Genomic DNA, 57,671 nt, shown 5'->3' on the forward strand with positions numbered 1-57,671 from the left:
CAGATCTCCGACCGGCAGACCACCATCGCCTCGGCGGTGGAGGAGCAGACGGCCACCACCAACGAGATGAGCCGCTCGGTGCAGGAGGCCGCCCACGGCTCCGGGCAGATCGCCGACAACATCTCCGGGGTGTCCACCGCCGCGGACTCCACCACCCAGGCGCTCACCCAGACGCGCACGGCCGTGGACGAGCTGGCCCGCATGGCCGCCGACCTGCGCACCAGCGTCGCCCGCTTCACCTACTGAGAGAGGACCTCCCTGCCCCCACTGCCCGCACGCTCCCAGCAGGCCCCCTGCAGGGAGGCCGTACAGGACCGGGCCGGCCGACGGTCGGCTCCGGGCAGGGGACTGCCGATGACGGACACCGACGACCGACGCCGCCCGGGGTTCGCCTCAACACGGACCCGGGCGGCGTCGAAGACCCAGCGGGGTGCCCCGCCCCGGACAGCGAGAGAGAAGGCAGCGGTGGACGGTCTGGACGACATCGTCGAGGAGTTCCTCGTCGAGAGCCACGAGAACCTCGACCAGCTCGACACGGACCTGGTGGCCCTGGAGCAGGAGCCGGACTCGCGGGACCGGCTCTCGAGCATCTTCCGCACGATCCACACGATCAAGGGCACCAGCGGCTTCCTGGCCTTCAACCGGCTGGAGGAGGTCACCCACGTCGGGGAGAACATGCTCTCCCGGCTGCGCGACGGCGTGCTGTCCCTGACCCCCGAGCGCACCAGCGTGCTGCTGCGCATGGTGGACACGGTCCGCTCGCTGCTCACCTCCATCGAGACCACCGGCGGCGAGGGCTCGGTCGACGTCTCCGCCGTCGTGGCCGCCATCAGCGCCGCGATGGAGGACACCCCGGCGCCCGCCGCCGTACCGGAGCCCGTCGTCGAGCCCGTCGTCCAGGCAGTCGTCGAGCCCGTCGTGGAGGCCGTCGAGCCCGTCGCGGACGACGCCCACGAGGACACCCACGACGACGGCCACCACCGTGCCCGCGACGACGGCCACCACGATGCCCACGACGACGCCCACGACGACGCCCACGACGAGGACGCGCACGACGACGCGCACGAGGACGCCCACGGTGAGGCGCCGGCCGCGGCCGGGGCGCCCGTCGCCGGCGCCGGTGCCGCCCGGCCCGAGGCCCAGGGCGGTGGGCAGCGCCGCGCCGTCGCCGACTCCACCATCCGCGTCGACGTCGACCTGCTCGACTCCCTGATGCTGCTGGTCGGCGAGCTGGTGCTGACCCGCAACCAGATCGTCCAGTACGTCGGCCGCTCCACCGACACCGACCTGGTGCGCGCCTCGCAGCGGCTCAACCTCATCGCCAGCGAGCTGCAGGAGGGCGTCATGAAGACGCGCATGCAGCCGATCGACCACATCTGGTCCAAGCTGCCGCGCGTCGTCCGCGACCTCGGCATCCAGTGCGGCAAGACCGTGCGCCTGGAGATGGAGGGCAAGGACACCGAGCTCGACAAGACGCTGCTCGAGGCGGTCAAGGACCCGCTGACCCACCTGGTCCGCAACGGCGTCGACCACGGCATCGAGTCCCCCGACCGCCGCCGCGCCGCCGGCAAGCCCGCCGAGGGCGTGCTCACGCTGCGCGCCAAGCACGAGAGCGGCCAGGTCGTGGTGGAGGTCGCCGACGACGGCGCCGGGATCGACCCGGGCAGGCTGGGCGTCAAGGCCGTCGAGCGCGGACTGGTCACCGCCGAGCAGCTGAGCCGGATGGGCCCGCAGGACGTCCTGCAGATGATCTTCCTGCCCGGCTTCTCGACCGCCGCCGCGGTCACCAACGTCTCCGGCCGCGGCGTCGGCATGGACGTCGTCAAGACCAACATCGAGTCCATCGGCGGCACCATCGAGGTCGAGTCCGAGCCCGGCCGGGGCACCGTCTGTCGGCTGCGGATCCCGCTGACCCTCGCGATCGTCCCGGCGCTCACCGTCGAGTGCGCCGGCGACCGCTACGCCATCCCGCAGATCAGCCTGCAGGAGCTGGTCAGCCTGGACGCCGAGAAGGCCGCCAACGCCGTCGAGGAGGTCGGCGGTGCGCCGGTCTACCGGCTGCGCGGCGAGCTGCTGCCGCTGGTCCGGCTCACCGACGTCCTCGGGCTGACCTCCGACCGGCACGACGGCCACGTCGTCATCGCGGTGCTGCGCTCCGAGGGCCGGCGCTTCGGCCTGGTCGTCGACCGCGTCATCAACACCGAGGAGATCGTGGTCAAGGCGGTGGGCGGCCAGCTCAAGGCGATCGGCCTGTACTCCGGCGCGACCGTCCTCGGCGACGGCACCGTGGCCCTCATCCTCGACGTGCAGGCCCTCGCCCGCCGTGCGCTGCGGACCGAGACCGCCGAGCGGCAGGAGTCCCGCGAGGCCGCGGCCGCCCGCAGCGTCGCCGCCGAGGGCGAGCGCCAGCGGATGCTGCTGGCCGCCATCGGCGAGGGCCGGCGCGTGGCCATCCCGCTGGACACCGTCACCCGCCTCGAGCAGGTGCGCGCCGGGTCCGTCGAGCGGGTCGGCAACCGGGAGGTCGTGCAGTACCGCGGTGCGATCCTGCCGATCGTCCGGCTCGACCGGCACCTGGGCGCCTACGGCACCAGCGACCGCGAGGTGCTCGAGGTGATCGTCTACAGCGACCACGGCCGCAGCGTGGCGATCGTCGTGGAGGAGATCCTCGACATCGTCGACGGCGGCGCCGCCGTCCGCAGCGACATCGACGACCTGGGCCTGCTCGGCTCCGCCGTCCTGGGCGACAAGGTGACCGAGCTGCTCGACGTCCGCGCGGCGATCCTCGCCGCCGACCCGGCGTTCTACGCCGCCGACCACACCCCCGCGTCCTCGCTGCTGGAGGTCTGACGTGACGACCCCGACCGACACCCCCACCCGGGCCACCAGCGGCCAGCTGGCCACCTTCCGGCTCGACGGCGACCTCTACGGCGTCGAGGTCGAGCACGTGCAGGAGGTGCTGCGCAGCCAGGGGCTCACCCGGGTGCCGCTGGCGCCCCCGGCCGTCGCCGGCCTGATCAACCTGCGCGGCCAGGTGGTCACCGCCATCGAGCTGCGCGAGCGGCTGGGCCGCCCGCCCCGGCCGGCCGGCACCGACGCCGTCGTCATCGTCGTGCGCCTGCACGGGGAGGCGGTGAGCCTGCTGGTCGACTCGATCGCCGACGTCGTGGACGTCGACGCCGACGACTTCGAGACCCCGCCGGACACCCTGGACGGGCAGGCCCGCGAGCTCATCCGCGGCGCCTACAAGCTCGACGGGCAGCTGCTGCTGGCCCTCGACGTCCAGAAGGCCGTCGGAGCTTGACGGAGAGTCACCGACAGATCACCTGAACGGTCCCGCCACGCGGCCGTCACCCCGCGCCCCTCCGGCGTTCGGGTGACGGCCGCGTGGCGTTGCGCCGTGATCACCCCCAGCATGGACGGACCGCCACTTCCCGGGCGGTGCCGTCGGAGGGGGAGACGTGCCGTACTCGCTGGTCAGTGCCGCGACGCTGGGGTTCGACCTGGTCCGCCTGCCCGCCGGCCGCGCCGTCGCCGACGTGCTGCTCACCGGCCTCGTCGCCGGGCCCGCCGAGGTCGGCGCGCTCGCCCGGGTCGCGCGCACGCACGGCGCCGACCGCGAGCAGCGCACGCTGCTCGCCGTCCGCGCGCGGCGCGCCCGGGAGCTGGCCGCCGCCGTCCCGCAGCTGCGGTCGGTGTCGCCCGGGCAGGGCGAGGACCGCACCGCCGTGCTGGTCGCCCAGCTCGAGCGGGGCACCATCGGCAGCACCGCCGCCCTCGAGCGGCTGCTGCGCGAGGACGTGCTCGGCCCCGAGCACCCCGCGCTGTCGCGGGTCGCCGGGGACGTGCGCGACCAGGCCGCCGACGTGCTGGCCGACGCCGCGGTGGGCGCCTGGGCCGCCGACGTGCTGCCGCCGCTGGTCCGCCGCGAGCTGGTGCTGCCCTTCGCCGGCGTGGTCCGCGACGCGACCACCCGCGGGGCCGACGCCGACCTCGGGCCGGCCACGCCCGAGCTGCGCTCCCTGCTCGCCGTCGTCGGCGCCTTCGACGCGCGCGGCCGCGAGCGCTGGCGCGCCGCCGTCGAGGACGGCCGCGCCGGGCAGCGCCCCTGGGCCGCCGCGATGCACGAGGCCTCCTGGGCCGCCCACGTCTCCGGCCGCACCCGCACCCTGGCCACCGCCCAGCTGCTGGCCGTCCGTGCGTTCGTCGACGGCGGCTTCTCCGCGCACGACGGCGCGGCCGGCTCGTGGAACGCCCTGGCCGGCGTCGTCCAGGCGATGACCATGGCCGACCTGCTCGACGGCAGCGCCGCGGGCGTCCTGCGCGCCCCCTGGACCCGCCTCACCGCTCCCCCGCGCTGAGCCGGCACCCGCGCCCCCGCGCGCGGGTCGGGCGGGTCGACATGTGCCCGCCGGTGCCGCAGTCGCCCGACGTTCCGTAACGGTTCTCCCGCCGGGGTCAAGGCCGCCCGCCTCCCGGCCGACAACCTCCCTGTCAGGCAGCGCCGCGCCCGGACCCACCCGGAGCGCGGACGACCGGATTGCGCTCGACAGGACGTCACCCGGTGCCGAGACCCGAGGTGCGACCCGCCCCGGGGTGCAGCGCGCGGCAGCAGCAGGAGGACGTGTGGACCCGATCCGGGTGTTGGTGGTCGACGACTCCGTCGTCGTCCGCAAGATCGTGACCGACGTGCTGTCCGCCGACCCGGGCATCCAGGTCGTCGGGACGGCGGTGAACGGCAAGCTGGCCCTCGGCAAGCTCGAGGCGCTCAAGCCCGACCTGGTCACCATGGACATCGAGATGCCGGAGATGAACGGCATCGAGGCGGTCCGCGCCATCCGCGCCGGCCGCAACCGCGTCCCGATCGTCATGTTCAGCACGCTCACCGAGCGCGGGGCGTCGGCGACCCTCGACGCGCTGTCGGCCGGCGCCAACGACTACGTCACCAAGCCGGCCAACGTCGGCAGCGTCGCGCAGTCGATGGAGAGCGTGCGCGAGCAGCTCATCCCCAAGATCAAGGCTCTCACCGGCCGCCCGGTCGCGGGCCTGCCGCGCCCGGTCGCCGTCCCCGTCGCCGCCCGGCCGCCGGCGCCCCGCAGCGCGCCGCACAAGGCGCCCGCCGTGCTGGTCATCGGCTCCTCGACCGGCGGTCCCGAGGCGCTGGCGAAGGTGCTCCCGACGCTGCCGGCCGGCCTGCCCGTGCCGGTGCTGCTCACCCAGCACATGCCGCCGGTGTTCACCCGCCAGTTCGCCCAGCGCCTGGACCGGCTGTGCGCCCTGCGGGTGGTCGAGGCCGCCGACGGCACGCCGCTGCTCCCCGGCACCGTGCACCTCGCGCCCGGCGACTTCCACCTCACCGTCCGCGGCACCGGCCGCGGCGCCACCACGGTGCTGTCGCAGGGCCCGCCGGAGAACTTCTGCCGGCCGGCCGTGGACCCGCTGTTCCGCTCGGCCGTCGCCGCCTACGACGGCGCCGTGCTCGCCGTGGTGCTCACCGGGATGGGCGCAGACGGCCGCGCCGGGGCCTCCGCGGTCCGCGACGCCGGCGGCACCGTCGTCGTCCAGGACCAGGCCACCTCCGTCGTGTGGGGCATGCCCGGCGCCGTCGCCTCGGCCGGCCTCGCCGACGAGGTGCTGCCCCTCGACCGCGTCGCCGAGGCGATCACCCGCCACCTGGCCCGCGCCGCCCCCGGCACCCCGCCGCAGCCCGCCCCCCTGACCCTCGCGACGGGAGCCCGACGATGACGCTCACCGCCACCCGATTCGACTGGGTGCGCCAGTTGGTGCACCGGGAGAGCGCGATCGTGCTCGCCCCCGGCAAGGAGTACCTCGTCGAGGCCCGGCTGCTGCCCGTGGCCCGCAAGATGGGCCTCACCGACGTCGACCAGCTCGTCGACCAGGTGCGCACCCGGCCCCGGCCGGACGACACCCGGCAGATCGTCGAGGCGCTGACCACCAACGAGACGTCGTGGTTCCGCGACGGCGACCCGTTCACCGCGCTGACCTCGACCGTGCTGCCGGCGCTGCAGTCGGCCCGCGGCCCGGCCGAGCGGCTGCAGATCTGGTCGGCGGCCTGCTCCAGCGGCCAGGAGCCCTACACGATCGCGATGCTGCTCGAGGACGCGATGCCCAACGCCGCGAACCGCGTCTCGATCACCGCCACCGACCTCTCCCGCGAGATGGTCGAGCGGACCCGGGCCGGCCGGTTCACCCAGCTCGAGGTCAACCGGGGGCTGCCGGCCCCGATGCTGGTCCGCCACTTCCAGCGGGCCGGCAGCGAGTGGGAGGTCTCGCCCACGCTGCGCCGGATGATCAGCGCCCGCGAGTGCAACCTCGCCGCCCCGCTGCCGCGGATGGGCCCCTTCGACGTCGTGTACCTGCGCAACGTCCTCATCTACTTCGACCTGCCCACCAAGCAGGCGATCCTCCGACGGGTGCGCGAGCTCATGCGCCCCGACGGCTGGCTGTTCCTCGGTGCTGCCGAGACCACTCTCGGCGTCGACGACTCCTGGAGCCGGGTCGTCGTCGGCCGCACCTCCGTCTACCGCCCGCTGAAGGGGGCATGACCGTGCGTGCACTGGTGATCGACGACTCACGCGCCATGAGGCGCATCGTGAGCGGGACCCTGGAGGGGTTCGGCTACGAGACCCGCCAGGCCGGCCACGGCCAGGAGGCGCTCGACGTCCTCCACGGTGGCTGGGTCCCCGAGCTGTGCACCATCGACTGGAACATGCCGGTGATGGACGGCCTGCAGTTCGTCAACGCCGTCCGGGCGAACCCGGCCTGGCGCCCGGTGACGCTGATGATGGTCACCTCCGAGAGCGAGCACGGCCAGATCGTGCGCGCGCTGGCCGCCGGCGCCCACGAGTACGTGATCAAGCCGTTCACCGCCGACGCCATCCGCGACAAGCTCGCGCTGCTCGGCCTGCTCCCGCAGGAGGTCTCGCTGTGACCGACGTCAGCGACGCCGGGCTGCGCCGGCGGGTCACCGACCTGCCGCCGGCCGTCGCCGAGCTGATCGACGAGGCCACGGTCCAGGAGATCGCCGAGCAGGCCTGGCTGGCCCTCGTCGGCGAGGACGAGGTGCTCGTCCCGCTGCCGGCCCCGCTGCCGGCCGAGACGCTGAGCTCCTGGGTCGAGATCGTCGGCCCCTGGACCGGCTGGGTCGCGCTCACCTGCGGCCGCGACACCGCCCTCGACCTCACCCGGGCGCTCCTCGGCGAGCACGCGCCCGAGGAGGTCGAGCAGGAGGACGTCCACGACGCCCTCGGCGAGCTCGCCAACGTCGTCGGCGGCAACGTCAAGGCCGTCCTCCCCGGCCCGTCGGTCCTCGGCCTGCCCGAGGTCGGCACCACCCCGCCGTCCGGCCGCGAGGCCGACTCCGTCCGCGTCGCCCTCCTGTGGCGCGGCTCCCCCCTCACCGTCCGCGTGCAGTCCGTGCTCGCCGAGCGAGAGAACGAGGTGTCCCTGTGAAGATCCTGGTCGCCGACGACAGCCGCGTGATGCGGCAGATCGTCATCCGCACCCTGCGGCAGGCCGGCTACGACGACCACGACATCGTCGAGGCCGAGGACGGCCGCGACGCCTACGAGAAGGTGCGCTCCGAGGGCCCCGACCTGGTCCTGTCCGACTGGAACATGCCGAACATGACCGGCCTGGAGTGCCTGCAGGCGCTGCGCGGCTCGGGCTCGACCGTCCCGTTCGGGTTCGTCACCTCGGAGGGCTCGGCCGAGATGCGGGAGAAGGCCGCCGACGCCGGCGCGCTGTTCCTCATCGCCAAGCCGTTCACCGCCGACACCTTCACCGAGCACCTCGAGGGGGTGCTGGCATGAGGAGCGAGCTCGCGAGCTCCGCAGTGGACACCGTCGCGCCGGCGGTCACGCCGGCGACGAGCGCCAGCGAGGAGGCGAAGTGACCGCCCCGCTCACCGTCGTGCTGCCCGACGCCAAGGCCGTCAAGGACATGCTGTCGGGCCTGGTGGGCAAGCCGGTCGCCGTCACGCCGGGCAGCCCGGTGACGCCGACCCCGCAGGCCCCGGTCTCGGTCGCCGTCTACGTCAGCCCCACGATGGCGGTCAACGCGCTGTGCGTCATGGACCTGCCGCTGGCGGCCTGGACGGGCGGCGCCCTGGCCCTGCTGCCCCCCGGCGGCGTCCAGGACGCCGTCGAGGAGGACGGCGAGCTGACGGCGATGCTGACCGAGGCGCTGCACGAGGTCGTCAACGTCCTGTCGGCGCTGTTCAACGTGCCCGGCGCCCCGCACTCGAAGCTGCACGCCTCCTACGCGCCCGGCGACGACCTGCCCGGCGACGTCGCGGGCATGCTGGCCGCGTTCAACCGCCTCGACCTCACCGTCGAGGTCCCCGGCTACGGCAAGGGACGCCTCTCGCTCGTCGTGCCGTGACGTCCGCCCCGGGGCGGCGCCGGGACCCCGGTCCCCGCCGCCCCGGGCGCACCACCCAGCAGCCGCCCCGCGCCACCGGCCGGGGCGGCTGTCCTGCGTCCGGGGCCCGCCGGTCAGGCGGGCGCGGTCACGTGCTCGTCGATCGCCGAGGGCAGGCAGGCCCAGACGTGCTTGCACCCGTCGTCGACGTACCAGCCGTGCGCGACCGACAGCCGGGCCACCAGGTACAGCCCGAGGCCACCCTGGGACGGGTCCCGGTCGACGGCCGGCGCCGGCATGGTGTCGGGGTCGCGGTCGCTGACGTCGAGCAGCCAGCCGCCGGTCCCGGCGACCACGGTGGCCACGACCGGGCACAGCCCGTGCCGCAGGGCGTTGGACGCCAGCTCGTCGAAGGCGAGCACGAGGCGGTCGGTCGCCGGGTCCTCGTCCCGGGGGAAGCCGATCGAGCCGAGGTGCTCGCGGAGGCCGGCGCGCGCAGCGGGCAGCTCGGCGATCCCGCCGAGGTCCCAGCGCCACAGCTCGCCGCGACCGTCGGGGAGCGGCCGCAGCGGCCACGTCAGTCGAGACATGTCCTCTCTCCGTCGCCGTCCCGTTGCTCGGACGGTCCCGGGGTGCCCAGTCGGCCCGGCGCCCAACCGTGCGCCGTCCCCGGGGTGCGGACGGCGCCGACCGGACTCCCCGCCGGTGGGCCGCGGGCGTGCTGGTCCGCCGGGCCCCGCCGGCCGTGCGGCAGCATGGGGCCCCATGACCCCGGACGGCGCCGCCCAGCCGCCGCACGAGCTGCTCGTGCAGGCCGTCGAGGGCATGGAGCGGCCCCTGTTCGTGCTCGACGACGACGGGCGGTTCCGCTACATCAACCCCGCCGGCGCGGCCGTGCTGGAGCGGACCGCCCCGGACCTCGCCGGCCGGGTCGTGTGGGAGGAGTTCCCGGAGGCCGTCGGGGGACCGTTCGACCAGCTGTACCGCCGCGTCCGCGACACCGGGACGTCCGGGTCGACCGAGGCCTGGTTCGCCCCGCTGGGGAGGTGGTTCCGCGCCGACGCCTTCCTCACCTCCGCAGGCCTGGTCGTCACCTACGACGACGTCACGCTCCGGCGCCGGGTCGAGGAGGAGCGCGCGGCCGCCGTCGCGGCCCGGGAGGAGGCCGCCGCGCACGCCGCCGAGGCCGCGGCCCGGGCGGAGTCGGCGGCCCGGCACCTGGTGCTGCTCGGCGACATCAGCCAGGCGATGACCGCCACCACCGACGTCGACGAGGCCGTCGCCCGCCTGGCCGGGCTGGTCGTCCCCCTGCTGGCCGACTGGTGCCTGGTCAGCGTGGTCGACCCCGACGGCACCCGGCGCGACGTCGGCCGGGCGCACCGCGACCCGGCCCTGGTCGAGGCGATGCACCACTACGCCGACCTGCGGGTGCGCACCAACCGGCCGAACGCGCCGGTGCCGACGGCGCTGGCCAGCGGCCGCCCGGTGGTCATCCCGCACCTCACCGACGCCGACGTGCTCGCCATGACCGCCGACGAGAGGAGCCGGGCCGCCCTGGCGCCGCTGCGGCCCTCCGCGGTGGCGACCTTCCCGCTGCTCGCCCGCGGTGAGCTCTTCGGCGCCTTCACGCTCGTCAACGGCCCCGGCCGCGGCCCGCACACCGACGACGAGCTGCGCACCGCCGAGATCGCCTCCCGCCGGGCGGCGCTGGCGCTGGACAACGCCCGCCTGGCCGGCGCCGCCGCACAGGTGGCCGAGCGGATGCAGCACAGCCTGCTCTCGCCGCCGGTGCAGCCCGACCACCTCGAGCTCGCCGTCCGCTACCGGCCGGCCACCCGCGGGGTCTCCATCGGCGGCGACTGGTACGACGCGTTCCTGCAGCCCGACGGCGACACCGTGCTGGTCATCGGCGACGTGATGGGTCACGACATCGAGGCCGCCGCGGCGATGGGCCAGGTGAAGACGCTGGTGCGGGGCATCGCCTTCGACCGGCTCGAGGAGCCCGCCGGGGTGCTGCGCCGGGTCGACCACGCCCTCGTCGGCCTCGCCGTGCCTGCGATGGCCACCGCGCTGGTCTGCCGGGTCGAGCAGGACGGGGCCGACCGGGCCGCCGGCCTGCGCCGGCTGCGCTGGTCCTCGGCCGGCCACCCCGACCCGGTGCTGGTGCTGCCCGACGGGACGGTGCGCGACCTCTCCGCGCCGGTGGGGCCCCCGCTGGGCACCGGTTGGCGCGGACCGCGCGCCGACGGGCAGGTCGCCGTCCCGGAGGGCGCCACGCTGCTGCTCTTCACCGACGGGCTCTTCGAGCGGCGCGGCGTCCCCCTCGACGAGGGACGGGCGCAGGTGCGCGGGCTGCTGACCGGGGCCGCGGACCGGCCGCTGCAGCAGCTGTGCGACGACCTGCTCGAGCAGATGCTCGGCGGGGGCGTCGAGGACGACGTCGCGGTGCTCGCCGTCCGGGCGCACCCGGTCCGCGGCGAGCGGCCGGGCGAGGCCGGTCCCGAGCTCCTGCCGCCGACTCCCTAGGTGCGGGCGGCGGCCGCGCGCACCGCCTCGGCGATCGCCGCGACGCCCTGGTCGGCCCACAGCACCGAGTAGTGGTTGGTGTCGGGCACCTCGCGCGCGGTGATCCCCGACCGCTCCAGGCCGAGGCCGGCCAGGCGGACCTCGTCGTAGAGCCCCGGGACCTGGTCGAGCAGGCCGCGGCGGGCCCACAGCAGCGTCGTGGGCACCGGCAGGTCCGTGGTGGCCTCGAGCACCCGCTCGTTGAGCAGCACGTCGCCGCCGTCGACCCGGACCGCCTCGAGCACGCACGCGCTGCGCAGCGGCGGCCCCCCGGGCGCGAGGTCGCGGGCCAGGTAGGCGGCCACGGAGGGGACGTCGACCCACGGCCCCACCGCGGGGTGCCGCGCCCAGAACGCCCGGACCGCGGCCAGGTCGGGGAACGTCGTCGACAGCCGGTCCAGCGACGGGCCGAGGACGGCGGAGAGCATCGCATCGACGTCGGCGCCGGGCGGTTGGGGGTACGCCAGGCCGCCGTCGACGAGGACCAGCCCGTGGACGGCGTCGCGCGCCGGCCCGGCCGCGGCCATGGCGGCCACGAAGGCGCCCATGGAGTGGCCCACCAGCACGCTGGCGTCGGCGCCGGTGTCGGCGTCGGCACCGAAGCGGTCGAGCAGGGCGGCGACGTCGGCGGCGTGCCGCTCGAGGCCGTAGGGACCGGGCAGGCCCGCCGAGCCGGCGCGCCCGCGCAGGTCGGGGGCGACCACCTCGAACTCGCCGGCCAGCGCGGCCGCGACGCGGGCCCAGGCCATCGCGTTCGCGGTGATGCCGTGGACGAGCACGGCGATGGGGGAGCCGGGGGCGTCGGCCGCCCAGTGCAGGGCCGACAGCTCGCCGCCGTCGACCGGGACGCTGATCTGGACGGGGTCGCGCACCTCGGTCACGGACCCACCCTGCCCGCTGACGCGCCCGGCCGCTCGATCGCGGGTCCTCAGTCCGGGTGGCGGAGCAGGTAGCGGCCGAAGTGGGGGACGGTGAAGGCGATCTGGCCCCGCTCGGCGGAGTAGACGAGCCCCTTCTTGATCAGCGAGTCCCGGGCGGGCGACAGCGACGCCGGCTTGCGCCCCAGGGTGGCCGCGACCTCCGCCGTCGCCACGGGCGCACCGGCCGGGCCGCCCAGCTCGGCCATCGCGTGCATGTACTCGCGCTCGGCGGGGGTGGCCCGGTCGTAGCGGGAGCCGAAGAAGCCGACGGCCAGCTCGGCCTCGGCCACCGGGGCGGCCATCGCGACGTCGGCGGCGGTGATGGGGGAGGCGGCCGCGACGTCCCAGGTGACCTTGCCGTAGGCCTGCACGAAGTAGGGGTAGCCGTCGGCGGCGGCGTAGAGGGCGTCCAGCGCGGCGGGCTCGAACGCGACGTCCTCCCGCTCGGCCGGCGCCAGCAGCGCCCGGTCGGCGGCGGGGCGGTCCAGCCGGTCGATGCGCAGGTAGCGGAACAGCCGCTCGGAGTAGCTCTTGGACGCCGACAGCACCGCCGGCAGGTGCGGCAGGCCCGCGCCGACGACGATCAGCGGCGCGCCCTGCTGGGACAGCTCGTGGCAGGCCGCGCAGATCGCCGAGACGTCGGCCGCCTGCACGTCCTGCATCTCGTCGACGAACAGCGCGATGCCCCTCCCGACGTCGGCGGCCAGCCCCGCGGCGTCGCTGAGCAGCTCGACCAGGTCGATCTCCATGTCGCCGGAGTCGGCCCGCCCGGTGCTCGCGGCGACGTCGATGCCCGGTTGCCAGCGGTCGCGGACCTTCGCATCGGCCGACGTGAGCCGCTGCGCGAACGCCTTGAGCGTGCCGAGGACGGCGTCCATCGACTCCTGGTCGGGGTGGCGCAGCTCGCGCAGGGCCATGTGCAGCGCCGAGGCCACCGGCCGGCGCAGCGACTGGTCCGGCCGCGCCTCGATCTTCCCGGTGCCCCAGCCGCGGCCGATCGCCGCCGAGCGCAGCTGGTTGAGCAGCACCGTCTTGCCGACGCCGCGCAGCCCCGTGAGCACCAGCGAGCGCTCGGGGCGGCCGCGGGCGATCCGCTCGAGGACGACGTCGAAGGCCGACAGCTCGTCGTCGCGGCCGGCCAGCTCGGGCGGGCGCTGGCCGGCGCCCGGGGCGTAGGGGTTCCGCACGGGGTCCACGTCGAGCACCGTATGGCCACGTCTAGCCCGGGCGATAGAGATCGGTAGAGGTGGCTAGCGCGTGTCGCGCAGCGAGCCGAGGTGTGCGGCGAGCACCTCCCGGGCCCGGTCGGCGGGCAGGGCGGCGGGACGGGTCGCGGCGTGCAGGGCCAGCCCGTCGAGGACGGCGTACAGCCGCTCGGCCTCCAGGGCGGGGTCGAGGCCGGGGCGCAGGGCGCCGGGCTCGCGCAGCACCAGGGCGCACAGCGCCAGCAGGTCCTCCGCGGACCCGTCCCGCAGCGCGGCGAGCCGGGGGTCGACCAGGGCGCGGGCGGTCAGCGCCAGCCACACCTCGGTCTCGGCCCGGCGCTCGTCGTCGAGCGGGAGCACCTCCTCCAGCGCCCGCAGCCCCCGGGTGGTGTCCGGGCCCGCGGCGGACACCACCGCGAGCACCCGTGCCCGGGCCCGCTCCTGCACCAGGGTCATCGCGAACACCAGCAGGTCGTCCTGGGTGGCGAACCAGTGCCGCAGCGAGCCCATCGACGTGCCGGCCTCCCGGGCGACGGCGCGCACCGACGCGCCGGGGACGCCGTCGCGCCGGACCACCCGCCACACCGCCTCGGCGATCTCGCGGCGGCGCGCCTCCGCGTCCACGGTCCTGGGCACGGCCGTTTCTAGCACGGGTGTGCTAGCTTCGCCTCAGCAGCACAGCTGTGCTGCCAAGACCCGGGAGGACCCGTGGACCTCGCGCTCCTGCTGCCCCTGGCCGGACTGGCCCTGGTCGACAGCACCAGCATCGGCACGCTGGGGCTGCCGCTGTGGCTCATGCTCGCCCCGGGCCGCGTCCGGGCCGGCCGGGTGGTGCTGTTCCTCGGCACCGTGGCGGGCGCCTACCTGCTGCTGGGGACCGTGCTCGCGCTCGGCGCCGCCGGACTGCTCGACCCGCTGCGCAGCGCCCTCGCGAGCACCCCCGGCCGGGTGGCGCTCCTCGTCGTCGGCGTCGTCCTCGTGGTCCTGGGGCTGACCGTCGAGCCGTGGACGAGGGCGGGCAAGGAGCGCCGCCGTGCCGCGCGGGCCGCCCGGGGTCCCGGCCGGCTGGCCCGGTGGCGTGAGCGCGCCGGCGGGGACGGGCCGCCCGGGGCGGTGGTGGCGCTCGCGGCGACCGCCGTGGGCGTGGAGGCGGCGACGATGGTCCCGTACCTGGCCGCCATCGCCCTGCTCGCCACGGCCGGCACCGGGACGGGGGCCACCGCCGCCGTCCTGGCCGGCTACTGCCTGCTGATGGTCCTGCCCGCCCTCGTGCTGCTGGTCCTCCGCACGACCCTGCACGACCGGCTGACGCCGCTCCTGGCCCGGTTCGAGGCGCTCCTGTCCCGCAACGCCGGGGAGGCCACGGCGTGGGTGCTGTTCCTGCTCGGCCTCTACCTGGTCGCCGAGGCGCTGCCGCCGGTCGTCGCGGCCCTGCCGCCGGGCTGACGCGCGGGGGCGTGGTGCCGGCGGCCCGAGGAGGCCAGGGTGGCGGGCGTGGCGGACACGACCGAGGAGGAGCTGCTCGCCCTGGAGCGGGCCGGCTGGGACGCGCTGTGCCGGGCGACCGGCGCGGACTTCTACGGCGGGGTCATGACCGGCGACGGGCTGATGGTGCTGGCCGACGGCTCGGTGCTGGACCGCGCCGCCGTCGTGGCCGCCCTCGGCTCGTCCCCGCCGTGGCACCGCTACGAGCTCGCCGACGTCCGCGTCGTGGGCGCCGGGGACGGCGCCGCGGCCCTGGTCTACACCGGCCGGGCCTGGCGGGACGAGGACGGCGAGCCGTTCACCGGGGCGATGACCAGCCTCTACGTCCGCGACGGCGCCCGCTGGCGGCTGGCCCTCTACACCCAGACACCGGTCCCGTGAGGACCCTCTGCGGCCGTCTCGCGCCGACGCGAGAGAGCCCTGGACGGGCGCAGACACAGGGAGCTCCCAGGGACCGGCACTAGCGTGGCCTCGTGATCAGGTTCGCGCTCAAGGTCGTCGTCATGGCCGTGGCGTTCTACTTCCTCGCCCAGTACCTGCCGGGGATCGACGTCATCGGCAACGAGGACGCGGCCCTCGGCGTCACCGGCACCTTCCTCTGGGTCGCGCTGCTGTTCGCGGTGATCAACGCGGTGGTGGGGCCGATCCTGCGGTTCCTCTCCTTCCCCGCGGTCCTGCTGACCCTCGGGCTGTTCCTCCTGGTGGTCAACGCCGCGCTGCTCGGCCTGACGGCGGCGCTGTCCGACCGGCTCGACGTCGACGGCTTCGGCACCGCGGTGGTCGGGGGGCTGGTGCTCGCGGTGGTCGGCTGGCTCGCCGACACCGTGCTCGAGCGCGGCTAGACGAAGGACCTCCCTGCCCCCCGCCTGCTCGCGGCGGGCCCCTGCAGGGAGGCCATCCGCCACACGGGCGCGGGCGCGCAGTCCCTCGCGGCGCGCCGGGCGGACCGCTCGCGGTGACGGGCACCACGAACCGCACTAGCGTGGACTGTCGTGGTCAGCACGTCCGAGGCCGGTCCGGTACCCGCACCCCAGGAGAACGGCGCCTCCGACCTGCCGCCGGAGCTGGCCGCCCTCGAGGCGGCCAACGAGGAGAAGCGCGCCCTGCTCGCCGAGGCGGCCCGGGCCGCGGCCGGTGACCCGGCCGGTGACCTGCCCGCGGGCTGCGGGGCGGGCGACCTGCCCGCGCTGCTGCAGCGCTACTACTGGAGCGAGCCGGCCGCCGAGGTCCTGGGCCACGAGCCCGCCGACCTCGCGAGCCTGGCGCTGCGCCACCTGCGGGTGGCCGGCGTCCGGCCGCAGGGGTCGGCCACCGTCGCCGTCGAGCGGGTGGCCGACGGCCGCGGGCTGCTGCTGGTGGTCACCGACGACATGCCCTTCCTCGTCGACTCGGTCACCGCGGAGGTGGTCCGCCAGGGCGTGGGCCTGCAGCACGTCGTGCACCCCGTGGTCGTCGTCCGCCGCGACGTCACCGGCGCGCTGCGCGCGTTCTGCGACAGCGGGCTCACCGAGGTGGGGACGTGCGGGCCCGACGCGCTGCCCGAGTCGTGGATCGCCGCGGTCCTCGACGGCCCGCTGGACGACGAGGCCGCCACCGACCTGGTCGCCGGGCTGCGGACCGTGCTCGCCGACGTCCGCGCCGTCGACGAGGACGCCCCGCGCACCGCCGCCCGCGCGCTGGAGCTGGCCGCCCGGCTCGAGGAGCGGGGCAGCGCCCCCGGACCGGCCCCCGTCGCCGACCCGGCCGACGACCCCGCCGAGGCCGCCGCGCTGCTGCGCTGGCTCGCCGACGGCAACTTCGTCTTCCTCGGCGCCCGCGACGTCGAGGTGGGGACGGCGGTCCGCGCGGTCCCCGGCAGCGGCCTGGGCGTGCTGCGCAGCGACGCCTCGCCGGCGCTGCCCGAGGCCTCCGGCGCGCTCGGCCCGGCGCTGCTCACGGTCACCAAGGCCGACACCCGCTCCACGGTGCACCGCCGCGCCTGGCTGGACCTGGTCGCGGTCACCCTGCCCGCCGTCGGCGACCGCCCGGCCCGTCAGCACCGCCTCGTCGGGCTGTTCCCCACCGCGGCGGCCGCGGCCGGGGTCCGGGACGTGCCCCTGGTCCGCCGCCGCGTCGCCGAGGTCGTCGCCCGCTCCGGCGTGCCGGCCGACAGCCACACCGGCAAGACGCTGGTCGACGTCCTGGAGACCCTCCCGCGCGACGAGCTGTTCCAGGCCTCCTCGGGCGAGCTGCTGCCGGTCGCGCTGTCGGTGCTCTACCTGCAGGAGCGCCGGCTCACCCGGCTGTTCCTGCGCCGCGACCCGTGGGGCCGGTTCTGGTCGGCGCTGGTCTACCTGCCCCGCGACCGGTACACGACCGAGGTCCGGCTGGCGATGCAGCAGCTGCTGCTGTCCCGGCTGGGCGGGCGCGACATCGAGTTCACCGCGCGCTCCACCGAGTCGGTGCTGGCCCGGCTGCACTTCGTCGTCCGGGTGCCGGTGGGCCGCGACGGCGTCCCCACCCCAGGTGGGGTCGACGTCGAGGCGCTGCAGCAGGAGCTCTCCGCCGTCGCCCGCAGCTGGACCGACGACCTCTCCGACGCCCTCGCCGAGCGGTACGGCAGCGAGGCCGAGCAGGTGCTCGCGCGCGTCGCCGACGCCTTCCCGTCCGCCTACCAGGAGGACTTCCCGGCGGCGACGGCCGTCGAGGACCTCGCCCGCCTCGACGCGCTGCCGCCCGGCGAGCTGGGCCTGCGGCTGCACCGCCCCCGCGGCGCCGGTGCCGACGAGCCGCGGCTGACCGTCTACCGGGTGGGGGAGCGGCTGCTGCTCTCCGACGTGCTGCCGGTGCTGCAGCACATGGGCGTCGACGTCGTCGACGAGCGGCCCTACGAGATCGACCGGATCGGCGCCCCGCCGGCGTGGATCTACGACTTCGGGCTCACCGCGCCCGGCGGGGAGCTGCCCTTCCCCGGCTCGCTGCCCGAGCGGTTCACCGAGGCGGTCGCCGCGGTCTGGCGCGGCGAGGCCGAGGACGACGGCCTGGGCGCGCTCGTGCTGCTCGCCGGGCTCAACTGGCGGCAGGTGACCGTGGTGCGCGCCTACGTGCAGTGGCTGCGCCAGGCCGGGCTGCCCTTCGGCCAGCGCTACGTCGAGGGCGTGCTGGCCGCCCACCCCGACGTCGTCGCCCGCCTGGTGGCGCTGTTCGAGACCCGGTTCTCGCCGGGCCGCGAGGCCGGCCGTGCCACCCGCCAGCAGGCACTGGCCGACTCGCTGCGGGAGGCCATCGGGCGGGTGGACTCCCTCGACGCCGACCGGGTGCTCACCAGCCTGCTGGCCGCGGTCACCGCCACCCAGCGCACCACCTACTTCGCCCCCGCGACCACCCGGCCCGCGCCCCTCGCGATCAAGCTCGACCCGCACGCCGTCCCCGACCTGCCCGAGCCGCGCCCGGCCCGCGAGGTGTTCGTCAGCTCGCCGCGGGTGATGGGCGTGCACCTGCGCTTCGGCGCCGTCGCCCGCGGCGGGCTGCGCTGGTCCGACCGGCGGGAGGACCTGCGCACCGAGGTGCTGGGCCTGGTCAAGGCGCAGATGGTGAAGAACACCGTCATCGTGCCGACCGGGGCCAAGGGCGGCTTCGTCGTCCGCCGGCCGCTCCCCGAGGGCGCCTCCCGCGAGGAGGTGCTCGCCGAGGGGCAGGCCTGCTACAAGGTCTTCATCGGCGCGCTCCTGGCGCTCACCGACGACCTGGTCGGCGGCAAGGTGGTGCCGCCGGAGCGGGTGGTGCGCCACGACGGCGACGACGCCTACCTCGTCGTCGCCGCCGACAAGGGCACCGCGACCTTCTCCGACCTGGCCAACTCCGTCGCGCTCGAGCGCGGGTTCTGGCTGGGCGACGCCTTCGCCTCCGGCGGGTCGGTCGGCTACGACCACAAGGCCATGGGGATCACCGCCCGCGGCGCGTGGGAGTCGGTGACCCGGCACTTCCGCGAGCTCGACGTCGACGTGCAGAGCCAGGAGTTCACCATCGTCGGCGTCGGCGACATGTCCGGCGACGTGTTCGGCAACGGGATGCTGCTGTCCGAGCACATCCGGCTGGTGGCCGCCTTCGACCACCGGCACGTCTTCGTCGACCCCACCCCCGACGCCGCGACGTCGTTCGCCGAGCGCCGCCGGCTGTTCGACCTGCCGCGCTCGTCGTGGGCCGACTACGACCCCGCGCTGATCAGCCCCGGCGGCGGCGTCTGGCCGCGGACGGCGAAGGCCGTCCCGGTCAGCGAGCCGATGCGGGCCGCGCTCGGACTGGCCGGGGACGTCGACGCCCTCTCGCCGGTCGAGCTGATCCGGGCGGTGCTGCTCGCGCCGGTGGACCTGCTGTTCAACGGCGGCATCGGCACCTACGTCAAGGCCGCCACCGAGAGCCACCTCGACGTGGGGGACAAGGCCAACGACGCCGTCCGGGTCGACGGCGGGCAGCTGCGCGTGCGCGTGGTGGGGGAGGGCGGCAACCTCGGGCTGACCCAGCGCGGCCGCGTGGAGTACGCGCTGTCCGGCGGCCGGGTCAACACCGACGCGATCGACAACTCCGCCGGCGTGGACACCTCCGACCACGAGGTGAACATCAAGATCGCGCTGAACGGCGTGGTGGAGGCCGGCGAGCTCGACGCCGAGGGCCGCGCCGCACTGCTGGCCGACATGACCGACGAGGTCGCCGTCGCCGTCCTCACCGACAACCACGCGCAGAACGCGGTGCTGGCCGCCGAGGCGACCAACTCCCGCAGCCTGCTCGACGCCCACGAGCGGTTCATCCGCCACCTGGAGCGCTCGGGCCGGCTGGCGCGCGCCGTCGAGGCGCTGCCCGACGACCGCGCGCTGGCCCAGCGGCGGCGGGACGGGCAGGCGCTGACCAGCCCGGAGCTGTCGGTGCTGCTGGCCTACGCCAAGCTCGAGGTGAGCGACGCCGTCCTGCACTCCGACCTACCGGACGACCCGGCGCTGGCCGGCCTGCTGACCGACTACTTCCCGGAGGCGCTGCGCGAGCGGTTCCCCGAGGCGGTCGCGGCGCACCCCCTGCGGCGGGAGATCGTGGCCACCGCGCTGACCAACCGGGCGGTCAACACCGCCGGGGTCACCGGGCTGTTCCGGCTGGCCGAGGAGACCGGCGTCGACCTCGTCGGCGTGGTGCGGGCGCACGCGGCGGCGCGCGCGGTGTTCGGCGTCGACCGGCTGTGGGACACGGTCCGGCCGCTGGACAACCGGGTGCCCGCACCGGTGCAGGTGGAGCTGCGCACCGAGGCGACGCGGTTGGCCGAGCGGGCCACCCGCTGGCTGCTGCGGCTGCCGGAGCTGGTCAGCGGCGCGGCGGTGCCCGTCGGCGGCGTGACGGACCGGTTCGCCGCGCCCGTGGCGGCGGTGCGGGCGGGCCTGCCCGGGTGGCTGCTGGGCGACGAGGCGGCGGCCTACGCCGAGCGGTCGGCGCACCTGCAGCGGGCGGGCGTGCCGGCGGCCCTGGCGGGGGAGGTGGCCGCGGCGCCGCTGCTGCCGGCCGCGCTGGACCTGGCCGTCGTCGCGGAGCGGACCGGTGCGCCGATCGAGCTGGCCGGGCAGGTGGCGCAGGAGCTGGCCGAGCGGCTGGCGCTGGTGCCCCTGCGCGAGCTGGTCATCGCGCTGCCCCGCGACCGGCGCTGGCCGTCGATGGCGCGCGCCTCGCTGCGCGACGACCTGGCCGCCGAGCAGGCCGAGCTCACCGCGGAGGTGCTCACCGGCCGCGGGCGGCAGACCGACGCCGCCGCGCTGGTGGCGACCTGGGCGGAGTCGTGGGACGCCGGCCAGCGCCGGGCCGCCGCGCAGCTGGCCGACCTCGCGGCGGGGGACCGGCACGAGCTGCCCGAACTGCTGGTCGCCGTCCGGACGCTGCGCGGCCTGCGCCGCCGCTGACGAGGGCCGCCCCTGCCGCCGTCCTCCCCGGGGACCCGGGTGGTGACTGTGGGGAGACGGTCCGTCACGACCTGGCCCGACCGGCCGCCGGTGCCCCCGGCGTCCGGCCCGGCTCCCGGCGACGGGGCGACCCGGCGCGCACGGTGTGACCCGCACCACTCGGAACCGGGCCAGGCGTATGTCCCGGCCGGAGGAGGGACGGGTCCATGAGCGAGTTGAGGACGGCACGCCGCCGGCGGACGGCGGGCGTGCTGGCGGTCGCGGGCGGGACGCTGGCGCTGCTGCCGCTGACCGGGGCGTTCGCCGGGGGAGGGGGCACCGGCGGTGGCGACGGCGGTGGCGGCGGGCACGGCCACCCGCGCAGCGTCATCTTCGTCAACGGCGACGGGATGGGCGCCGCCCACCGCGAGGCCGCCCGGCTCGAGCAGGAGGGCTTCGACGGGCAGCTGACCATGGACGCGCTGCCGGTCGCGGGGCTGCAGACCACCGACGCGCGGGACCCGGAGGACACGGTCACCGACTCCGCGTCCTCGGCGTCGGCGTGGGCGACGGGCCAGAAGACCTACAACGGCGCGATCAGCGTCGACGTCGACGGCAACCCCCTGCTCACCATCGGGCAGCAGGCCGAGGCGGCGGGCCTGGCCGGCGGCATCGTGACCACCGCGCAGGTCACCGACGCCTCGCCCGCCGCCTTCTTCGCCAACAGCGCCGACCGCTCCGCGCAGGACGACATCGCCCGCCAGTACCTCGAGGTCAGCCGGCCGGAGGTGATCCTGGGTGGCGGTGAGGACTGGTGGCTGCCCGCCGGGGACGAGGGCGCCTACCCGCCGCGCGCCGGCGACGAGGAGGACCCGGAGGTGTCCCGCAGCACCCAGGGCGACCTGGTCGCGCAGGCCCAGGAGCAGGGCTACGAGTACGTCAGCACCGCCGAGGAGCTCGCCGCCGCGGACTCCGACCTCCTGCTCGGCCTGTTCGCCAACGAGGAGATGTTCCAGCAGCGTCCCGAGGGGCAGGGCGACGAGTTCGACCCGGTCGTCTCCCTCGCCGACATGACCACCACGGCCCTCGACGTGCTCTCCGAGGACGAGGACGGGTTCTTCCTCCTGGTCGAGGAGGAGGCGGTCGACGAGATGAGCCACAACAACAACGCCGCGCGGATGCTGGAGTCGATGCGCTCCCTCGAGGCGGCCGTCGAGGTCGCCCGGGCGTACGTGGCCGAGCACCCCGACACGCTGCTGGTCGTCACCGGCGACCACGAGTGCGGCGGGCTCACCATCGAGGACGTCGACGCCGAGGACGAGAGCGGCCCCGGCGGCACCCTGCCGCAGGAGACCGCGGTCGAGGGCGGGACGGAGTCCGGTGAGGACGGCCCGTTCCTCGTCGCCGGGACCGACGGTGCGTACGACTTCGCGCTGGACTGGACGACGACCGGGCACACCGGCGCACCGACCGTCGTCACCGCGGAGGGCCCGGGCAGCGAGGAGCTGACCGGCTACTACCCGAACACGCACCTGTACGACGTCGTGTCCTCGGTGCTGTTCGACTGATCCCCGGCGGGCGGCACCCCCGGAGGACCTCGCGCGCGGGGAGTCCTCCGAGGGTGCCGCCGGCCCTCGCCCTGACGTCACCCGGCGGACACCTGGGCGCCCCAGGCTGAGCGGGACCGCGAGCCCGCCGCCGGGAGGACCCGATGGACCCGTGCACCCCACCCGCCGCCCGCACGGCCAGGACGCCGGTGCTCGCCCGCACCGCCGCCCGCACCGCCGCCCGCACCGCCGTCCGGGCCGCCACCGCGTCCTGGGGGAGCGACCGCCGCCGGCAGCGCCTGCGGGTGTGCACCTCGGCGGAGGTGCTCACCGCGCTCGGGCTGCGCGTGCGGGTGGTCAGCTCGCCGGTCGGCTGGCCGCGCGGCCCGCGCCTCGTGGTGGCCGACGCCGCCGGCTGGACCGGCGTCCTCGCGCTGGCCACCGTCGTCCCCGGCACACCGGTGGTCGACGCCGCCCTGGCCGGCGCGCCGCTGGCCCGGGTGCTGGCGCGCCGCGGCGGCCTGCTGGTCGACGACGGGTCGGCGGCCACCCGGGCTGCGGTCGCCGCGCTGCTCCGCCGCGGGGACACCGTGGTCGCCGTCCCCGGCGCGACGACCGGTGGGGGGCCGGGCCGCTTCCGCGCCGACGCCCTCGCCCCCGCCGTCGACGCGCAGGCCGCGGTGTGCCCGGTCGCCGTCCGGCCCGCCGCGGGCGACGTCGTCGAGGTGCACCTGCTGCCCGCCCTGGCGCCCGGCCGGGCCCCCGGCCTGCTCGCGGCCCTCGCCGGGTACGCGGTCGCGCACGTGCCGGGGTCGGACGCGCCGGTCCCCGCACGTCCCGCGAGTGCCCGCCCCCAGCCGGGGTACCGCCGCACCGGACCCTGACCCGTCCGGGAGGAGCCCCCCGTGCAGCCCGACACGCTCGTCGACCGCGACACCGCCGACCCGGCGACGGGCGACCCTCCCCGCACCACCGAGGCCCCGCGGGAGGCCGAGGTCCTCGACCTGTCGCGGTGGCGGCTCAACGCCCTGCCCGACGAGGACAGCGACGAGGACTGGGACGACGACCGCCAGCTGTTCGGCCCCGACGGCGCCCTGGTCGAGACCTGGCGCGAGGGCTACCCCTACACCGAGCGCATGGAGCGCCGGGAGTACGAGATCGAGAAGCGGCGGCTGCAGATCGAGCTGCTCAAGCTGCAGGGCTGGGTGAAGGACACCGGCCAGAAGCTGGTCATCGTCTTCGAGGGCCGCGACGCCGCGGGCAAGGGCGGCACGATCAAGCGCTTCACCGAGCACCTCAACCCCCGCGGCGCCCGCGTGGTGGCGCTGGACAAGCCCAGCGAGCGCGAGCAGGCGCAGTGGTACTTCCAGCGCTACGTGCAGCACCTGCCGGCGTCCGGCGAGATCGTGCTGTTCGACCGGTCCTGGTACAACCGCGCCGGCGTCGAGCGGGTCATGGGCTACTGCACCGACGAGCAGTACGAGCAGTTCATGCAGGACGCGCCCGAGCTCGAGCGGATGCTCGTCGACAGCGGCATACGGCTGTTCAAGCTGTGGTTCTCGGTGTCCCGCGGGGAGCAGCGGACCCGCTTCGTCGTCCGGCAGATCGACCCGGTGCGGCAGTGGAAGCTCTCGCCCACCGACCTCGCCAGCCTCGACAAGTGGGACGCCTACACGCAGGCCAAGGAGGCGATGTTCCTGCACACCGACACCCGGCACGCGCCGTGGACGGTGATCAAGAGCAACGACAAGAAGCGCGCCCGGCTCGAGGCGATGCGGCACGTGCTGTGCCGGCTGGACTACGAGGACAAGGACTGCGACGTCGTCGGCGACCCCGACCCGCTCATCGTCGGCTCGGCCGCCGACGTGCTGGAGGAGTCCTCCGACGCCCCGGTCGCCCCGCCGCCGCCCCGCATCGGCCGTCGCTGACCTCGTCTGCGGCTCTCTAGCCGGAGGACCAGAGAGCGCTAGACGCCGTCAGAGAGGCGGGCGGCGGCGGCCGTGGCCGGTGGCCTGCTCGATCGCGTGCGCGACCTCCAGCAGCCGCCGCTCGGCGCGCGGCGCGGCGACGAGCTGGAGGCCCACCGGCAGGCCGTCGGGGGTGAACCCGGCGGGCAGCGACAGCGCCGGGCACCCGGTGGCCGAGACCAGCGTGCAGGAGCGCATCCAGCCCAGGTAGTCCGACTGCGGCACCCCGGCGACCTCGGTGGGGTACTCCAGCTCCACCGGGAAGGGCAGCACCTGCGTGGTGGGCGCCAGCAGCACGTCGTGGCGGTCGAAGAAACCGACCACCCGCTCGTACAGCCGGGTGTGCGCGAGCTCGGCGCGGGCGACGTCGGCCCCCGTCAGCGCGGCGCCGGCCGCCGCGTTCCAGCGGATGGTCTCCTTGACCGCCTCCGGCGAGCGGCGGACGACGTCGCCGAAGGTCGCGTCGAACAGCCAGGCCCGCAGCGTGCCGAACACCTCGTCGGCCTCGCGCAGGTCGGGGCAGGCCTCCTCGACCGTGGCGCCCAGCGACTCGACCACCGGCAGCACCTCGCGCAGCACCGCCGTGACGGCCGGGTCCACCGGCACCAGGCCGCCGAGGTCGGGCGCCCAGGCCACCCGCAGGCCGCGCAGGTCCTCGGGCAGCGGCGTGGCGAAGCCGGCGGGGTCGTCGGCCAGCGACAGCGGCGCGCGGGGGTCGGGCCCGGCGAGCGCGGAGAGCGTGAGGGCGACGTCGGCGACCGTGCGGCCCATCGGCCCCTGCACCGACAGCGTCGACCAGCCCATCGTGGCGGGCCAGGTCGGCACCCGGCCCGGCGTGGGCCGCAGGCCGACGACGTTGCAGAAGGCCGCCGGGTTGCGCAGCGACCCGCCCATGTCGCTGCCCTCGGCCAGCGGCACCAGCCCCGCGGCGAGTGCCGCGGCCGCGCCGCCGCTCGAGCCGCCCGCCGAGAGCCCGTGCCGCCAGGGGTTGTGCGTGGCGCCGAACAGCGGGTTGACCGTGTGCGAGCCGGCGGCGAACTCCGGCACGTTGGTCTTGCCCACCCGCACCGCCCCCGCCCGGCGCAGCCGCTCGACCACCAGCTCGTCGCGGGCCGGCACGTTCTCCGCGTGCAGCGGCGAGCCCCAGGTGGTGCGCATGCCACCGGTCAGGTGGGTGTCCTTGTGCGCCACCGGCAGCCCGTGCAGCGGGCCGACCTCCTCGCCGGCGGCCAGTGCGGCGTCGGCGGCGTCCGCGGCCGCGCGGGCGCCGTCGGCGTCGAGGGTCACGATCGCGTTGACCTGCGGGTCCACCCGCTCGATGCGGGCCAGGTGCGCCTCCAGCAGCTCCCGCGCCGACACCTCCCGCTTGCGCACGAGGGCGGCCAGCTCGGTGGCCGGCCGGAGGCAGAGGTCGCTGTCGTCGGCAGCGTCGATCGCGGTCACCGGGGGAGGGTGCCACGGGCCGCCCTCCCTCGGGGACCACGGCCCCGGGGCAGGGTCAGCGCGCGTGCTCCGGGGCGTGCGGGTGGCCCTCCACCGGGACGACGATCGCCTCCTGGGTGCTGCGCGCCACGATCATCTCCACCGGCTCGGTGTCGCTGGCGTTCTGCTCCCAGTGCACGATCCCCGGCGGGATGAACACGAAGTCGCCGGCCCGGGCCTCGCGGACGTCGTCGAGCCGGTCGCCGACCCACCAGCGGGTCACCCCGGACAGGACGTAGATCGCCGTCTCGGACTCCCCGTGGTGGTGCACCCCGGTCATCCCGCCGGGGTCGAGCACCGCGTAGCCCATCCACATCCGCTGCGAACCGGTCAGCTCGTTCGACACCGCCTCGAAGCGGTGCAGCCCGCCGGGCGTCTGGCCGGTGTTGCCGCTGCGCTCGTCCGGGCCCACCACCCGGACGTCGACGTCGCTCATGCGGGCCTCCTCAGGCGATCCGGCGGAGCCGGTTGATGTGCAGCCCGCTGCTGCCGCCGTCGAGCAGGTCGTCGAGCATCCCGGCGAAGCTCGTCCTCCCGGCCCGGCGCGGCGCGCACGTGCGCGATGACGGTGAGCAGGTCTCGGTCGGTGTCGGTCGGCGTGGTCATCGGCCCTCCTCTCGGGCTCCGGTCGAGGGTCCGATCACGGCGTGGGTCACACAGCGGCGCCCGCGACCCCGGCGGTGGGGCCGGTGCCCCGGGCGGGGACGATCGGGGCATGACCAGCGAGGCGGGCACCGAGGCGGCACCTGCGGCGGCACCGGAGGGCGGGACGGCGCCGCCGGCCGAGGACGGCGCGACGTTCGCCGACCTGGGGCTGCGACCCGAGCTCCTGGCGGCGCTGGCGCGCCTCGGCTACGAGGAGCCCACGCCGATCCAGCGCGAGGCCGTGCCGCCGATGGTCGAGGGCCGCGACCTGCTCGGCCAGGCCGCCACCGGCACCGGCAAGACGGCGGCCTACGCGCTGCCGGTGCTGCAGCGGCTGCCCGACGACCGTCCCGGCGGGGACCCGCTGGCGCTGGTCCTCGTGCCCACGCGCGAGCTGTGCATCCAGGTCTCCGAGGCGCTGCACCGCTACGGCCGCGACCTCGGCGCCCGCGTGGTGCCGGTCTACGGCGGGCAGCCGATCCCGCGGCAGCTGCGGGCGCTGGAGGCCGGCGTCGACGTCGTCGTCGCCACCCCCGGGCGGGCGCTGGACCTGTTGCAGCGCGGCAGCCTGCACCTGGGCGGCGTGGCCACCGTGGTGCTCGACGAGGCCGACGAGATGCTCGACATGGGCTTCGCCGAGGACCTCGAGGCGCTGCTCGAGGAGGTGCCCGAGGAGCGGCAGACGGTGCTGTTCAGCGCCACCATGCCGCGCCGGCTCGACGCCATGGCCCGCCGCCACCTGCGCGACCCGCTGCGCATCCAGGTGGCCCGCGAGGTGCCGGTCGAGGGCGAGGCCCCGCGGGTGCGCCAGACGGCGTTCGTCGTCGCCCGCGCGGCCAAGCCCGCGGCCCTGGGCCGGGTGCTCGACGTCGAGAGCCCGACGGCGGCCATCGTCTTCTGCCGCACCCGCGACGAGGTCGACGACCTCACCGAGACGCTCAACGGCCGCGGCTACCGCGCCGAGGCGCTGCACGGCGGGATGAGCCAGGAGCAGCGCGACCGGGTGATGAACCGGCTGCGCGGCGGCACCGCCGAGCTCCTCGTGGCCACCGACGTCGCCGCCCGCGGCCTCGACGTCGAGCAGCTGACCCACGTCGTCAACTACGACGTCCCGGCCGCGGCGGAGACCTACGTGCACCGCATCGGCCGGGTGGGCCGCGCCGGGCGCGAGGGCGTGGCGATCACCCTGGTCGAGCCGCGGGCGCACCGGATGCTCAAGACCATCGAGCGGGTCACCGGCGCGCCCATCCACGTCGAGCGGGTGCCCACGGTCGCCGACCTGCGCGCCCGGAGGCTCGAGCTCACCCGCGCCGCCCTGCGGGAGAGCCTGCTCGGCGACGACCTCGAGCGCTTCCGCTCCGTCGTCGACTCCCTCACCGACGAGTTCGACGTCGTCGAGGTGGCGCTGGCCGCGGTCAAGCTCGCGCACGAGGCCACCACCGGCCCGGACGACGACGAGGAGATCCCGGAGGTCACGCTGCGGCCCGAGCGCCCGCGGCGCGACGGCGACCGGGGCGACCGCGGCGACCGGGGCCAGGGCCGGCCGCCGCGGGCCCGCTCCGCCGGCGGGGACACCGAGCGGTTGTTCATCGGCGCCGGCCGCAGCGCCGGCGTGCGCCCGGGCGACCTGGTCGGCGCGATCGCGGGGGAGACGGAGCTGCGCGGCCGCGACGTCGGCGCCATCGAGATCGCCGAGCGGTTCAGCCTGGTCGAGGTCCCGGCGGCCGCCGCCGAGGACGTGATCACGGCGCTCCGGGGGAGCACGATCAAGGGCCGGAAGGTGACCGTCCGCCGCGAGCGCCCGCGCTGACCGGCCTCGGGCCGGCGGGGATGGGGCGGTCTGCGGAACGGAAGGGTCCGCTCCGTTGACACCGCCGTTACCCGTTTGTGACGCTGACCACCTTCTCGCCCCGGAGGACGTGCTGGTCCGGGGCCCGACGGATGGGAGACGACGGTGGCCGATGCCCCGGACATGACCGAGGTCCTCGCCGACGCACCGACGAACTGGGGCAAGTGGGGCGACGACGACGAGGTCGGGGCGCTGAACTACCTGACCGCCGACGAGGTCCTGCGCGGCGTCCGGCACGTGCGGCAGGGGAAGGTCTTCACCCTGCAGCGGCTGATCGGCGACCCGAAGGGCGACCCGGTCTGGCCGGGGCGCTCGCCGGCCGAGCGGACGATGATCCTCGACGAGTCCACCTGGGACTCCCCGGACGCCCCGCAGTTCCCCGGCGGCCTGCACTACGCCGACGACAAGATCAACGCGTTCCTGCAGGGCTCCACGCAGTACGACGCGCTCGGCCACGTCTGGTACGGCGGCCAGATCTGGAACGGCTACGACGCGCGCAGCACCGTCGGCGGGCTGGACCGGGCCAGCGTCGAGCCGATCGCGCGCAAGGGCGTCGTCGGCCGCGGCATCCTGCTCGACGTGGCCCGCTTCCGCGGCAAGCCCTACCTGGAGAAGGGCGAGACCTTCACGCACGAGGACCTCGTGGCCTGCGCCGAGGCCCAGGGCACCCCGATCGAGAAGCGCGACGTCCTGCTGATCCGCACCAACTTCCTGCAGCTGTTCTTCGAGCAGGGTCAGGCCTTCTACGAGGGCTTCAACGAGCCCGGCCTGGTCTACAGCCCCGAGCTGGTGCGGTGGTTCCAGGACATGGAGATCCCCAACCTGACGACCGACACGATCGCCAACGAGGTCACCTACGACCCCAACAACGGCACGGCGCTGCCGCTGCACTGCGCGCTGATGCGCAACCTCGGGGTGACCCTCAGCGAGATCGCCGACCTGGAGGAGCTCGCCGAGGACTGTGCCGGAGACGGCCAGTACACCTTCCTCTACGCCGCGGCCCCGCTGAAGATCCACCAGGCGACGGGTGCCCCGGTCAACCCGCTCGCCGTCAAGTGACCGGCAGGAGGGGACGACGATGAGCGTCTACACCGACCGGCCGTGGCTGTCCCTCTACGGCGAGGGCCAGCCGGCCGACATCACGCCCGAGCACGACACGCTGCTCGACGTCTTCCGCGCGTCGCTGGCGGCCGCGCCCGACACCGTGGCGATCCGCTACTTCGACGGCGCGCTCACCCTCGCCGACCTCGACGCCGCCTCCGACGCCCTCGCCGTCGCGCTCACCGGGAGCGGGTTCGCCCCGGGCGACCGGATGGGCGTCTACGTGCAGAACGACCCGGCGTTCGTCATCGGGCTGCTCGGCGCGTGGAAGGCCGGCGGCGCCGCGGTGGCGATCAACCCGATGAACAAGGCCGCCGAGCTCACCTACCTGCTCAGCGACTCCGGGGCGACGGCGCTGCTGTGCCTCGAGCAGCTCTACGAGTCGGTCGCGCGCGACGTCGTCGCCAGCGGGGAGACCAAGGTGCAGACCGTGGTCACCTGCTCGCCGCTGGACCACCAGTCCCGCGACGACGCCCGCGTGCTCGGTGACGTCGTCCGGTCGCGGCAGGAGGGCACCCTCGACCTGGCCGAGCTGCTGGAGACGCACGCCGGGCGGACGCCGGCGCCGGTGTCGCTCTCCGGGGACGACGTGGCGATCCTGACCTACACGTCGGGGACCACCGGCCGGCCCAAGGGCGCCATGAACACCCACGCGACGATGGTGTTCAACGCCTGCACCTACCGGGAGTGGATGCGGCTGACGCCCGACGACGTCGTCCTCGGTGTCGCGCCGCTGTTCCACATCACCGGGCTGATCGGGCACGTCGCGCTCGCGCTGCTGCTGCCCTGCCCGCTGGTGCTGGCCCACCGGTTCCACCCCGAGGTGGTGCTCGACGCCGTCCGGGAGCACCGGCCGACGTTCACCGTCGGGGCGATCACGGTGTTCATCGCGCTGTCGGGCGTCGAGGGCGTGGGCCGGGAGGACTTCTCCTCGCTGCGCACCATCTACTCCGGCGGTGCCCCGATCGCGCCCGCGGTCACCGACGCGTTCGAGGAGCGGACCGGCCGCTACATCCACAACATCTACGGCCTGACGGAGACGAACTCGCCCTCGCACGCGGTCCCGATGGGCGTGAAGGCGCCGGTGGACCCGAACTCCGGGGCGCTGTCGGTGGGCGTGCCGGTCTACAACACCGTCGTGCGGATCCTGGGCGAGGACGGCGAGGAGCTGCCACCGGGGGAGGTGGGGGAGATCGCCACGTCGGGTCCGCAGGTCGTGCCCGGCTACTGGGGGCGGCCGGAGGCGACGGCGGAGTCGCTGCCGGGCGGGGAGCTGCGCACCGGCGACGTCGGGTTCATGGACGAGCAGGGCTGGTTCTACCTGGTCGACCGCAAGAAGGACATGATCAACGCGGCCGGGTACAAGGTGTGGCCCCGCGAGGTCGAGGACGTCCTCTACGGCCACCCCGCGGTGCGCGAGGTCGCCGTGGTCGGGGTGCCCGACCCCTACCGCGGCGAGACGGTGAAGGCCTTCGTCTCGCTCAAGCCCGGCTCCTCGGTCACCGCCGAGGAGGTCGTCGCCTGGGCCAAGGAGCGGATGGCGGCCTACAAGTACCCGCGGTCGGTGGAGTTCGTCGACGAGCTGCCCAAGACCACCACCGGCAAGATCCTCCGCCGGGAGCTCCGCGACACGTGAGGAGGGACCCCGCCCGCCGTCCTAGACGGGGGGCGGGGTGGCCGGGTCGTCGGGGACGACGTCGGGGACGCGGTTGGGGCCGGCGGCCGGCGGCCGCGGCCGGTCCTGGCGGTGCAGGCGCACCGCGACCAGGGCGACGTCGTCCTCCGGCCGGCCGTCGACCAGTCGCTCGAGCACCTCGTCGAGCATCTCCTGCAGCGGCCGGCCGGCCAGCTCGCGCAGCGCCTCGCGCAGCCTGCTCATGCCCGCGTCGAGGTCGGCGTCGCGCCGCTCGATGAGGCCGTCGGTGAACAGCAGCACGGTCGCACCCCGGTCGAGGGTCACCACCGACTCCTCGCGGGTCGCCCGGGGGTCGACGCCGAGGAGCAGGTCGCCGCGCCAGGAGGCCAGCTCGGCCACGCTGCCGTCGGGGTTGACCACCAGCGGCGGCAGGTGCCCGGCGTTGGCCCAGCGCATCCGCGTGACGCCGCGCCGCAGCTCGTCGGCGGTCTGCTCGAAGCGGGCCACCGTCGCCGTGGCCAGCACCCGGGTCTGCAGCAGGGCCATCGAGGCGTCGAGGCCCCGCAGCACCTCGCCGGGGCCGGCGTCGCTGTAGGTGGCGATGCCGCGCAGCAGCCCGCGCAGCTGGCCCATGGCCGCCGCCGCCTCGGTGTCGTGCCCGACGACGTCGCCGATCACCAGCGTCGTCGCCCCGCCCGGCTGCAGGAACGCGTCGTACCAGTCGCCGCCGACCCGCGCGGCCTCGGCGGCCGGCAGGTACCGGACGGCGATCTCGGCGTGGTCGGGCTCGGGCGGCTCGGTGAGCAGGCTGCGCTGCAGCCCCTCGGCCAGGGCCCGCTGCTGCCCGTACAGGCGGGCGTTGTCCAGCGCGAGGCCGGCCCGGTCGGCGACGTCCTGCGCGGTCGCCAGGTCCTCGTCGCGCGGGGCCCAGCCGCGCCGGAAGTACAGCGTCATCACGCCGAGCGTGCGGTCGCGGCCCCGCAGCGGGAGGCAGACCCCCGACTCGGGGGTCAGCGCGCCCAGCAGGTCGCGGGCCTCGCCCGGGGGCAGCAGGCCGCGGACGGCCTCGGCGGCCTCCATGACCGGCTCGCCGGTGAGCAGCGCCCGCATGAGCGGCGACGTGGCCGGCATCGCGTCGAGCCGGACGGCGGCGTAGCGCTCGACCAGCGCGCGGGCGGCGGGGTCGACGTGCCAGTGCCCGACGTCGCGCGGGCGGCCGTCGGGGTCGACGACGGTGACGATGCACCAGTCGGCGAGCGCGGGGACCACCAGCCGCGGCAGGTGGGCGGTCGCCGACTGGGCGTCCAGGGCGCCGGCCAGCTCCGCGCTGACCTGGGCGAGCAGCGCCAGCCGCTGGGCGCTGCGCTCGGCGCGGTCCTGCACCCGGCGGCGCTCGGTGACCTCGAGGAAGTAGACCGAGAGACCCTCCGGGCTCGGCCAGGCACGGAGCTCGTACCAGCCGTTCAGCGGGGCCGGGTAGTGGGCGTCGAACTGCACCGGCGTCCCGGTGCGGACGGCGGCGCGGTAGCTCTCCTCGAAGATGCTGTTGATCGCGGCCGGGAACGCCGTCCACAGCACCTGGCCGAGCAGCTCGTCCCGGCTGCGCCCGAGCAGCCGCTCGGCCTCGGCGTTGACGTGGGTGAACCGCCACTCGCGGTCGAGGGAGTAGAAGCCGGCCGGCATGGCCTCGAGCACCCGCGTCACCCGCACGTCGGCGGCGCGCTCGGCGGTGGTGTCGTAGGCGGCGCCCAGCACGCGGGCCGCCGACCCGGTCTCGTCGCTCAGCGTGCGCCCGCGGGCCTGCACCCAGCGGGTCTCCCCCTCGGGCCACACGACGCGGTACTCGGCCTCGTAGTCGCCGCAGGCGGCGATGCTGGCCTGCAGGGCGTCGGTGACCCGCGGCAGGTCGTCGGGGTGCAGCCGCTCGTTGAACGCCTCGATGCTGCCGCCGAACGTCTCGGGCGTGTAGCCGAACATCTCGATCAGCCGGGCGTCCCAGGTCAGCTCGCCGGTGCGCAGGTCCCAGTCGAACGTGCCGATGCCGGCGGCGTCGATGGCCAGCCCCCACCGCAGCCGGTCGCTCTCGTAGGCGGTGGTGAGCGCGGCGAGCTCCAGCTCGGTGACCGCGGCGTCGGCCAGCTGCCGCAGCGTGGCGACGTCGGTGTCCGACCACGGGCGCGGAGCGGGACAGACCACGCACAGCACGCCGACGGTGTGGCCCTGGGAGTCGACCAGCGGCGCGCCCAGGTAGGCGCCGACCGCGCCGGCGGTCACGGGCGCCAGGTCGCCCACCCGGGGGTCGGCCTGCGCGTCGGGGACGGCGTAGGCGGTCCGGTCGGCGGCGGCGACCGCGCAGGCCGAGGCCTCCAGCGGCGTCTCGCTGCCCACGGTGCCCGGGGGCAGGCCGACCGCGGACACGACGACCTGGACGTCGTCGAGCAGGGAGACCTGCGCGATCGGGGCGCCGAGGAGCCGGGCGGCCAGCTCGGCGATCCGGTCGAGGGCCGCGCTGGCGTCGCGCAGCCGCAGCCGGCGGGCGGCGTCGGACCGGGTCCGGTCGGCCTGCAGGACCTCGGCGGCCGCGCGCAGGTCAGCGACCGGGCTCCCGGGGCGGGGCCGCGACGTGTCGTCCACCGAACCTCTCATGTCCGGCTCGGAGCCGACTCGATGCGGCAGTCGGTCCGTCCGCTGTTCGAACGGGCCTGCCGCAGAGCATCGTAGGTGACCCCGGTTGCGGCCAACAGGTCTGACCGCTCACAGTCCGCGTCCTGACGCGCGGTGACGACCGGCTGTGCTCAGGGCGGCGGGAGGACCAGGGTGAGCGCCGTCCCCCCGTCGTGTTCCACGTGCAACCCGGCGCGGCGCAGCAACGCCCGCACCCGCACGACGCCGTCCGGCTCGGCCGTGGTGGTGGCCAGCAGGCGGGCCACCCGCCCCTTGTGCGCCTTGTTGGCGTGGCTGACCACCGTGCGGGAGCCGTCGGGCCGCTGGCTGAGGACGTCGACGGTGACCGCGCCGGGCACCGGGGCCAGCGCCTGGTAGCCGCCGCTGCGCAGGTCGACGACGAGCTCGCCGGTGCCGGCGAGCAGCCCGCCGAGCGCCGGCCGCCACAGGGTCCGCAGGGTCGGCAGCCCCGGCAGCTGCGCGCCGGCGGAGAGCCGGTAGGCGGGGATCGGGTCGGTCGCCCGGGCCAGCCCGAACAGTGCCGACCCGACGGCCAGCCGCCGGTCGGCCCGCGCCCGCTGCGCGCGGGTCATCGAGCGCACGTCGAGGGCGTCGTAGAGGACGCCGGTGTAGCGCTGGACCGCCGGCGTGGTGGGGCTGGTGCGCAGGGCGGCGTTGCGGCCGATCTCGGCGTCCTGGCCGGGGGACAGGCCCAGGGCCGCGCGGGCGGCGGGCGGGTCCGCGGCCAGGCCGACGAGCGCGTCGACCAGCGTCTCCCGGACCGGCGTCAGCTCGGGCGAGCCGAGCGCGGCGAGGTCGAGCGGGGCGCCGTCGCCGTCCGGGGACTTGGTCTCCGAGGGTGGCAGCAGCACGAGCACGGGGACCCAGCGTAGGGATCCCGCTGCCCTCCGCCGTCCGGGGCGGGCGGACGACGCCACGTGTTGCCGGACGTCACCCGGTGGTGTGACATGGACCACCCCGTCGGGGGGACCACGAGCGGACGGGGACCCGCGCCGACCGGCGCGGACAGGGCACGGGGGCGGGCGGCGGCCCGTCCCCGGACGAGAGTCAGGGGACGCCGGTGGCTGGCAACAAGGCCGTGATGTACATGGGTCCGGGCAAGGTCGAGGTGGCCGACCTCGACTACCCCGGGCTGGAGCTCAAGGAGGGGCCGGGGGTCAACCCGGCCAACGTCGGCCGCAAGACCCCCCACGGGGTCATCCTGCGGACGGTGGCCACGAACATCTGCGGCAGCGACCAGCACATGGTGCGCGGGCGCACCACGGCGCCCGAACGCCTGGTGCTCGGCCACGAGATCACCGGCGAGATCGTCGAGAAGGGCTCCGACGTCGAGTTCCTGCAGGTCGGCGACATCGTCAGCGTGCCGTTCAACATCGCCTGCGGGCGCTGTCGCAACTGCAAGGAGGGCAAGACCGGCATCTGCCTGAACGTCAACCCCGACCGGCCGGGCTCCGCCTACGGCTACGTGGACATGGGCGGCTGGACCGGCGGCCAGGCCGAGTACGTGATGGTCCCGTACGCCGACTGGAACTGCCTGAAGTTCCCCGACCGCGACCAGGCGCTGGCCAAGATCCGCGACCTCACGATGCTGTCGGACATCTTCCCGACCGGCTACCACGGCTGCGTGACCGCCGGCGTGGGCACCGGCTCGACGGTCTACATCGCCGGGGCCGGCCCGGTCGGGCTCGCGGCCGCGGCCTCCGCCCACCTGCTCGGCGCCGCGGTCGTCATCGTGGGCGACCTCAACGCCGACCGGCTCGCCCAGGCGCGCAGCTTCGGGTGCGAGACCGTCGACGTCTCGAAGGGCGACCCCAAGGACCAGATCGCGGAGATCCTGGGCGAGCCCGAGGTGGACTGCGGCGTCGACGCCGTCGGCTTCGAGGCCCGCGGACACGGCAAGGACGCCGAGCGCGAGGCGCCGGCGACGGTGCTCAACTCGCTGATGGACATCACGCGGGCCGGCGGCGCGCTCGGCATCCCCGGCCTCTACGTGACCGGGGACCCGGGTGCGGCCGACGAGGCGGCGAAGACCGGGTCGCTGTCGATCCGGCTGGGGCTGGGCTGGGCCAAGTCGCACGCGTTCACCACCGGTCAGTGCCCGGTCATGCGCTACAACCGCCAGCTGATGATGGCGATCCTGCACGACCGGGTGCAGATCGCGAAGGCGGTCAACGCCGAGGTGATCCCGCTGGAGGACGCCCCGCGCGGCTACCAGGAGTTCGACCAGGGTGCGGCGAAGAAGTACGTGCTGAACCCGAACGGCTTGATCCCCGCTTGAGAGGACCCGTGAGGCATAGGAGGCCTTCCGCACGTCCAGCGCGGCAGGACGTGCGCATCGCCTCCTATGCCCCGGGCCGGCCTCACGTCCAGTAGAGGAGGCGGGCCCCGGGCAGCCGCTCGGCGACCTCGCGCTCGAACCAGCCGCGCAGCTCGGCCATGGTGTCCTTGCGGTAGACGTGCTTGACCGAGCCGAACTTGCCGCGCTTGGTGGTGCGGCGCGACTCGTCCATCTCCAGCTTGGTGCGCGGGTACCAGTCGAGCAGTGTCTCCTTGCTGCCCGGCGTGAACCGGTGGGTGATGCACTCGACGGTCAGGTCGTGCCCCGCCGGGACGGCGGCGGCGATGCCGTCGAGCAGCTCGGCGTACTGCTCGCGCCAGCCCTCCACCGGCATGATCGGCGCGATGGTGACGCCGACCGGGTACCCGGCCGCGGCCACCGCCGCCAGCGCGCGCAGCCGGGCGGGCACCTTCGCCGTCGCGCCCTCGAACCGGCGGTCGACCGACGAGGCGTTGACCGAGAAGCGCAGCCGGGTGCGCCCGCCGTGGGGGAGGGCCAGCAGGCCGGCGACGTCGTCGAACTTGGTGGTGGCGCGCAGCTGCACGGGGCCGGCCCAGTCGTGGGTGCCGAAGTGCTCGACCATCCGCGCCAGGCCGCCGGTCAGGTGCTCGATGGCCAGCGGGTCGGTGTAGCAGGACGCCTCGAACGTCGTCCCCTCGCCGCCGCGCTCGAGCGTGCCGGAGGTGATCGTCCCCCGGCCGACGTAGTCGTCGAGGCCCTCGAGGACCTCGTCGAGGTCGGCCCACACGCGGGTGATCGGCGGGCCGCCCAGCGAGCCGGCGAGGTAGCAGTACTGGCAGTGCGCGGGGCAGCCCTCGGCCAGGTCGAGCCGGAAGTCGGCCGACGGCGGGATCGGCTGCAGCTTCCGCTTCGACGGCGGCGGCACGACGAGCGCCATCGTGTCCTTGGCGGCCATGAAGGCGGCGCGGTCGTCGTCGCCCGTGAGCGAGGGCAGCCGGTCGCCCTTCAGCACCTCGACGGCGTCGACGCCGGCGGCCTCGAGGTGGGCGAGGACGCGCTGCCCGTGCGGGCGCTCGGCGGCGGAGCGGGTGACCAGGACCCGCTTGGGGGTCCACAGCCGGGAGGGGGCGGGGACGTCGGGGGAGGTGGCGGCGGGCGGGGTGAGCAGCGCGGTCATCGCCTGGTGCAACACCCGCCGGGTGCTGCCCATGCCCAGCTCGGCGGCCGGTCCGGTGTGCTCCGGGTCGCCCCGGGCGCCGCCGTCGGCGAGGGTCGGGACGTGTCCGGCGCCTGGCTGCCCACCCTGGGGCTCGCGGTCGCGGTCGCGGCCGGCGCGGTGACGCAGCGGGTCACCGGCCTGGGCTTCAGCCTGGTCGCGGCGCCCTTCCTCGTGCTGCTCGCCGGGCCGGTCACCGGCGTCCTCGTCGCCAACGCGCTCGGTGTCGCGGTCTCGCTGATGGTGCTGGGGCAGGTGTACCACCACGTCGACCTGCGCCGCGGCGCGCTGCTGCTGGCGCCCGCGCTGGCCGCCGTGGTCCCGGGCGCCCTCCTCGCCCGGGTGGTCCCGGCCGCCGTGCTCCAGGTGCTGGTCGGCGGCACCGTCGTCCTGTCGCTGCTGGTGGTCCTGGCCCTGGGCCGCTCGGTCGCCGGCGGGCCGCCGGGGCCGGCGCGTCCCGGGACGACCGTGGTCGCCGGCGCGGCCACCGGCTTCCTCACCGCGACCGCGGGCGTGGGCGGTCCCGCGCTGACGGCGTACGCGGTGGCCACCCGGTGGCCGCAGTCCGCCTTCGCGGCGACCGCGCAGCTGTGCTTCGCCGCCGTCAGCGCCGCGTCGGTGGCGGTCAGGGGGCTGCCCGTGCTGCCGGCGACGACGTGGGCCGCCGCGGCCGTCGCGCTCGCCGCCGGGGTGGTCGGCGGGACGGCGCTGTCCACCCGGGTGGCTCCGCCGGTCGCCCGGACCGGCGCGCTGGCGGTCGCCCTCGCCGGCGGCCTGGCGACCGTGGTCGACGGCCTTCTGGGCGGCTGAGCGCCGCTGCGCCGGGAGCGGACACGCGCGCGCCGGGCGGCGCGGCCCGGCACGCTGGGCACGTGGACGTGCTGGTGCTCGGCGGGACGGCGTGGCTGGGCCGCGAGGTGTCGCGGCAGGCGCTGGCGCGGGGCCACGCGGTCACCTGCCTGGCCCGCGGGCAGGCGGGCGGGGTGGCCGACGGCGCCCGGCTGGTGCCCGCCGACCGCGAGCGGCCCGGCGCGTACGACGCGGTCGCCGGCCGGGCGTGGGACGCCGTGGTGGAGGTGTCGTGGCAGCCGGCGTTCGTCCGCGAGGCGCTGAGCGCGCTGCGCAAACGGGCCCGGCACTGGACGTACGTCTCCTCGGTGAGCGTGTACGCCTCCCGGACGGCGCCCGGCGGGGACGAGACCGACCCGCTGGGCCGCTCCACCGACGAGCCCCGGGTCGGCCGGGAGCTGTACGGGCCGGCGAAGGTCGCCTGCGAGGAGCTGTCGCGGGCCGCGGTGGGGGACCGCCTGCTCGTGGCCCGCGCCGGGCTGATCGGCGGTCCCGGTGACCACACCGGCCGCTCCGGCGCCTGGGTCGCCCGTGCCGCCCGCGACCCGCACGGGCCGCTGCTGGTGCCCGACACCCCCGACCTGCCCACCCAGGTCGTCGACGTCCGCGACCTCGCGGGCTGGCTGGTCGGGTGCGCGGACCGGTCCGTCACGGGCGTGTTCGACGCCGTCGGCCCGGTCGTCCCGTTCGGCGGGTGGGTGGCCGCCTCCCGCGCGGTGGCCGGGCACACCGGTCCGGTGGTGTCCGCGCCCTCCGACTGGCTGCTGGAGCGGGGCGTCGGACCCTGGATGGGTCCCGACTCGCTGGCCCTGTGGCTGCCGGCGGCCGAGGACCGGGGCTGGTCGGCCCGCTCCGGGGCGCGCGCGGCGGCTGCGGGGCTGCGCCACCGCCGCCGGGAGGAGCTGCTCGCCGACGTGCTCGCGTGGGAGCGCGCCCAGGGGCTCGACCGGCCGAGGTCCGCCGGGCTGAGCGCCGCCCGGGAGGCGGAGCTGCTGGCCGAGCTGCTGACCGGGCTGCCGGCCGGGCCGGGTCGCTAGCCGGCCCCGGCTCAGTCCCGCGCCGCGACGCCGGGGACGTCGCCGCCGAGCTCCACGACGTGGGCGAACACGTGCGCGGGACGCTGCGCGCTGTCGACGACGACGGCGGCGTGGACCCGGGCGAGGAAGGCCGTTCCGTCGGCGCGCAGGTAGCGCTTGGTCACCAGGTGGCCCCCGGCCGTGCCGGTGCGGACCTCCGCGAGGTTGGCGTCGTCCTGGGCGAGGTCCTCGGGGTGGGTGACGTCGGCGACGGTCATGGCGGCGAGCTCCCCCGGCGTCCGCCCGACCAGGCCGGCGTAGGCCTTGTTCACCCGGATGAACCGGCCGTCGAGGCCGGTGAGGGCCATGCCGATCGGCGCGTCGTCGAAGGCGTGGCGGAACATCGACTCGCTCTCGGCCAGCGCCTCCTGGGCCGCCACCGCCGCGGTCACGTCGCGCGAGACGGTGACGACCTCGCGCAGCGAGCCCGAGGCGTCGGTCAGCCGCTGCACCGTGGTGCGCAGCCACCGCACGGTGCCGTCGCGGTGCAGGGCGCGGTGCACGGTGCCCTGGGCGCCGCCGTCGCGGGCGACCGGCAGCCCGGCGAGCACGCGGCCGACGTCCTCCGGGTGCAGCAGCGTGAGCACCGAGGCGCCGAGCAGCTCCTGCGGCAGCCACCCGAGCACCGGGCCGGCGGTGGCCGACGCGTAGGTGATGACGCGGCCGGGCGTGGAGACGACGACCACCTCGTCGCTGCCGGCCAGGGGCAGCGGTGCCGGGCCGGAGACCGGGTCGGCCTCGGGTGCGGCCGGGACGGCTAGGACGGGGACGTCGGCCGGGCGGCCGAACAGCCAGCCCTGCGCGGAGTCGCAGCCCAGCGCCACCAGCTGCCGCGCCTGGTCCGGCGTCTCGACGCCCTCCGCGCACACCTTCCGGCCCAGCCCGTGCGCCGCCTCGACGACCAGGCGCACCAGGACGGCGTCGGCGGTGTCGGTGGTGACCCGCTCCACGAAGGAGCGGTCGATCTTCACCAGGTCCACGGGCAGGTGCCGCAGCAGGGACAGCGCCGAGTGGCCGGCGCCGAAGTCGTCCAGCGCCAGGCGCACGCCCAGGCCGCGCAGCTCCTCGAGCCGCACCGCCGTGGCGGCCAGGTCGGTGATGGCCGCGGTCTCGGTGATCTCCAGGCACAGCCGGTCGGGCGCCAGCCCGGAGTCGGCCAGGGCCGCGACGACCTCGTCGACGAAGCCGCGCTGCACCAGCTGCACCGGCGACACGTTGACCGCCACGGTCGGGGCCGACCCCGACGGGGGGACCGGCCAGCCCGCCGCCTCCCGGCAGGCGGTCCGCAGCACCCAGCGGCCGAGGTCGACGATCAGGCCGGTGTCCTCGGCGAGCGGCACGAACCGGTCCGGCGCGACCCAGCCCAGCTCCTCGTCGTGCCAGCGGGCCAGCGCCTCGACGCCGGTGGCCTGGCCGGAGGGCAGCGCCACCACGGGCTGGTACTGCACGCTGAGCCCGCCGCGGTCCACGGCGGCCCGCAGCCGGCGCTCGAGCAGGTGCCGCGCCCGCACCGCCTCGCCGTGCTCGCGGTCCTCGAGCAGCTCGGGCGCGAAGTGGGCGCAGCGGCCGCGGCCGAGGGTCTTGGCCCGGTACATCGCCGTGTCGGCCTCGGTGACCAGCCGGTCGAGCACGTCCGGGCCGGCGGCCCCGTCCCCGGCCGGTGCGTGCGCGATGCCCACGCTCGCGCCGATGGTGACCAGCTCCTCGGCGCCGTCCGCGCCGCGCACGACCACCGGGGCGTCGGCGGAGAGCAGGATGCGCTGGGCCAGCGCGTCGGCCTCCTCCCGGCCGAGCCGGTCGGCGGTGACCAGGACGAACTCGTCGCCGCTGAGCCGGGCGACCAGGTCGCCGGACCGGGCCAGCGAGCGCAGCCGGCGGGCGAACTGGGTCAGCACCTCGTCGCCGGCGGCGTGCCCGAAGTGGTCGTTGACGTCCTTGAAGCGGTCGAGGTCGACGAAGAACAGCGAGCCGGGACGGAAGCCGCCGGGGGGCTGCACCTGGTCCTCGAGGAACACCCGGTTGGGCAGGCCGGTGAGCGGGTCGTGCACGGCCCGGTAGGCGTAGTGGTGCGCGAGCTGCTCGAACAGCGTGGCGACGGGGACGACGCCGGTCCCCTCGGTGCAGACCACCACGATCGCCTCGGGGACGTCCTGCCCGCTGCGCCGGCGCTCCGCCAGCAGGGCCGCGGCCTCACCGACGGTGGAGTCGGCCGGGACGACGAGCGTGCCGCGCGGCGCCACCTCCTCGACGCGGCGCGCGGCGAGCGGCGGACCGCCGTCGCCGTCGGACTCGGCCCGGAGCGCCTCCAGCCAGCCGCGGCCGAGCAGCACCGGGCCGTCGGCGGTCTGCACCACCAGCCAGGGCGTGTTCGCGGGACGGCGCACCAGCAGCGTCTCGACGGTGCCGACGGGCGTGTCGGGTCCGACCACTCGGACCGCGCGCGCCAGGTCGCCCAGGGTCTGGTCCCCGGCAGGACGCGACATGGAACCAGACGGTGCCACAGTCGCCCCGCGCCGCGACAGGGCCGCGACCGACGCCCTCGACTCCACCGGTTCCCCTCCCGTCCTGCCTGACCGACACCTCCTGTCTCGGCAGGTCGGACGGCGGACCGGCCCCGGCCCGGGACCCGGTCACCCGGAGGGAGGACGACGGAGGGAGGACGGCGGCGGGAGGACGGCGGCGGGAGGCCCGCGGCGGGCCGGGCGGGGTCGGGGGACCCCGCGTCCCGCGGAGGCGCCGCACCCGCTACGGTAATCCGCATGCAGTCGGTCGGGTTTGTGCGGTTTGCGCTCGTCGAGCGCCGGCACGTCGACCTGCTGCGGTGCGCGAGCGCGCTCTGTCGGGCCTGAGGCCACCGCCCGTCCCGCTCGCCCGCACCCACCCACCCGGAGACCCCGCATGACCCTGCTCGCCGCTGCCCCGACCGCGCCCACCGACGACCGCGAGGACGTCCCCGGTGGCGTCCTCGAGATCGAGCGCCTCGAGCCGACCATCGGCGCCCGCGTCCACGGCGTCGACCTCGCCCGCGCCACCGACGACCAGGTCCGCGCCGTCCGCGCCGCCCTCGCCGAGTACAAGGTGCTGTTCTTCGGTGGCCAGCACGACCTGCACCCCGACGGTCAGATCGCGCTCGGCCGCCGCCTGGGCGAGGTCACCGAGTCGCACCCGGTCGTCCCCGGCGTGGACGACCAGCACCCCGAGATCTACGCGCTCGACAGCTCCACCGGCGGCTTCGCCGACGTCTGGCACACCGACGTCACCTTCGTGCGGCGGCCGCCGCTGGGGTCGGTGCTGCGGGCCGTCGTCCTCCCGCCCACGGGCGGCGACACCCAGTGGGCCGACCTGGAGCTGGCCTACCGCTCCCTCAGCGAGCCCGTGCAGCGCCTGGCCGACCAGCTCGTGGCGGTGCACGACGGCACCCGGGAGTTCGGCTACTACCTCGCCCAGCGCGAGGAGCGCACCCGGTGGGAGGGCGAGGAGTTCCGCGCCCTGGTCCCGGTCGCGCACCCGGTCGTGCGCGTGCACCCTGAGACCGGCCGCAGGGGCCTGTTCGTCAACCCCGGCTTCGTCTCCCACATCGAGGGCGTGTCCGACGCCGAGAGCCGCCACCTGCTCGACCTCTTCTACGCCCACATCACCAAGCCGGAGCACATCGTGCGGCACCGCTGGTCGGTCGGCGACGTGGTCATGTGGGACAACCGCTCGACGGTGCACTACGCCAACCGGGACTATGGCGACCAGCGCCGCGTCATGCACCGCATCACCCTCCGCGGGGATGCACCGGTGGGGCCGACGGCCCGCTGACCTGCGGGTCGCGGACCCACCCGCAGTCCTCTCAGCGCGCGACGAGGCGCAGGCCCCACTGCGGGGGTCTGCGCCTCGTGGCACGCTCCACCCCCGTCGCACCCGTCCGGGTCCGGCGCCCCCACGGAAGAAGAGCCCCATGCAGCGCACCACTCTTCGGCCCCGCGCCTCCGCGGTGGCCCTGACCGCCCTGCTCACCGCCACCGTCGCGGGGTGCACCAGCGAGGAGGCCGGGTCCGGCGGCGGCAGCGGCAGTGGCGGCGGCGTCACCGTGCAGGCGGCGCAGTTCAGCTGGACCGCCGCGGGGCTGACCAACGGCATCCTCGGCGAGATCGCCGCCGACCACCCCGACCTGGGTGTGGCCTCCCTGGCGACCACGCAGCTGGACCCGGCCGCGGCCTGGGCCGGGGCGCAGCGCGGGGACATCGACCTGCTCACCGAGGTCGCCCTGCCCAACCAGCAGGAGCTGGCCGACTCGGCGAGCGACCGGGTGGAGATCGTGTCGGAGACCTACGGCGAGGCCGCGCAGGGCTGGTTCGTGCCGGCCTACGCGGTCGAGCCCGGCGGGCCGCTGGAGGGGCTGACCAGCGTCACGCAGCTCAACGACTACGCCGACGAGCTGGGCAACAAGTTCTACGACGCCGACCCCGGCTACATCACCACCGAGCAGAACGCCGCGCGGCTGCGGGGCTACGGCATCACCCTCGAGCACGTGGTCTCCAGCGAGGCGGCCGAGCTGGCGCAGCTGGAGAACAGCTACAGCCGCGAGGAGCCGATCGTGCTCTACCTCTACCACCCGCACGCGGTGTTCGCGCAGTACGACATGGTCCAGCTCGAGGAGCCCACGCCCTACACCGAGGGCTGCTTCACCGAGGGCGACGGCGCCTGCGCGATGCCCTCCTACAGCGCCAACATCGCCGCGAGCGACGAGCTGGCCGAGCAGGCCCCGGCGTTCGTCGACCTCCTGACCGACCTGCGCATCTCCGTCGAGGAGATGGAGGAGATGCAGAAGCGGGTCGACGTCGACGGCGAGGACGTCGCGACCGTCGCGCGCGACTGGGTCGACGACCACGCCGACCAGATCGACGAGTGGATCGGCTGACCGTGGCGCCGCCGGTGCTGCGCGTCACGGGCCTGACGAAGGTCTTCGGGGCGCGGGAGCAGGAGGCGCTGCGGCTGGCCGCCGACGGCCACGGGCGTGACGAGATCCTGCGGCGGACCGGGGCCACGCTCGCGGTCCACGACGTCAGCTTCGCCGTCGAGCGCGGTGAGCTGTTCGTCGTCATGGGCCTGTCGGGCTCCGGCAAGTCCACACTGGTCCGGCTGCTCAACCGGCTGATCGAGCCCAGCGCCGGCACCGTCGAGGTCGACGGCCGCGACCTGCGGGCGCTCGACGACGCCACGCTGCGCACCGTGCGCAACCAGAAGATCAGCATGGTCTTCCAGCACTTCGCCCTGCTGCCGCACCGCACGGTGCGCGAGAACGCCGCCTACGCGCTCAAGGTCCGCGGCGCCCCCGCGGCCGAGCAGCGGCAGCGGGCGGACTGGGCGCTGGAGACCGTGGGGCTCCTCGACCGGGCCGAGGCCCGGCCCGACGAGCTCTCCGGGGGGATGCGCCAGCGCGTGGGCCTGGCCCGTGCGCTGGCCGCCGACTCGGAGGTGCTGCTCATGGACGAGCCGTTCTCCGCGCTCGACCCGCTGATCCGCCGCGACATGCAGGACCTGCTCGAGCGGCTGCAGTCGGACCTGGCCAAGACGATCGTGTTCATCACCCACGACCTCAACGAGGCCATGCGGCTGGGCGACCGGATCCTCATGCTCAAGGACGGCCGCACCGTGCAGCTGGGCACCGGCCCGGAGATCATCTCCGCGCCCGCCGACGACTACGTCGCCGACTTCACCTCCGACGTCGACCGGACCCGGGTGCTCACCGCCGGCGACCTGCTCCGCGAGCCGCGGCTGACCGCCCGGCTCGGTGACCGGCCCGGGGACGTGCTCCGGGCGCTGGGCGGCGCGGAGGCCAACGGCGTCTACGTGCTCGACGGCCACCAGCGCGTCGCCGGCGTCGCCCGCGACGACCTGCTCGCCCGCGCGGTGCAGGAGGGCAGGACGGCGATCGGCCCACGCGAGCTGGTCCCCGACTTCACCACGATCGGTGCGGACCGGCCGGTCGTCGAGTTCGTCCACCTGGTCGGCCGGCACCCGGTGCCGCTCGGCGTCCTCGACGGCGACGGGCGGCTGCTCGGCGTCGTCCCGCGGGCCGCGGTGCTCGACGCGCTGTCGGCCGTCCCGGTCCGGGGGAGGCGCTCGTGATCCCGCACATCCCGCTCGGCCAGTGGGTCGCAGACCTCATCGACTGGCTGCTCGACGCGGTGCCCTGGCTGTTCGACGCGATCTCCGCGGTCATGCAGGTCCTCGTCGACGGGCTGACCGACGCGCTGGTCTCCCCGCCCCCGGTGGTCTGGATCGTGGTCTTCACCGTGTTCGCGCTGCTGCTGCGCGGCCCGTGGCTGGCGCTCTACACGCTGCTGGCGTTCCTGCTGGTGGTGTCGCTGGAACTGTGGGTCGAGACCATGCAGACCCTCGCGCTGGTGCTCGTGGCCGCGGTGATCGCCGCGGCGATCTCGGTCCCGCTGGGCGTCCTCGCGGCGCGGCACCGGGCGGTGAGCGTCGTGGTCCGGCCGGTCCTGGACTCCATGCAGACCACGCCGGTGTTCGTCTACCTGATCCCCGCGGTGTTCTTCTTCGGCGTGGGCGTCGTGCCCGGCGTCGTGGCGACGATCCTGTTCGCCATCCCGCCCGGGGTCCGGCTCACCGAGCTCGGCATCCGGCAGGTGGACCGCGAGGTGGTCGAGGCCGCGCAGGCCTTCGGCGCCCGGCCCGGCCAGGTGCTGCGCGAGGTGCAGCTGCCGCTGGCGCTGCCGGCGATCATGGCCGGCGTCAACCAGGTGATCATGCTGGCGCTGTCGATGGTGGTGACGGCGGGCCTGCTGGGTGCCGCCGGTCTGGGCGCGGTCGTGGTGCGCGCCGTGACCCAGCTCGACGTCGCCAGCGGCTTCGAGGGCGGCCTGGCCGTCGTCCTGCTCGCCGTGTTCCTCGACCGCCTGACCGGCGCCTTCGGGCAGCGGTCGGTCCTGTCGCGGCTCCGCCAGGCCCGGGGGCGCCGCGGCCGGCAGCAGGAGGCACCGGCCGCGGACGCCCCGGTCGGGGCGCCGTCCCCGGTCGGCGCCCGGTCGGTCAGCTGACCGGGGCGCCGCCGGCCGGGTCGGCCAGTTCGACGACGACGGGGGCGTGGTCGCTGGCGCCCTTGCCCTTGCGCTCCTCGCGGTCGATGAGCGCGCCGGTCACCCGGCCGGCCAGCGCCGGCGTGCCGAGCACGAAGTCGATCCGCATGCCCTCGCGGCGCGGGAAGCGCAGCTGCGTGTAGTCCCAGTAGGTGTAGACGCCGGGGCCGGGCGCGAGCGGCCGGACGACGTCGGCGTACCCGGTCTCGACCACGGCCCGGAACGCCGCCCGCTCGGGCTCGGTGACGTGCGTGGAGTGCGCGAAGACGCTCATGTCCCACACGTCGTCGTCCTGCGGGGCGATGTTCCAGTCGCCGACCAGCGCCACCTGGGCGGCGGGGTCGGCGGCCAGCCAGCCGCCGGCCGCCGACCGCAGCGCGGCCAGCCACTCGAGCTTGTAGTCGTAGTGCGGGTCGCCCAGCGCCCGGCCGTTGGGCACGTACAGGCTCCACACCCGCACCCCGCCGCAGGTGGCGCCCAGCGCGCGGGCCTCCGCGGTCGGGTCCGTGCCCTCCTTGGCCGCCCACGCCGGCATGCCCGGGAAGCCGACCTCGACGTCGGCCAGGCCGACCCGGGACAGCACGGCGACGCCGTTCCACTGCGAGTGGCCCACGTGCGCCACCTCGTAGCCCAGTTCGCGGAAGCGCGCGTGCGGGAACTGGTCGTCGCGGCACTTGGTCTCCTGCAGCGCCAGGACGTCGACGTCGCGGCGCTGCAGCCAGGCGGCCACCCGGTCGGCGCGGGTGCGGATGGAGTTGACGTTCCACGTCGCGAGGCGCACGACGACCGAGCCTAGTGAGCGCACCCTCCTGCCCGCCGGGCGCGGGCCGGTCCCGGGTGGCGGGGTGGGGGAGACCGAGGTCACGTCCCATCGGGTGACCTGCGCGTTCACGGGGTACGGAGCCCCCGTGACTGCCAGGGACCAGTGGGACGATGGCCGGATGACCACCGTCCGGACGACGCGATGACCGGGACCGCACGACGGGTGCGCCGGTGAGCGACGACGACCTCACCCGCCCGATCGGCGACGCCCCGGCCCTCCCGCCGGTGCCCGCCGCGAGGGAGGACCGGTCGGGCCGTCGCCGTCGCGAGCGTCCCGAGCGGCGGTCGCTGGCCGCCGTCCTGGGTCTGACGGTGGCCAACGCCGTCGTCCCCGGCACCGCCTTCCTGGCCTCCGGGCGGCGGCGGCTGGGCGCGGCCGTCCTCGTGGTCTTCCTGCTGCTCCTGGCCGGCGGCGTCTGGCTGGCCACGGCCGGGCAGCGCACCGCCGCGCGGCTGGCCGTCGACTCCACCCGGCTGACCTGGGTCCTGGTCGCCCTCGTCGTGCTGGCGCTGGCGTGGGCCGTCGTCGTCGTGGCCGGCTACCGCGCGCTGCTGCCGCGGCGCAGCAGCCGGCCCCGCCTGGCCGTCGGCGCGCTGCTCGTGGCCGCCCTGGTCGCCGGCATCGCCTACCCGGCCTTCCTCGTCGGCGAGGCCGCGGTGGCGCAGCAGGGCCTGCTCGACGGCGTGTTCGCCGACGACCGCGAGTCGGCCACCGTCGACGACGCCGTCGACCCGTTCGGCGCCAAGGAGCGGGTCAACGTGCTGCTGCTCGGCGGCGACGGCGGCGAGGGCCGCGAGGGCGTGCGCACCGACACGGTGATCGTGGCCAGCCTCGACACCGACACCGGTGCCACGACGCTGTTCAGCCTCCCCCGCAACCTCGAGGACCTGCCCTTCCCGGCCGACAGCCCGCTGGCCGAGCTCTACCCGGACGGCTTCGACGCCGGCAGCGAGAGCGAGAGCCTGCTCAACGCCGTCTACCGCAACGGCCCGGCGGCGCACCCCGACGTCCTCGGCCCCACCGACGACCCCGGCGCCGACTTCCTCAAGCTCGGCGTCGGCGAGGCCCTCGGCCTGCACCTCGACTACTTCGTGCTGGTCAACCTCGACGGGTTCAGCCGCCTGGTCGACGCCCTCGGCGGGATCACGGTGAACGTCAACTACTACGTGCCGGTCAACGGCAACCCCGGCACCGGCGAGCTGCCCGACAGCTACATCGCGCCCGGTCCCGACCAGCGGATGGACGGCGGGACCGCGCTCGCCTTCGCCCGCGGGCGCTTCGGCCTGACCGACTACGACCGGATGGACCGCCAGCGCTGCACCATCTCGGCGATCATCGAGGAGGCCGACCCGATCACCCTGCTCGAGCAGTACCAGGAGCTCGCCGCGACGACGCAGGACATCGTCAGCACCGACATCCCGCGGGCCGCGCTCGACGACTTCGTCGACCTGGCCTTCCTGGTCAAGGACGCCGAGATCCGCAGTGTCGTGTTCGACGACAGCGTGATCGACCCGGCCTACCCCGACTACGACCGCATGCGGCAGATCGTGCAGGAGTCGATCACCCCGGCGGCGCCGGCGTCCTCCGCGCCGCCCGCCGCGCCGGGGGACCAGGCGGCCGGCTCGGAGGGCGGCGCCTCCGGGCAGACGCCCGAGCCGCCGCCGGCCGCGCCCGCGACCGACGTCGGCGACGCCTGCGCCTACGACCCGGTCCGCGCCCAGGAGGCCCTGGACGCGGGGGAGCCCCCGTCGAAGGACGGCTGAGCGGTCCCGTCAGGCGCTCTGGATCTGCAGCAGGTTGCCGCAGGTGTCGTCGAGGACGGCCGTGGTCACCGGTCCCGTGCTGAGCGGCTCCTGGGTGAACCGGACGCCGAGGGCCTTCAGCCGCGCCACCTCCGCGGGCACGTCGGCCACCGTGAAGGACGTGAACGGGATGCCGTCGGCGACCAGCGCCTCCTTGAACGGCCGGACGGCGGGGTGCCCGTCGGGCTCCAGGACCAGCTCGACGCCCTCGGGGGCCTCGGGGGAGACGACGGTCAGCCACCGGTGCTCACCGAGCGGGACCTCGGTCTTCTTCACGAAGCCCAGCACCTCGGTGTAGAAGCGCAGCGCCTTGTCCTGGTCGTCGACCAGGACGCTGGTCAGGGTGATCCGCACGGGCCCTCCTCGGGGTCGGTGCGCCATCTCCGGACGATGGCGCGCAGCGGCGAGGTGTCCAGGTGGTGGAACTTGTAGCGACCCTCCCGCCGGGTCCTGACCAGGCCGGCCTGCTCGAGGACCTCCAGGTGCTGGGAGACGGCCTGGCGCGACGAGCCCACCCCGTGCCGCACGGTCAGCCGGGTGCACAGCTCGAACAGCGTCTGGCCGTCCCGCTCCTGCAGCTCGTCGAGCAGAGCGCGCCGGGTCGGGTCGGCGAGGGCCCGGAACACGTCGCCCACGACGGCACCATACGCAAGCAACGGCTTGCCTGTCGAGGCCGCCGGCTCCCCGGGACGGCCGTCTGGTTGGCTCGTCGGGAGCCGGGACCGGTCCCGGCCGGAGCGGAGGCGGCATGGGCACCCCACGGGACGCGCGGCGCGAGCGGCTGGTGGCGCTGCTGGTTCTGGGCGTCGGCGCGGTGCTGCTGGTCAGCTCGCCGACCTGGTTCGGCAGCGGGCGGGCGGGGGTCGGGGCGGGCCAGCTGGTGCTGGCCGCCGCGCTGCTCGGCGCGGGCGCGATGCTGCTGCGCAGGTCCCGCGCCCGCTGAGCGCGCCGGCCGGCGGCCCGGCCGGCGCGTCCGCGGGGGGTGTGGCGGACCTCAGAAGGGCGCCTCGGCGAACCAGGCGTCGTCGATGTCGGCCTGCGTGTGGCCCTCCCAGGCCACGTAGATGCCGTAGAGCGACCGGTCCTCGGCGTAGAACGTCAGGTACTTCCAGGCCAGGCCACCCTCGGGGCTCTCCAGCAGGTCGCCCTGGGCCGGTCCGTCGCCGTAGGCCCACGTGCCCGGGCCGGTGCTCGCGGCCGTCGCGGCGTCCAGGCGCGCCTGCCACTGCGCGCGGTCGGCGAACTGGCTGATCTCGACGTACACGCCGGTGGGGTAGCTGCAGACGACGAGCGCCTGCACGCCCTCGGCCGGGGCCCGGTCGCAGGTGCCGTCGGACCAGCCCAGGCCGCCGGGCTCGGCCGGCAGGAGGTCGGGAAAGGCCCCGGCCAGCGCGTACGCCTCCTGCCACGGGCCCGCGGTGAACAGCGGCGCGCTCTCGATGTCGGCGGTGCTGCCGGCGCCGTCCTGGTCGACCGCGGTGACCTGCCAGGTGTGGTCGCCCAGCGGGACGCCGACGTCGCGGTAGGAGCTGTCGGTGAGGTCGGTGGCCAGGACGGTGCCGTCCCGGCTGACCTCGTAGGCGTCGGCGCCGGTGACGGTGTCCCACTCGACGAGGACGTCGGGGCCGTCGGTGGTCAGCGTGATCGAGGCGGGCGGGGCGACCGGCGTGACCACCGGGTCCTGGGCGGACACCGGCTCGGAGCGGTCGTCGTCCTCCAGCGCGGTGACCGAGTAGCGGTACTCGGTGCCGCTGTCGGTCCCGGCGTCCACGTAGCTGGTCCCGCTCGTGGTGCCCAGGACGTCGTCGTCCCGGCGCACCTCGTAGCCCGTGGCGCCGTCGACGGCGTCCCAGCTGACGGCCACGCCGTCGTCCCGGAGCTCGGCGGTCACCCCGGTGGGCGGATCGACCGGGCGGGTGAGCAGGAAGACCACCACGCCGGCCGCGACGACGAGCGCGAGCACCGCGGCGCCGAGGCCGATCCACGGCCCGCGGCGGGACCGGCGGGGTAGTGCGGCGGGCGGGGCCGCCGGCGGCCACGACGGCGGGCCGCCGTGCTGCCCGCCCCACGCGGGCGGGGCCTGGGGGCCCCAGGACGGGGGCGCCTGCTGCTGACCCCAGGAGGGTGGGGGCTGCTGGCCCCAGCCGGGCGTCGCGGGTGGCTGGCCCCAGGGCGGGGCTCCGGGCGGCTGGCTCATGGCGTCCCCCGTCGGACGGGTCGGTCCCGGCTCCGGTGGCCGGGGGGCCACGGTAGGACCGGGAGGACCGTCGTGGGGGCCTGCGCGGCGCCGCGGTCACGCCGGTGGGGGACGGCGTCGGCCCAGGTCGGCACGGCGTGTCCGGAGCGATCGTTTGCCGTCGCGGGTGGGCCGCACCACACTCCGGGGGACGGGGGGTCCCCAGGACGGAGGAAGCGCGTGAAGCTCGACAAGCAGGAACTGGTCAAGGTGCTGCGCACCGAGGGCGACAACGACACGGCCGACGCGGTGGAGAGCCGGTTGTCCGACGAGATCGACACCGACCGCGACGCCGACGAGCTGTCGGCCGTCGGCCTCGACCGCACCCAGCTGATGGCCAAGCTGGCCGGAGGCTCCTTCGGGACGACGCTCAGCCCCTGACCGCCCGGCACGGCGGAGGGGCCGGCACCCGGCCCGGGTGCCGGCCCCTCCGCCGTGCCGGGTCCGGTCGCTCAGCCGACCCAGGGGCGCTCGCGGGCGAGCTCCTCCTTGGCCACCCCGCGGACGTGCACGGCGTCGGGGCCGTCGACGATCCGCAGGGTGCGGGCGCTGGCGTAGAAGCGGGCCAGCACGGTGTCGTTGCTGACCCCGGCACCGCCGTGCAGCTGGATGGCGCGGTCGATGACGTCGAGGGCGACCCGCGGCGCGGACACCTTGATGGCCGAGATCTCGGTGCGGGCGCCCTTGGCGCCGTACTTGTCGATCAGGTCGGCGGTCTTGAGCACGTAGAGCCGGGCCTGGTCGATCTCCATGCGGGACAGCGCGATCGCCTCGCGCACGGTGCCCTGCTCGGCCAGCGGCCGGCCGAAGGCGACCCGCTGCTTGGACCGCTCGACCATGAGCATGAGCGCGCGCTCGGCCATGCCGATCGCGCGCATGCAGTGGTGGATGCGGCCGGGACCGAGCCGCGCCTGGGCGATCATGAAGCCGTCGCCCTCGCCGGCGAGGATGTTCGACACCGGCACGCGGACGTCGGTGAAGCGCAGCTCGGAGTGGCCGTGCTGGTCCTGGTACCCGAAGACCGGCAGGTGCCGGATGATCTCCAGGCCGGGGGTGTCGCGCGGGACCAGCACCATCGACTGCTGGCGGTGGGGTGAGCCCTCCGGGTCGGTCTTGCCCATGACGATGAAGATCTGGCAGCGCTCGTCGGCGGCACCGCTGGTCCACCACTTGCGGCCGTTGATCACGTACTCGTCGCCGTCGCGCACGATCGAGGTCTGGATGTTCCGCGCGTCGGAGGAGGCGACGTCGGGCTCGGTCATCGCGAAGCCCGAGCGGATCTCACCCTCGAGCAGCGGGTCGAGCCAGCGCTGCTTCTGCTCGGGCGTGCCGAACAGCATGAGCGTCTCCATGTTGCCCGTGTCGGGCGCACCGCAGTTGGTGACCTCGGGGGCGATGACCGGCGACCAGCCCATGATCTCGGCGACCGAGGCGTACTCGAGGTTGCTCAGGCCACCGAGCTCGTGGTGGAACAGGTTCCACAGGCCGCGGGCCCGGGCCTCCTTCTTGAGGTCCTCCAGGACCGGGGGGTGTCCGTGGTCGTCGTGACCGCGTTCGGCGCGCCAGGCGTCGTAGACCGGCTCGGCGGGGAAGACCTGCTCACGCATGAAGTCCCACATCCGGCCGCAGACGTCCTCGGCTCGGGCGGAGAGGGCGAAGTCCATGCTCCGGAAGGTAGACCGCTGCGTGACCGTCGTCGCACCGGGGTCCGCTCCCGTTCCGCTGTCGCCGGCCACCGACACGCCAGGAGCCGGGCACCCGTCCTGGGTGCCCGGCTCCTCGGGACGTGCCGGGACGGCCCCCGTTCAGGGTCCCGCCCTGAGCCTGCGAAGGGTGGGGGGAACGGGGGTCCTTCCTCAGGCGCGCGAGGGGCGGGCGACGCGGTCGTTGACCGGGCCGAGCGCGATCACCAGGCCGACGATCGCCGTGGCGATGTGCAGCACGTTGTCGGCGGCGTTGATGTTGAGGAAGTCCCAGCTCTGACCGATGGCGATCAGGCCGTAGACGAAGGCGGCGGCGTAGCCGACGGCGAGCAGCCAGCCGTAGGTGCGGGCACCGGCCAGCGTGCGGGACAGGGCGATGCCGGCGGCGCCGATCAGGATGTGCACGATGTTGTGCAGCGGGTTGATCATGAAGATCAGCAGCATCTCGTCCTGCGCGTTGTCGGCGAAGTTGTCGAAGCCGGTGACGAAGAAGCCGACGATCCCGACGAGCAGGTAGACGACGCCGAACGCGAGAGCGAGGGTCTGGGGCCAGGCCTTGGCCGGGCGGGCGCCGGTGTTGCCTGTGGATGCAGCCATGGGGTCCTCCGAGTGTGTGGTGTGCTGCCTGATGGCGCGCGTCGTTCCTTCGGTTACCCCGGCGTGTCGTGGGGAACCGGAACTCATCCATTCGGAGGAGCGTCGTGTCCGGACCGTGATGCGCGGGGCGGTGGTGCACGAGGTCTTCGCGCCGCACCGCCGTCCCGGTTCGGTCCTCACCCGGTGGGGGGATCCCGCCGGCCGGGCACGCCCGCGGCGTGCCCGGCCGGCGGCTCAGGACCGCGGCGTCGGACGCGGCGTCGGACGGGGCGTCGGGCGGGGCCGGCGGACGACGAACGGGCCGATGGCCAGCAGGTCGACCGGCGCGGAGCCGAAGCACTCGAGGGCGTCGCGGGGGTCGTCGACCATCGGCCGGCCGGCGGTGTTGAGGCTGGTGTTCACCACGACCGGCAGCCCGGTGCGCCGCTCGAAGGCGGAGATCATCCGGTGCACCAGCGGCTCGGTGCCGGCGTCGATCGTCTGGATCCGCGCCGTGCCGTCGACGTGGGTGACGGTGGGGATGCGGTCGCGCCACTCCTCGGCGACGTCGTGGACGAAGAGCATGTACGGCGAGGGGATCGGCCCCCGGCTGAACAGCTCCGGCGCGCGCTCCAGCAGCACCATCGGCGCCACGGGGCGGAACTGCTCGCGGCCCTTGACGTCGTTCATCCGCTCGAGGTTGGCCTCGAAGCCGGGGTGGGCCAGCAGCGACCGGTGGCCCAGCGCCCGCGGGCCGTACTCGCTGCGGCCCTGGAACCAGGCGACGATGCCGTTGTCGGCCAGCACCTCGGCCACGGTCTCGGCCACGTCGTCGGGCCGCTCGTAGTCGATGGCCGCCGTCTGCAGCCAGCGCTCGATCTCGTCGTCGGTCCAGCCGCGGCCCAGGGCCGCGCCGGGCATCGGGTCGGTGCGGTCGCCGAGCTCGTGGGCGACGTGCAGGGCGCTGCCGAGCGCGGTGCCGGCGTCCCCGGCGGCCGGCTGCACCCAGACGTGCTCGAACGGGCTCTCGGCGAGGATGCGGGTGTTGGCCACGCAGTTGAGCGCGGTGCCGCCGGCCATGGTGAGGGTCTTCTCGCCGGTCTGCTCGTGGACCCAGCGGGCCAGGTCGACCAGCACCTCCTCCAGCCGGGTCTGCACGCTGGCGGCGAGGTCGGCGTGGTCCTCGGTCCACGGCTCGTCCTTGCCCAGGCGGGGGGCGAACTCGGAGAAGTCGATCCGCTCGGTCACGAAGCCGCCGTCGCCGGTGGCCCGGACGAGCTCGGAGAGCTCGCCGAGGAAGCGCGGCTTGCCGTAGGAGGCCATCGCCATGACCTTGAACTCGTCGGAGCTGCGCAGGAAGCCGAGGTGGTCGGTGAGCTCCTCGTACATCAGCCCCAGGGAGTGGGGGAGGGCCTGCCCGGCGAGGACCTCCAGCTGACCGTCGACGTAGCGCCCGGCCAGGTGGCTGTGCGCCTCGCCGCGGCCGTCGAGCACCAGCACCGCGTTGTCGCGCTGCGGCGCGGCCTTGCCGGCGGAGGCGGCGTGGGCGACGTGGTGCTTGACGAAGTGCACCTTCGCGGGGTCCAGGCCCGGCAGCGCGTGGGCCAGGAAGTCCGGCGCCATCTGCGCGTACCGCTTGCGCATGACGTCGCCGTCGTCGAACAGGCCGGTCTCCTCGGGGGTGACCATCAGCGCCGGGTCGAAGGAGTACGCGACGGCGTCGAGCTCCTCGGGACGGATGCCGGCCTCGGCCAGGCACCACGCCGCCGACAGCTCGGGCAGCTCCCACGCGCTCCAGGGCAGCGGGCGCTTGCCGTGCTTGCGCCGGCTGAACCGCTCCTCCTCGGCCGCGGCCACGACCCGCCCGTCGACGACGAGCGCCGCCGCCGGGTCGTGGTAGATGGCGTTGATCCCCAGGACCTTCACCCGTGCACTCCTCCCAGCCGGGCGCCGCGCCCGGACATCCGCTTGATCATCGACGTCCCCGTGCGGTCGCGCAGGGCGAGCGCCCGATGGGGTGGGCCGGTACCGCCGCTCAGCCGCCGCGGACCTGCAGCAGGTCGTTGCGCTCGACCGCCGCGAGCGCGAGCGTCTTGTAGCCGACCTCCTCGAAGAGGACCACGACGCGGTCGTCCTCCACGCGCATGACCACGCCGGCGCCCCACTCGGTGTGGACGACCGGGGTCTCGGGCGGGAACGGGGTGTCGGCGTCGTCACCGGCGGGCTGCTCGTGGGAGGTGCCGGCCGAGCAGTTGTCGCAGTTGCCGCACTGCTCCTCGAGCTGCTCGCCGAAGTAGCCGAGCAGGTACTGGCGGCGGCACTCGGTGGTCTCGGCGTACCCGCGCATCATCTCCACGCGGCTCTGGTCGACGCGCTCGTGGTGCTCGGCCAGCTCGCGCGCCGCACGGGCGGCCTCGCCGGGCGCCGGAGCGCCCTCGGCCGGGTGCGCGGCACCCTCCTCGTCGAGGACGACGGCCGACACCTGCTCGAGCAGGTTGAGGTCGCGCGCGAGCGGGGTGGCCGGGCGGCCGGTCTCCTCGCGCAGCTGCTTGACGTCGACGCCGTCGTCCACGCCGGCGGCCGGCGCGGCGGCGACCAGCCCGGCCACCTGCTGCAGCTCCTCCTCGGCCGGGGCGCCGGCGGCGAAGAACCGGCGCAGGCCGAGGTCCTCCTGGCGGTACACCAGGACGGCGAGGGCGGGCTCGCCGTCGCGGCCGGCCCGGCCGATCTCCTGGTAGTAGCTGTCGACGGAGTCGGCGGGCTCGGCGTGCACGACGAAGCGGGTACCGGGCTTGTCGATGCCCATGCCGAACGCGGTGGTGGCGACGACGACGTCGAGCTCGTCGTCCATCCAGGCGCGCTGGGCGTCCTCGCGCTCGCTCTTCCTCAGGCCCGCGTGGTACGGCCGGGCGCGCAGGCCGCGGTCGGTGAGGGCGTCGGCGAGGTCGAGGGTGCCCTTGCGGGTGGCGCTGTAGACGATGCCCGGACCGCGGCCGGCCTCCACCTCGCCGGCCGCCCGGTCGATCACCGCCTGGCGCTTGGCGTGCGCGTCGGCGTGGTGGTCGACCTCCAGCCGGATCTCGGGACGGTCGAACCCGGCGACGACGACCTCGGGGTCGCGCATCGACAGCCGCTCGACGATCTCGGCGCGCACCGGGGGAGCGGCGGTGGCGGTCAGCGCCAGCACCGTGGGGTGCCCGAGCTGCTCGACGACCTGGCCCAGCCGCAGGTAGTCGGGGCGGAAGTCGTGGCCCCACGCGGAGACGCAGTGCGCCTCGTCGACGACGAACAGCGCGGGTGCGGCGTCCCGGATCGCCTCGACCACCTCGGGCTTGGCCAGCTGCTCGGGGGCGAGGAACAGGTAGCGGACCGTTCCGTCCGCCAGCCCGGCGAGCGCCTCGCGCTGGTCGCCGGCCGAGAGGCTGGAGTTGAGCTGGGCGGCCCGGCCGACGGCGTCGCCGAGCTCGGCGAGCCGCTCGACCTGGTCGCGCTGCAGCGCGATGAGCGGGGAGACGACCAGCACCGGGCCGTCGATCAGCTGCCCGGCCACCTGGTAGACCGCCGACTTGCCGGCGCCCGAGGGCAGCACGGCCAGCGTGTCCCGGCCGGAGAGGACGGACTGCATGGCCGGCTCCTGGCCCGGGCGGAACCCGTCGTAGCCGAGGACGTCGCGGGCCGTCTCCCGCAGCCGACGGGTCCGGACGGAGGCCGACCCACCGGCGGGGTTGTCCTGCTTCTCTCGGGGCACCGGCACGCGCTGCCCGAGGCCCGAGATCGGCAAACGGAACGCTGCTGGACCGGGCGTCACCGCGGGTGGCCGAGCCAGTCCCGCTCGATCCGTGCCGCGGGCACCGGGCGGCCCAGGAGGAAGCCCTGCACCTGCGGGCACCCGAGCTCCCGGAGTCGCTGCAGCTGCTCGTCCGTCTCCACCCCCTCGGCGGTCACGGTGGCGCCGAGGTGCCGGGCGAGCGCGAGCACGGCGGAGACGATCGCGTCGGTCGGGCGGTCGTCGGGCAGCCGTGCGACGAAGGAGCGGTCCAGCTTGAACGACTGCGGCGTCCGCTCGCGCAGTGCCGCGAAGCTGGAGTAGCCCGTGCCGAAGTCGTCCACGGCCAGCGTGGTGCCCGCGGCGCTGAGCTGCTCCAGGGCCGCTCGCGCCCCCGGCTCCATGGCGCAGGACTCGGTCATCTCCAGCTCGAGGACGTCCGCGGGCAGCCCGAGGCGGTCGAGCACCGCCAGCACCCGGGAGGCGAAGTCGGCCGGCAGCAGCTGACGGGTCGAGACGTTGACGGCCACGCGGGGGGTGGTCGCGGGGCCGAAGGCCTCCCGCCACGCCGCCGCCTGGGTGCAGGCCTGCTCGAGCACCTGCATGCCCAGCTCGTGGATCAGCCCGGTCTCCTCCGCCGCGGCGATGAACTCCGCCGCCGGGACCTCTCCCCGCTCGGGGTCGTGCCACCGGGCGAGTGCCTCGACGGCGGCCAGCCGGCCGTCGCCCACCCGGACGATCGGCTGGTAGGCGACGGTCAGCGCACCCGCGCCGACCGCGCGTCGCAACGCGGCCCGCAGCCCCAGCCGGTCCCACGTCTGCCGGCGCAGCGGCTCGTTGAACACCTCGTAGCGGTGCCCGCCGGTCGCCTTGG

Annotated in this window: 50 protein-coding genes and 1 pseudogene (1 of these 51 running past the window's edge); 32 read left to right on the forward strand and 19 right to left on the reverse strand. The window is 75.5% G+C overall.

Annotated elements, in window-relative coordinates:
• From BMZ33_RS20905 to BMZ33_RS20950, 10 genes and pseudogenes are all read left to right on the forward strand, one after another.
• Window positions 1–246, forward strand: a pseudogene (locus BMZ33_RS20905) (methyl-accepting chemotaxis protein); the annotation flags it as partial.
• A 219-nt stretch (window positions 247–465) separates the two neighbouring features.
• Entirely contained in the window at window positions 466–2,850 is a 2,385-nt protein-coding gene (locus tag BMZ33_RS20910; RefSeq protein ID WP_091116071.1) for a chemotaxis protein CheA, read from the forward strand.
• A gap of 1 nt (window position 2,851) precedes the next feature.
• Window positions 2,852–3,304: a chemotaxis protein CheW gene (locus tag BMZ33_RS20915; protein ID WP_169064663.1), complete on the forward strand. Its 453-nt coding sequence runs from the start codon at window positions 2,852–2,854 to the stop codon at window positions 3,302–3,304.
• A 157-nt stretch (window positions 3,305–3,461) separates the two neighbouring features.
• Window positions 3,462–4,361 carry a hypothetical protein gene (locus BMZ33_RS20920; RefSeq protein ID WP_091116075.1) on the forward strand — a complete coding sequence of 300 codons (900 nt, stop codon included), beginning with the start codon at window positions 3,462–3,464 and terminating at the stop codon, window positions 4,359–4,361.
• 265 nt (window positions 4,362–4,626) lie between these two features.
• Window positions 4,627–5,745, forward strand: coding sequence for a protein-glutamate methylesterase/protein-glutamine glutaminase (locus BMZ33_RS20925; protein ID WP_091116079.1), 1,119 nt, complete (start codon window positions 4,627–4,629; stop codon window positions 5,743–5,745).
• The gene (locus BMZ33_RS20930) at window positions 5,742–6,566 is read left to right on the forward strand and encodes a CheR family methyltransferase (RefSeq protein WP_091116083.1); all 825 of its coding nucleotides are present in this window, start codon (window positions 5,742–5,744) and stop codon (window positions 6,564–6,566) included. Before BMZ33_RS20925 ends, BMZ33_RS20930 begins: the two co-directional genes overlap by 4 nt.
• Window positions 6,563–6,952 (forward strand): response regulator, encoded by a 390-nt coding sequence (locus tag BMZ33_RS20935; protein ID WP_280139248.1) that lies wholly within the window; start codon window positions 6,563–6,565, stop codon window positions 6,950–6,952. Before BMZ33_RS20930 ends, BMZ33_RS20935 begins: the two co-directional genes overlap by 4 nt.
• Window positions 6,949–7,473, forward strand: coding sequence for a chemotaxis protein CheX (locus tag BMZ33_RS20940; RefSeq protein ID WP_169064665.1), 525 nt, complete (start codon window positions 6,949–6,951; stop codon window positions 7,471–7,473). Before BMZ33_RS20935 ends, BMZ33_RS20940 begins: the two co-directional genes overlap by 4 nt.
• Window positions 7,470–7,832, forward strand: a complete 363-nt coding sequence (locus tag BMZ33_RS20945; protein ID WP_091116089.1) for a response regulator — start codon at window positions 7,470–7,472, stop codon at window positions 7,830–7,832. The genes BMZ33_RS20940 and BMZ33_RS20945 overlap by 4 nt, the downstream gene beginning before the upstream one ends.
• A 79-nt stretch (window positions 7,833–7,911) precedes the next feature.
• Window positions 7,912–8,403: a hypothetical protein gene (locus BMZ33_RS20950; RefSeq protein WP_091116091.1), complete on the forward strand. Its 492-nt coding sequence runs from the start codon at window positions 7,912–7,914 to the stop codon at window positions 8,401–8,403.
• A 113-nt stretch (window positions 8,404–8,516) separates the two neighbouring features.
• Here BMZ33_RS20950 and BMZ33_RS20955 read toward each other — a convergent pair whose 3' ends face one another.
• Complete coding sequence (locus BMZ33_RS20955) at window positions 8,517–8,972, reverse strand: ATP-binding protein (RefSeq protein WP_091116094.1); 456 nt, start codon at window positions 8,970–8,972, stop codon at window positions 8,517–8,519.
• A 175-nt stretch (window positions 8,973–9,147) separates the two neighbouring features.
• Between BMZ33_RS20955 and BMZ33_RS20960 the strand changes: the two genes are divergently transcribed.
• Window positions 9,148–10,908, forward strand: a complete 1,761-nt coding sequence (locus BMZ33_RS20960) for a SpoIIE family protein phosphatase (RefSeq protein ID WP_169064666.1) — start codon at window positions 9,148–9,150, stop codon at window positions 10,906–10,908.
• On the opposite strand, the gene BMZ33_RS20965 is transcribed toward BMZ33_RS20960, so the two are convergent.
• The 3 genes from BMZ33_RS20965 to BMZ33_RS20975 are packed head-to-tail and all read right to left on the reverse strand — an operon-like array spanning window position 10,905 to window position 13,708.
• On the reverse strand, window positions 10,905–11,828 hold the full coding sequence (locus BMZ33_RS20965) for an alpha/beta fold hydrolase (RefSeq protein ID WP_091116101.1): 924 nt from the start codon (window positions 11,826–11,828) through the stop codon (window positions 10,905–10,907). The genes BMZ33_RS20960 and BMZ33_RS20965 overlap by 4 nt on opposite strands.
• 47 nt (window positions 11,829–11,875) lie before the next feature.
• Window positions 11,876–13,063: an ATP-binding protein gene (locus tag BMZ33_RS20970; protein WP_091116574.1), complete on the reverse strand. Its 1,188-nt coding sequence runs from the start codon at window positions 13,061–13,063 to the stop codon at window positions 11,876–11,878.
• A 54-nt stretch (window positions 13,064–13,117) separates the two neighbouring features.
• A complete protein-coding gene (locus BMZ33_RS20975; protein ID WP_091116105.1) occupies window positions 13,118–13,708 on the reverse strand; it encodes a TetR/AcrR family transcriptional regulator in 591 nt (196 codons plus the stop codon).
• Between the two features lie 72 nt (window positions 13,709–13,780).
• Between BMZ33_RS20975 and BMZ33_RS20980 the strand changes: the two genes are divergently transcribed.
• The 7 genes from BMZ33_RS20980 (at window position 13,781) to ppk2 (ending at window position 23,926) form a co-directional block, all read left to right on the forward strand.
• A complete protein-coding gene (locus BMZ33_RS20980; protein ID WP_091116108.1) occupies window positions 13,781–14,518 on the forward strand; it encodes a GAP family protein in 738 nt (245 codons plus the stop codon).
• 48 nt (window positions 14,519–14,566) lie between these two features.
• Window positions 14,567–14,938: a nuclear transport factor 2 family protein gene (locus BMZ33_RS20985; RefSeq protein ID WP_091116577.1), complete on the forward strand. Its 372-nt coding sequence runs from the start codon at window positions 14,567–14,569 to the stop codon at window positions 14,936–14,938.
• A gap of 92 nt (window positions 14,939–15,030) precedes the next feature.
• Window positions 15,031–15,399 carry a phage holin family protein gene (locus BMZ33_RS20990; protein WP_091116111.1) on the forward strand — a complete coding sequence of 123 codons (369 nt, stop codon included), beginning with the start codon at window positions 15,031–15,033 and terminating at the stop codon, window positions 15,397–15,399.
• Window positions 15,400–15,549: 150 nt separating this feature from the next.
• Complete coding sequence (locus BMZ33_RS20995) at window positions 15,550–20,472, forward strand: NAD-glutamate dehydrogenase (protein WP_169064667.1); 4,923 nt, start codon at window positions 15,550–15,552, stop codon at window positions 20,470–20,472.
• Between the two features lie 206 nt (window positions 20,473–20,678).
• Window positions 20,679–22,019, forward strand: coding sequence for an alkaline phosphatase (locus BMZ33_RS21000; protein WP_091116115.1), 1,341 nt, complete (start codon window positions 20,679–20,681; stop codon window positions 22,017–22,019).
• 143 nt (window positions 22,020–22,162) lie between these two features.
• Window positions 22,163–22,882 carry a hypothetical protein gene (locus BMZ33_RS21005; protein WP_091116118.1) on the forward strand — a complete coding sequence of 240 codons (720 nt, stop codon included), beginning with the start codon at window positions 22,163–22,165 and terminating at the stop codon, window positions 22,880–22,882.
• 21 nt (window positions 22,883–22,903) lie between these two features.
• Window positions 22,904–23,926, forward strand: coding sequence for a polyphosphate kinase 2 (ppk2, locus tag BMZ33_RS21010; protein ID WP_169064668.1), 1,023 nt, complete (start codon window positions 22,904–22,906; stop codon window positions 23,924–23,926).
• Between the two features lie 48 nt (window positions 23,927–23,974).
• Here the strand turns inward: ppk2 and BMZ33_RS21015 are convergent, their stop codons facing one another.
• The gene (locus tag BMZ33_RS21015; RefSeq protein ID WP_169064669.1) at window positions 23,975–25,408 is read right to left on the reverse strand and encodes an amidase; all 1,434 of its coding nucleotides are present in this window, start codon (window positions 25,406–25,408) and stop codon (window positions 23,975–23,977) included.
• Window positions 25,409–25,463: 55 nt separating this feature from the next.
• On the reverse strand, window positions 25,464–25,883 hold the full coding sequence (locus BMZ33_RS21020; protein WP_091116122.1) for a cupin domain-containing protein: 420 nt from the start codon (window positions 25,881–25,883) through the stop codon (window positions 25,464–25,466).
• A 279-nt stretch (window positions 25,884–26,162) separates the two neighbouring features.
• Between BMZ33_RS21020 and BMZ33_RS21025 the strand changes: the two genes are divergently transcribed.
• The 3 genes from BMZ33_RS21025 to BMZ33_RS21035 all read left to right on the forward strand — a co-directional run bounded on the left by BMZ33_RS21025 (window position 26,163) and on the right by BMZ33_RS21035 (window position 30,678).
• A complete protein-coding gene (locus BMZ33_RS21025) occupies window positions 26,163–27,902 on the forward strand; it encodes a DEAD/DEAH box helicase (RefSeq protein ID WP_091116125.1) in 1,740 nt (579 codons plus the stop codon).
• 144 nt (window positions 27,903–28,046) lie between these two features.
• Window positions 28,047–29,000 (forward strand): cyclase family protein, encoded by a 954-nt coding sequence (locus tag BMZ33_RS21030; protein WP_091116128.1) that lies wholly within the window; start codon window positions 28,047–28,049, stop codon window positions 28,998–29,000.
• A 19-nt stretch (window positions 29,001–29,019) separates the two neighbouring features.
• Window positions 29,020–30,678: an AMP-binding protein gene (locus tag BMZ33_RS21035; protein WP_091116131.1), complete on the forward strand. Its 1,659-nt coding sequence runs from the start codon at window positions 29,020–29,022 to the stop codon at window positions 30,676–30,678.
• 21 nt (window positions 30,679–30,699) lie between these two features.
• Here the strand turns inward: BMZ33_RS21035 and BMZ33_RS21040 are convergent, their stop codons facing one another.
• Together BMZ33_RS21040 and yaaA are read right to left on the reverse strand one after the other, a co-directional pair.
• Window positions 30,700–33,312 (reverse strand): SpoIIE family protein phosphatase, encoded by a 2,613-nt coding sequence (locus BMZ33_RS21040; protein WP_169064670.1) that lies wholly within the window; start codon window positions 33,310–33,312, stop codon window positions 30,700–30,702.
• Window positions 33,313–33,473: 161 nt separating this feature from the next.
• Window positions 33,474–34,220: a peroxide stress protein YaaA gene (yaaA, locus tag BMZ33_RS21045; RefSeq protein WP_091116137.1), complete on the reverse strand. Its 747-nt coding sequence runs from the start codon at window positions 34,218–34,220 to the stop codon at window positions 33,474–33,476.
• Window positions 34,221–34,423: 203 nt separating this feature from the next.
• Here yaaA and fdhA point away from each other — a divergent pair, with 203 nt between their 5' ends.
• Window positions 34,424–35,641, forward strand: coding sequence for a formaldehyde dehydrogenase, glutathione-independent (gene fdhA, locus BMZ33_RS21050; protein ID WP_091116140.1), 1,218 nt, complete (start codon window positions 34,424–34,426; stop codon window positions 35,639–35,641).
• Window positions 35,642–35,723: 82 nt separating this feature from the next.
• Here fdhA and BMZ33_RS21055 read toward each other — a convergent pair whose 3' ends face one another.
• Entirely contained in the window at window positions 35,724–36,872 is a 1,149-nt protein-coding gene (locus BMZ33_RS21055) for an SPL family radical SAM protein (RefSeq protein WP_169064671.1), read from the reverse strand.
• A 69-nt stretch (window positions 36,873–36,941) separates the two neighbouring features.
• Between BMZ33_RS21055 and BMZ33_RS21060 the strand changes: the two genes are divergently transcribed.
• A complete protein-coding gene (locus tag BMZ33_RS21060; protein WP_169064672.1) occupies window positions 36,942–37,688 on the forward strand; it encodes a TSUP family transporter in 747 nt (248 codons plus the stop codon).
• A 62-nt stretch (window positions 37,689–37,750) separates the two neighbouring features.
• Window positions 37,751–38,764, forward strand: coding sequence for an NAD-dependent epimerase/dehydratase family protein (locus tag BMZ33_RS21065; protein WP_091116144.1), 1,014 nt, complete (start codon window positions 37,751–37,753; stop codon window positions 38,762–38,764).
• A gap of 11 nt (window positions 38,765–38,775) precedes the next feature.
• On the opposite strand, the gene BMZ33_RS21070 is transcribed toward BMZ33_RS21065, so the two are convergent.
• Window positions 38,776–41,286, reverse strand: coding sequence for an EAL domain-containing protein (locus BMZ33_RS21070; RefSeq protein WP_091116147.1), 2,511 nt, complete (start codon window positions 41,284–41,286; stop codon window positions 38,776–38,778).
• A gap of 276 nt (window positions 41,287–41,562) precedes the next feature.
• On the opposite strand from BMZ33_RS21070, the gene BMZ33_RS24765 reads away from it, so the two are divergent.
• The 5 genes from BMZ33_RS24765 (at window position 41,563) to BMZ33_RS21090 (ending at window position 45,852) form a co-directional block, all read left to right on the forward strand.
• Window positions 41,563–41,652 (forward strand): putative leader peptide, encoded by a 90-nt coding sequence (locus BMZ33_RS24765; protein ID WP_425283692.1) that lies wholly within the window; start codon window positions 41,563–41,565, stop codon window positions 41,650–41,652.
• A gap of 49 nt (window positions 41,653–41,701) precedes the next feature.
• A complete protein-coding gene (locus BMZ33_RS21075; RefSeq protein ID WP_091116151.1) occupies window positions 41,702–42,607 on the forward strand; it encodes a TauD/TfdA dioxygenase family protein in 906 nt (301 codons plus the stop codon).
• 139 nt (window positions 42,608–42,746) lie between these two features.
• Complete coding sequence (locus BMZ33_RS21080; protein WP_091116154.1) at window positions 42,747–43,709, forward strand: glycine betaine ABC transporter substrate-binding protein; 963 nt, start codon at window positions 42,747–42,749, stop codon at window positions 43,707–43,709.
• Window positions 43,710–43,723: 14 nt separating this feature from the next.
• Window positions 43,724–44,920 carry a quaternary amine ABC transporter ATP-binding protein gene (locus BMZ33_RS21085; protein WP_169064673.1) on the forward strand — a complete coding sequence of 399 codons (1,197 nt, stop codon included), beginning with the start codon at window positions 43,724–43,726 and terminating at the stop codon, window positions 44,918–44,920.
• Window positions 44,917–45,852: an ABC transporter permease gene (locus BMZ33_RS21090; protein ID WP_169064674.1), complete on the forward strand. Its 936-nt coding sequence runs from the start codon at window positions 44,917–44,919 to the stop codon at window positions 45,850–45,852. Before BMZ33_RS21085 ends, BMZ33_RS21090 begins: the two co-directional genes overlap by 4 nt.
• Here BMZ33_RS21090 and BMZ33_RS21095 read toward each other — a convergent pair.
• Entirely contained in the window at window positions 45,845–46,672 is an 828-nt protein-coding gene (locus BMZ33_RS21095) for an exodeoxyribonuclease III (RefSeq protein WP_091116157.1), read from the reverse strand. The two genes, BMZ33_RS21090 and BMZ33_RS21095, sit on opposite strands and share 8 nt — an antisense overlap.
• Before the next feature lie 212 nt (window positions 46,673–46,884).
• On the opposite strand from BMZ33_RS21095, the gene BMZ33_RS21100 reads away from it, so the two are divergent.
• A complete protein-coding gene (locus BMZ33_RS21100) occupies window positions 46,885–48,477 on the forward strand; it encodes an LCP family protein (RefSeq protein WP_091116161.1) in 1,593 nt (530 codons plus the stop codon).
• 9 nt (window positions 48,478–48,486) lie between these two features.
• Here BMZ33_RS21100 and BMZ33_RS21105 read toward each other — a convergent pair whose 3' ends face one another.
• Together BMZ33_RS21105 and BMZ33_RS21110 are read right to left on the reverse strand one after the other, a co-directional pair.
• The gene (locus BMZ33_RS21105; protein ID WP_091116165.1) at window positions 48,487–48,870 is read right to left on the reverse strand and encodes a VOC family protein; all 384 of its coding nucleotides are present in this window, start codon (window positions 48,868–48,870) and stop codon (window positions 48,487–48,489) included.
• Window positions 48,855–49,151, reverse strand: coding sequence for an ArsR/SmtB family transcription factor (locus BMZ33_RS21110; protein WP_091116168.1), 297 nt, complete (start codon window positions 49,149–49,151; stop codon window positions 48,855–48,857). The genes BMZ33_RS21105 and BMZ33_RS21110 overlap by 16 nt, the downstream gene beginning before the upstream one ends.
• Window positions 49,152–49,264: 113 nt before the next feature.
• Here BMZ33_RS21110 and BMZ33_RS21115 point away from each other — a divergent pair, with 113 nt between their 5' ends.
• Window positions 49,265–49,459: a hypothetical protein gene (locus BMZ33_RS21115; protein ID WP_091116173.1), complete on the forward strand. Its 195-nt coding sequence runs from the start codon at window positions 49,265–49,267 to the stop codon at window positions 49,457–49,459.
• Between the two features lie 51 nt (window positions 49,460–49,510).
• On the opposite strand, the gene BMZ33_RS21120 is transcribed toward BMZ33_RS21115, so the two are convergent.
• Complete coding sequence (locus BMZ33_RS21120; RefSeq protein ID WP_136697378.1) at window positions 49,511–50,713, reverse strand: hypothetical protein; 1,203 nt, start codon at window positions 50,711–50,713, stop codon at window positions 49,511–49,513.
• 219 nt (window positions 50,714–50,932) lie between these two features.
• On the opposite strand from BMZ33_RS21120, the gene BMZ33_RS21125 reads away from it, so the two are divergent.
• Window positions 50,933–51,133 carry a hypothetical protein gene (locus BMZ33_RS21125; protein ID WP_091116179.1) on the forward strand — a complete coding sequence of 67 codons (201 nt, stop codon included), beginning with the start codon at window positions 50,933–50,935 and terminating at the stop codon, window positions 51,131–51,133.
• A gap of 71 nt (window positions 51,134–51,204) precedes the next feature.
• Here the strand turns inward: BMZ33_RS21125 and BMZ33_RS21130 are convergent, their stop codons facing one another.
• From BMZ33_RS21130 to BMZ33_RS21150, 5 genes are all read right to left on the reverse strand, one after another.
• Entirely contained in the window at window positions 51,205–52,416 is a 1,212-nt protein-coding gene (locus BMZ33_RS21130; protein ID WP_091116182.1) for an acyl-CoA dehydrogenase family protein, read from the reverse strand.
• Between the two features lie 192 nt (window positions 52,417–52,608).
• Window positions 52,609–53,052 (reverse strand): DUF4383 domain-containing protein, encoded by a 444-nt coding sequence (locus BMZ33_RS21135; RefSeq protein ID WP_091116187.1) that lies wholly within the window; start codon window positions 53,050–53,052, stop codon window positions 52,609–52,611.
• A gap of 234 nt (window positions 53,053–53,286) precedes the next feature.
• Window positions 53,287–54,957: a carbamoyltransferase family protein gene (locus tag BMZ33_RS21140; RefSeq protein WP_091116191.1), complete on the reverse strand. Its 1,671-nt coding sequence runs from the start codon at window positions 54,955–54,957 to the stop codon at window positions 53,287–53,289.
• A 109-nt stretch (window positions 54,958–55,066) separates the two neighbouring features.
• On the reverse strand, window positions 55,067–56,779 hold the full coding sequence (locus tag BMZ33_RS21145) for a RecQ family ATP-dependent DNA helicase (RefSeq protein ID WP_169064675.1): 1,713 nt from the start codon (window positions 56,777–56,779) through the stop codon (window positions 55,067–55,069).
• 56 nt (window positions 56,780–56,835) lie between these two features.
• Window positions 56,836–57,671 carry the final stretch of a putative bifunctional diguanylate cyclase/phosphodiesterase gene (locus BMZ33_RS21150; RefSeq protein ID WP_091116194.1) on the reverse strand. Its footprint extends 1,489 nt past the window's final position, so the window shows 836 of its 2,325 coding nt (coding positions 1,490–2,325); its start codon lies beyond the right edge, outside the window; its stop codon occupies window positions 56,836–56,838.

Origin of the sequence: Geodermatophilus dictyosporus (assembly GCF_900115505.1) — a bacterium.
GTDB lineage: Bacteria > Actinomycetota > Actinomycetes > Mycobacteriales > Geodermatophilaceae > Geodermatophilus > Geodermatophilus dictyosporus.

Coding starts and splice junctions, on each gene's coding strand:
- BMZ33_RS21055 (WP_169064671.1), bottom strand. CDS start 36,872: ATGGGCAGCACCCGGCGGGTGTTGCACCAGGCGATGACCGCGCTGCTC.
- BMZ33_RS21075 (WP_091116151.1), top strand. CDS start 41,702: ATGACCCTGCTCGCCGCTGCCCCGACCGCGCCCACCGACGACCGCGAG.
- BMZ33_RS21020 (WP_091116122.1), bottom strand. CDS start 25,883: ATGAGCGACGTCGACGTCCGGGTGGTGGGCCCGGACGAGCGCAGCGGC.
- BMZ33_RS21005 (WP_091116118.1), top strand. CDS start 22,163: ATGGACCCGTGCACCCCACCCGCCGCCCGCACGGCCAGGACGCCGGTG.
- BMZ33_RS20960 (WP_169064666.1), top strand. CDS start 9,148: ATGACCCCGGACGGCGCCGCCCAGCCGCCGCACGAGCTGCTCGTGCAG.
- BMZ33_RS20935 (WP_280139248.1), top strand. CDS start 6,563: ATGACCGTGCGTGCACTGGTGATCGACGACTCACGCGCCATGAGGCGC.
- BMZ33_RS21135 (WP_091116187.1), bottom strand. CDS start 53,052: ATGGCTGCATCCACAGGCAACACCGGCGCCCGCCCGGCCAAGGCCTGG.
- BMZ33_RS21035 (WP_091116131.1), top strand. CDS start 29,020: ATGAGCGTCTACACCGACCGGCCGTGGCTGTCCCTCTACGGCGAGGGC.
- BMZ33_RS20930 (WP_091116083.1), top strand. CDS start 5,742: ATGACGCTCACCGCCACCCGATTCGACTGGGTGCGCCAGTTGGTGCAC.
- BMZ33_RS20955 (WP_091116094.1), bottom strand. CDS start 8,972: ATGTCTCGACTGACGTGGCCGCTGCGGCCGCTCCCCGACGGTCGCGGC.
- BMZ33_RS21080 (WP_091116154.1), top strand. CDS start 42,747: ATGCAGCGCACCACTCTTCGGCCCCGCGCCTCCGCGGTGGCCCTGACC.
- BMZ33_RS21000 (WP_091116115.1), top strand. CDS start 20,679: ATGAGCGAGTTGAGGACGGCACGCCGCCGGCGGACGGCGGGCGTGCTG.
- BMZ33_RS21120 (WP_136697378.1), bottom strand. CDS start 50,713: ATGAGCCAGCCGCCCGGAGCCCCGCCCTGGGGCCAGCCACCCGCGACG.
- BMZ33_RS24765 (WP_425283692.1), top strand. CDS start 41,563: ATGCAGTCGGTCGGGTTTGTGCGGTTTGCGCTCGTCGAGCGCCGGCAC.
- BMZ33_RS21130 (WP_091116182.1), bottom strand. CDS start 52,416: ATGGACTTCGCCCTCTCCGCCCGAGCCGAGGACGTCTGCGGCCGGATG.
- BMZ33_RS21070 (WP_091116147.1), bottom strand. CDS start 41,286: ATGTCGCGTCCTGCCGGGGACCAGACCCTGGGCGACCTGGCGCGCGCG.
- BMZ33_RS21115 (WP_091116173.1), top strand. CDS start 49,265: ATGGGCACCCCACGGGACGCGCGGCGCGAGCGGCTGGTGGCGCTGCTG.
- BMZ33_RS21025 (WP_091116125.1), top strand. CDS start 26,163: ATGACCAGCGAGGCGGGCACCGAGGCGGCACCTGCGGCGGCACCGGAG.